This is a genomic window from Cochlodiniinecator piscidefendens, from assembly GCF_011326755.1.
Lineage (GTDB): Bacteria > Pseudomonadota > Alphaproteobacteria > Rhodobacterales > Rhodobacteraceae > Cochlodiniinecator > Cochlodiniinecator piscidefendens.
In genome coordinates, this window is record NZ_JAAOIE010000006.1 from 57,672 (window position 1) to 115,342 (window position 57,671).

Consider the following 57,671-nt stretch of genomic DNA (forward strand, 5'->3'; position numbering starts at 1 on the left):
TTGGAACGTGTCGACCTACCCACAGAATTCGCATGGCGGTTTCCGCCAGAATTATCGGGTGGCCAGCGCCAGCGGGTCAATCTTGCACGGGCCTTGGCGGCAGAACCAAAGCTGATCATTTGTGATGAAATCACCTCGGCGTTAGATACGATTGTGGCGCAGCAAATCTTGGACCTGCTTGAGGATCTACAAGACGAATTGGGCCTGAGCTATATGTTCATCACCCACGACATCGCGACGGTATCCAAAATTTCAGAACAAATCGCGGTGATGCGTCATGGCCGGATTGTTGCACAGGGATCGGTTGATCAGGTTCTAACGCCGCCTTGTCATGACTACACGCAACTGCTTCTGAACTCTGTGCCGGAAATGCGCACGGATTGGCTTGATGAGGCAGTGGTAGAGCGGCGCAAACTCGTTGCTGCATTGGATGGGAACTGACGCGGTATCGCGTCGCTTCAGCTGACACTGAAACCTGAGCCAAAGGAGGCCCCGATGAATAAACCGTTCAAGCTGATGATGGAAGAAACTTGGGCAGGGGCCCTTTGCGATCCTTTTTCGCAATCAGGTATCAAGTTTCAGGAGATCAGCAATGGCATGTCGCTGCATTGGCCGTCAAAACGGCAACTATGACAAAAACACAAATTTTGTAACCACCCACCGGCAGCACGGCAACGGCACGGCCAAACCGGGGGTGACATCATGAAGTCTACAGCACGGGTTGTTGTGATCGGTGGCGGCGTTGTCGGTTGCTCGGTCTTGTATCATCTAGCGAAAAATGGCTGGACTGATGTTATGCTCATTGAGCGCCAAGAGCTGACCTCGGGGTCAAGCTGGCACGCGGCAGGCGGTTTGTTTACAGTTGTGCGTCCCAATTCTGCGGCGGAAATGCACCGCTATACCTTCCAGATCTACAGTGAGTTGGAAGAGCAAAGCGGGCAGGCCTGTGGGTTTCATTCTACAGGTGGGATCAATGTGTGCCGCACCCAAGACGAAGTCGACAGCAACGCGATGATGCAAAGTGCGTGTCGCCGTTTAGGGATCGAGGGACATTTCATTTCGCCCGAAGAGGCCAAGGAAAAAGCCCCCGTTTTAAACACCGATCATATGATCGCGGCGTTCTGGGAAGAAGAGGGCGGGCATGTTGACCCGGCCTCGGCCACGCAGGCCTTTGCGGCGGCCGCCCGCCAGATGGGGGCAACGATCCAACGCCACACGCCGGTCATCGCAACCAACCAGCGCGCGGATGGAACGTGGGATGTTGTGACAGAAAAAGGCACGATCCACGCGGAATACATCGTGAATGCTGCGGGCCTATGGGGGCGCGAAGTGGGCCGCTTGGCCGGGGTTGAATTGCCGCTCATGCCTGTAGAGCACCACTATCTGGTGACGGAAAACATCCCGTTGATCGAAAATCTGGGCTTTGAATTGCCACAGATCAACGATAACGAAACCGGCTCTTATGCACGGCAAGAAGGCATGGGAATGCTGTTGGGGGCTTATGAAGATAAGATGACCCATTGGGCCAAAGATGGCACGCCGCAAGATTTCGGCCATGAATTGCTGCCAGACAATCTGGAATGCATGGAATGGAACTTTGAGAAATCCGTGGAAATCATGCCTTGTCTGGGTGAGGCTGGTGTCAAACGCGTGATCAACGGGCCGATGATTTTCTCCCCTGATCTATCACCTTTGATCGGTCCGCATCCCGCTTTGCGGAATTATTTCTGCGCAAATGGTGTGATGGCTGGGTTTAATCAGGGTGGTGGTATTGGTCGTGTCTTGGCCGAATGGATCATTGGCGGTGAACCTGAAATTGACATTTTCAATTGGGATGTCGCGCGGTTTGGCAAATGGGTAGATGTGAAATACACCGAAGACATGACGCGGTATTTCTACGAAAAACGGTCTGAAAAAATCTTTCCTTATCAGAGTTTTGATGTGGCGCGCCCGCAGCAAATGTCACCTGTTCATGATCGGCTTGCACAAGAAAATGCTGTGTTTGGCACCGGGTTTGGCAGCGAACACGCCACATGGTTCGCCCCCAAAGGAACCGAGGCAAAAGACAGCCTGACCTATCGCCAACCCAACTGGTGGCAACCTGTCGCCGATGAGGGCAAGCGCGTGCGCAATGGCGTTGGTCTGTTTGAATTTTCCGATATGGCAAAATTTGAGGTGTCTGGTCCAAATGCGCAGGCCTGGCTCGACCGGATCATGACAAATCGGATTCCCAAACCGGGCCGCATGACCCTGAGCGGGATGTTGTCGGACACCGGGCGCCTGCAGGGGGATTTCACAATTTCCAATTTAGGAAATGATCGCTTCTTGGTTGTTGGCTCTTACGTGATGCAATTGGCATTTATGCGGCATTTCAAAAAATACCTGCCCGCAGATGGCGTGGATTTGCGCAATGTATCGGATGACTTGGCCGGTTTGCATATTGCGGGGCCAAACGCGCAGGCGTTGATCAGCCAATTGGCAGAGCGGGACATGGATACCGCCAATTTCCGGTTCATGGATGTGGATACTCTGACACTTGGCGGGGTTAGTGACATCACAACTTTGCGGGTCTCTTATACTGGCGAAACGGGGTATGAGCTTTATATGCCGCGCGACAAACAGGCTGCGCTGTTCGACATTCTACGGGCTGAGGGTCAGGCGCTTGATTTATCGCTATCGGGTTTGCGTAGCCTGATGATGTTGCGACTTGAGAAAAGCTTTGCGGCATGGGGAACGGAGCTAAGCTCTGATTACTTCGCCAATGAATGCGGAATGATGCACCATGTGAAACTGGACAAAGGTGAATTTGTGGGGCGCGAAGCGGTGCAAAACTACGCACCAGCCCGCGAACGGCCGATCACCTTAACCGTTGATGCCGGAGACTGTGCAATTTGGGGGGATGAAGCCGTTTTCCTAGATGGTGAGCCTGTTGGTTATGTCTCTTCTGGTGGATGGGGGCCGGTGACGGATCAGCACATTGCGCTTGGCTATGTGCAGCCTGATGCCTATCGTGAAGGTGGAGAATATGCGGTTGAAATATTTGGGAAGCTGCGGCCAGCCCAACTTCAACCAAAGCCACTATATGATCCAACCGGCGCGCGGATGCGGGCCTAATAGGATAAAACAAAACCATGAGCGATAGGATCGAACCAATCATTCACTCGGAAACTTGGGTTGGCGTGTTGGGGGATTATTCCCCCAAACCGTTTCAACTCAAGGAGATCGCTCATGGCTCGTCGCCGTTCCAACCGTACCGCCCGTAACACCGGGTTTTCACAACGCCCTTTTTCAGAAGTGCGCAATCCACTTGCACCGGTTGAGATGATTTCAGCCGATCAGGTTGAGGTTATTCACCACGCCAGTCTCAAAATTCTACGCGATGTTGGCATTCGCGTTGATAGTGACGTTGCGCTTGATCTGCTGTCTGGCATTGGTGCAGATATCGACCGTGACACAAACCGGGTGCGGTTTGATCCGGCTTTGGTCGAGGAAATGCTAACAGGTATCCCGTCTGAATTTACCATTCACGCGCGTAATCCAGCAAAAACCGTAACAGTTGGCGGCAACTCTCTGACGTTTGCAACGGTATCGGGGCCGTCGTTTGTGTCTGATCTGGATCGGGGGCGCCGCGCCGGCACCCTGAACGACATGCGTGATTTTGTAAAACTGTCGTCGATGCTGAACATTTTCCACCACGAAGGCGGGGCAGGGTGCGAACCGTTAGAGCTCCCACCTGAATCGCGGCATTTGGATATGATGCTCGCGCAGACGACGTTATGCGATAAAGGGTGGCAGCCCTGTTGGTTGAACTCAGCCGAACGTGCGCGCGACTGCATCGAAATGGCAAAGATCGCGCTGCAAACCGACGATGAAGGTTTACGGCAAAATCCGGGTATTATCGGTGGGATCAATACGAATTCCCCACTTTTGCTGGATGACAGCCAAGCCGAAGGTCTGATCGAATTTGCCCGTGCAGGCCAACCGATCCACGTGACGCCCTTTACGCTTGCTGGCGCGATGAGTCCGGCCACCATTGGCGGATCATTGGTGCAGCAAAATGCTGAAGCCTTGGCTGGGATCGTTTTGGGGCAGGCGGCCTGTCGCGGGGCGCCTGTGTTTTATGGGCACTTCACATCCAATGTTGATATGAAAACCGGATCGCCTGCGTTTGGCACGCCAGAATATGCGCAGTCGGTGATTGTTTCGGGGCAAATGGCGCGGCGCTATGGTTTGCCCATTCGGTCATCCAACACCACGGCTTCGCCTTGTGTAGATGCACAGGCCGCCTATGAATCTGACATGTCGATCAATGCCTGTATTCAGGGCCATATCAATGTGATGATGCACGCTGGTGGATGGCTAGAGGGTGGATTGACCTGTTCCTTTGAAAAGCTAATTCTGGACGCCGAATTGCTTCAGATGCAGGCGGCGTTGTTGGACCCCATTGACCTAAGTGACGATGCCTTAGGTTTGGAGGCGATCGCTGAAGTAGGCCCGTCCGGGCATTTCTTTGGCACGGCGCATACGCTTGCCCGATATGAAACCGCGTTTCACAGCCCAATCCTGTCAGATTGGCGCAACTATGAAACATGGCGCGACGATGGGGCAAAAACGGCCACCGAACGCGCTAACACCGTTTGGAAGCAATTGCTGCGCGACTACGAAAAGCCGGCGATCGACCCCGCAGTTGAAGAAGAACTCGAGGCGTATGTCGCCAAACGCAAAACAGAAATCCGTCCCGATGCATAGTGCAATGCATCAACAGGGATGATCTACAGACCCTGCTACAACCAATAGGAACCGCAATGCGAACCCACGGCCCAGTTCACACTTCTTTTGACTTCGACACACCCGGTAAGCGAAACGGGTTTATCGACCTGACCCATTCAGATCACCGCCATGCCTTTAGCGCGGTGCGGGTGCCCGTCGGTGTGATACAGGGGGGCGCGGGCCCAACCGTGATGCTGACGGCGGGCAATCATGGCGATGAATACGAAGGTCAGGTCATTCTGCATCAACTGATGCAGCAATTGTCACCGGATCAGGTTCAGGGGCGATTGATCTTTTTACCCGCCCTGAATACCCCGGCTGTGCTGGATCGCGCCCGGGTTTCGCCGTTGGATGGTGGCAACATGAATCGCAGTTTTCCCGGCGCGACCAACGCCGGGCCAACAAAGGCCATCGCGGCGTTTGTCGATGCACATCTTATCCCGATGGCAGATGCAATTTTGGATTTCCATTCTGGGGGAACAACGGCGGAATATGTGGATTGCGGGTTTTTGTGCGTTGGACCGGACGCAGTGCAGAATGCCGCAAACTTGGAACTGGCCGAAGTCTTTGGTGCGCCTTTTACAATGGTGGCCACGATTGACGGAACCGGCGGCGATTTTGATACGGCGGCCTATAACCAAAACACCCGTTTCTTATCCTGTGAATTGGGCGGCATGGGGCGGTTTTCTCAAGCGTCTTTTCAAACCGGGTGGGCGGCTACGAACCGCGTTTTGACCCATCTCGGTCTGATTGATAACCCGAGCGAAGGGCTGACAACGCGTTTTATCGATGTTGGGGCGGGTTGTAGTTTTGGCACCACAGGGCATCACGGGCTTGCGCAGCTTCATGTGTCGCCTGGGGATGAGGTCCGGCAGGGTGATCATGTTGGCACCGTGTTTGATGTTCACAACTTTGGGGCACCCCCCGAGCGTGTATTGGCAGGCCAAAATGGGGTGGTCGCGGTGTGTCGGCGCAATCCTTTGGTTGAGCCCGGCGATCATTTGTGCATGGTAACCCGCGAAATCCCAGTAAGCGAAATGCATAAATAGTATAAACAGAGCTGAGTTTTCGCTTTGCAGGGTTGTGGAAGTCATGTTAGAAAACTGTGATCACAGATGAACCGCAGTAAGGGAATCGCATGACTGTCACCCAAGCCAGGTCCGTGAATGCTTTGCGTCAGGAATTGACCGCCCTCAAGGCGCTTGACCAAGAGCAAGCGCGCACAATGCCACCGAGCTTTTACACCTCAGAAGACTTTCTTGAGTTGGAGAAAGAACATATCTTTCGTAAGGAATGGATTTGTCTCGGACATGTTGGTGAAATCCCCAATCCGGGCGATTTTTACACGACGGAACTGGTCGGGGAACAGTTGCTGATTTCGCACGGCCATGATGGCGAAATCTATGTGTTGTCCAATGTGTGCCGCCATCGCGGGAATTTGGTCGAGGCACAGGCCAGCGGTAATCGCCGATCGTTTGTGTGCCAATATCACGCGTGGACATACAACACCGATGGTCAGCTAAAGACTGCACCACTGATGAAGAAAAAAACCAAGTTCGACGTGAAGGGCTGCAAATTACCGCAGTTGAAAACAGAGATCTGGAACAACTTTATCTTTGTGAACCTCGATGGCATGGCTGCGCCTTTGGCTGAACAGTTGGGCGGGCTGCAGAGCATTTTGCAGAACTATCACCACGAACAGCGAAATCTTCTCTTTAAAGATGAGGCTGTGTGGCACACCAATTGGAAAAACCTGACCGAAAACTTCATGGAAGGGTATCACCTGTTTGCTACGCACCCAACAACGTTGCAACCCATGACGCCAACGCAACTGTGTCGCAAGGTTCCGGGAGAAGAGCGTTGGACCGCTTATCGATCTTATTATGACCCGGATTACCCACCACGCGGACCGTTTCATGAAGATATGACAGAGGATGAACGCAACAATTCCGTGTTGTTCAATGTCTTTCCGAGTTTCGTGGTCGCGGTTGCAGCAAATTATACGCTTTATCTATGCTTGCGGCCCACCGATTCTGACAAAGTTTCCATTCGCTGGGGAATTTGTGGCCTGAAAACCGATCCAACCGACCCTGAGGTCGTTGCCTATATTGATCTTTGCAAGTCCTTCAACGCCGAAGACAAAGATAAGCTTGAGACGTTACAAAAGGCCCAGAATACGCGCTACTACCAAACTGGGCCGTTGGCGCCTGATGATTTGGAAGGCACGATTTGGGATTTCCTGAGTTATATGGGAAAACGATTGGGCGCGGATCTGGAACTGAGCGACTAAATCTAGCAAAACTTCCCCTGCATTTGCTATTCAAACGCAGGGGAAAGCGATGTTAGGCGGCTAATAGTTTGAGCCCGCCAATCACAAACAATGCGATAAAGACTGTTTCTGCAACCAGCAGGATAATTGCTGGATAGCCGACCTTTACCACTTCTCTCAGTGATGTTTTTAACCCAACTGCGCCGATCGCAGTCAAGAGCGCCCAACGGGAAAGCTCGGACGAAAGCGTGATAACCGCACCGGGGATCAGCCCAAACGAGTTTACCACAACAACAATGATAAACCCGGCCACAAAACCCGGGATGATCGGGGGTCTCTGCCCCGTTTCGTTTGTCGAAGTAGCAAGCCGGCGGATAATGATAGAAGCGACCAAAATGATCGGGGCAAGCATAGCAACGCGGATCAGTTTGACGATCGTGGCGATATCACCGGCTTCTTGAGAAACGGAAAATCCCGCGCCGACCACTTGCGCGACGTCATGTACTGTCGCGCCGATGAACACCCCTGCAGTCTGATCTGAAAATCCCAGCATAACGGCAAAAATTGGATAAAGGATCATTGCGATTGTGGACAACAACGTGACCCCGACGACAGTAAAAACCAGTCGCTCTTCGCTGCGGTCATCTTGGGGTAAAATTGCGGCGATTGCCATCGCAGCAGAGGCACCGCAAATTGCGACGGAACCTGCAGACAAAAAGGCAAATCGCGGCCCATGCCCGGTAAAGCGCGCGATGAGCATACCAAATATGATGGTTGAAATGAGACCGGCGGCAACGAGGCCAACAATCGGCCAACCCAAACCCGCTGCCATCTCAAAACTTATGCGCATTCCAAGTAAGACAACCCCAAAGCGAAGGACTGTGCGCGCGGAAAATGCAATACCTGCTTTGCAGGGGCCTTCCTCCGACAAAAAATTCAATGCAATGCCAAACAGCAGCGCCATTAGCATCGCAGGTGCGCCGTAGTGCTCTGAAATAAATTGCGCTGAAAGTGCAATGAGGGCTGCAATTAAGAAACCGGGGAACAGTGTTCGTACTGTTGTTGAAAGGGTGTTAAGCTGAAAGTTAGGCATATGGTTTGCAATCTTTGTGCTGTGTCATGAGCGTTAAGGAAGAGGTGTGCTATGGCGAGAGCTACGTTTTGCGTGGCGATATTGATGGTTTTCTATAGCGCGACCGGCCAGAAGGGAAGAGACCCATTCGGGTGCGATTGTTTTCCTCTCAGGAAAAATATATAGTGAATGCAGTAAATTTATATTCATGGATACACAGCATAATTTGTGTATTGAGACCACGAAGAATTACAGGGCAATTTCGGCATGACCGCAGACACAGCCAACGCGAAAACAGTCGCGAACCTAACTCAAAACCCACACAGCATGCGCACGGAAGAACGAGAAAAAGTTCTCGAGGTGGCGATAGGTAAAGAGGTGCGCGCATTCCGTCGTCAAAAAGGTTTGACCGTTGCAGAGCTCGCGCAGATCACCGGGTTATCGATCGGGATGCTGTCAAAGATTGAAAACGGTAATATTTCTCCGTCGTTGACGACATTGCAAACACTTGCCAATGCGCTTTCTGTCCCTTTGACGAGCTTTTTCCGTAGGTTCGAAGAGCGAAGAGAGGCGGTTCATACAAAGTCGGGCGAAGGCGTTGAATTAGAGCGTGAGGGCACGCGCGCCAATCATCAATATAATCTTCTTGGGCATATTGGGGCAAACGCATCAGGGGTTATTGTAGAACCTTATTTGATCACGTTGAATGCTGAATCGGATGTTTTCCCGACGTTCCAACACGGTGGGATTGAAACGATTTATATGCTTGAGGGAAAAGTGGACTACCGCCACGGTGAGGGTGTTTATCCGCTCGCGCCGGGTGATACATTGTTCTTCGATGCAGATGCCCCGCATGGGCCTGAAAAACTGGTTGAACTGCCCGCACGGTATTTGTCGATTATCAGCTATCCGCAGAATGCTTGAACCAGACCATTCCGGTTCAAGCCAATAGGTTTATTTTTGTAGCGGTGGTTCGGTTTCCTGATCAGGCCAAATGCCGGGCGATGTCGGTTGTCCATCGTCAAACTGACTGAGATAATCGAGCATCATAGGTTTGTTATCAATAAACCCTTTATAAGTTGCCAACTCATCCGGCAGATCACGAATGACGCGATGCAAACGGCGGCCCCATTTGGGCATGGTCATCATGTCCTGAAAATTGCACAGATAACAGCGGATCGGAAAGACCAGCGCGTTGGACCGCGGCAAACGATAGAAGGTTTGCAATTCCACCCGCAGGTGCTGTTTATGGCCTATGTTTTCTGGGGAAAGTTCCGTTTTTTGGATGCCCCATTTGTGGTAGTTTTCTGGGCTGGTATCCAGCAATGGATTGACCGTCATCGTCCAGTTTAAGCGTCTGGCAGGTGCACCTTGCTGAATATTGAGCAAGAACTTTAGGGCGCGAATAAAAATACCCTTTTCATGGGCGAGCGGAACAGGCGCATGCCATTCGAAAAAATTCATGCCGATGTCGAAATCCAATGACCAGTCAGCTTGTGTCGTGATCATGCCGGCATCCATCCACAGCATATCATCGCGCTGATCCAACACCGCAAAGTCACCTTGGGCCTGACGGGTAATATATTCCATCGGGCCATAGGGCAGTGTCGTTTCGTCCAAGAATGTAAACGTATCGTCGATGCCCATGGGCTTGTTGACCCAGCGCCACGTGTTGCCGTTACGATGTAGTTCGAACAGATCAGGGTAGTCTTCGGATTTGCATTCCATGATCAATTCTAGCAAATCCCACCCGGCCAATGTCATGTGGGGTAGGGACTGACAGCGCAGCGGATCCTGATCCAAAACAAGAGCACGATCTTTCATCTCTGCGAGGTAGTGTTCATCTACATCGAACCGTTTTTCGTAAACAGACCCGGCTGGACCACCTCTGTGTTGTTCCATGTTGACCGAATACATGTAGCTGTCTTCGTGAAACGGAAACGGAAAGCGTTTGATCGCCCATTCTGAATTACGAAATGAGTAATCGTCGCGGAAGGTTTCGTCGTTGAATTGTATTGTCATGAGGACCTCCTTAGCGGTCAAGCACGAGGGTCTTGCCCTCAAACCGTGACACGCAGGGCATAATTTTTTCACCGCTGGCGTGTTCATCGTCATCAAGCCAGTGGTCGCGATGAATGAATTGTCCGTCGTAGCCAATTACGTGGGTTTCGCATTGGCCGCAGGCACCGCCACGACAGAGATAAGGCGCATCAACACCTTCGCGTTCCATCGCTTCTAGAAGGCTTTCGTGTTCGCCGACCTGAATGACTTTGTTTGACGTCGCGAGCTTTACCTCAAAGGGTTTGCCGGGTTGTGGCGCGAGGAACTCTTCGTAGTGGATATTGTCGCGCGGCCAACCTGCATCTTCGGCGGTTTTGCGTACCCAGTTGATCATTCCCTTGGGGCCACACACATAAACATGCGTGCCCAACGGTTGGCCATCCAGAAGGTTTACCAGATTAATCGCCTGAGACTGATCATCATAATAGATATGAGTTTCATTTGGGTGTCGATCCGTTAACACATTAACATATGATCCCAAGGCTTCGCTCCGGCAAGCGTAGTGGAGTTCCCAGTTGCCGTTAAAACGTTCTAATTGTTTTATCTGCGCTAAAAAGGGCGTGATCCCAATACCACCAGCGATGAACAGATGTTTGTCAGCGCGTAGGTCTAGCGAAAACAGATTCACCGGGTAGCTGATTGTCATCTCGTCCCCAACGGTGACGTTGTTGTGCATAAACAATGAGCCACCGCGCCCTTCGTCATCGCGGCGAACGGATATTGTGTAAGATGATTGATCATACGGATCGGACATCAGTGAATAAGGATTAAGACGGGTAATGCCACCGTCGTCCATTTCAACAACCGTATGCGCCCCACCAGAAAAGGTCGGAAGCAATTCGCCATTGATCTGCGTAAATCGGAACCGCGTTACCAATTCATTGATGGGGGTGATTTCGGTGACTTTGACTTTGATCTTCTCTGCACCGCTCATTCGTAGATCCCCTTTGGCTCGGGTATATTGCCGTGGTCTTCGGCATCAACACAGACGCCCTGATAGGCTGCATGGCGTCGCGAATAATGATCCCGCACAAAAAGGTTTAAACCGCAGTGGGAACAAACAAAGGGGTCAAGTTCAACATCTTCGGTGATACCTTTGCAGTGCACACATTGCATGCGCCGCGCAACAGAACCACGATGTTCTGTTTGGACAGCCGAATGCGGAATACCCGCAGTTGAGGTTTCTCGCATGGCTTGTCCCATGAGGCTTTCGGTGCCTGTTAGATAAACCTGCAACCCCATATGGGCCCCGGAAAGAACGCGGCGAATGCGTTGAACCGAAGCATCATAGGATGGGCCTTCATAGAATTGGGCGGGGGCCAACGCGCGCAATTTATCTGCGTGGTTTGCCCCCTTGGGAATGTAAATGATGTGGGTGTTTTCCATCAATTCAGGCGTCGCGATGTCAAGAATGGCTTCTGCGCCTTCTGCATCTGCAATCATTAGGTGGCTTTTGCCAGATCGAGCCTCAAGCCTGCCCCAAACCGGGCGACTTAATATAGATGGAGGAAATTCGAATTTTGCCATAGCGTCCTCTGATACAAATAAGGCCACGCAATGTGTTTGCGTGACCTTATCGTTTTAACCCTTTGCGGTGCGGATCGATTTGTCTTTGTCGTAGAACGGCATCTCTTCGGCCGTCGCTGCGATTTCCGTTCCGTCGCTATTTCTAACTGTGAGCTGCGTGCCGGGGGTGGCGCAATCAACAGGCATCCGTGCGATCCCGACATTGTGGTTGTTCAGGTTTGAATGCATGCCAAACGTGACAACACCGACTTTTTCGCCGTTTTGCAGCAGGTCGGCGCCTTCGTCGGCGGGTGTGGTGCCCTCTAGGCGCACACCATAGATTTTAAAGCGCTCTTTGCCTTGAGCGGCGTAGTGGTTTTCAGCCCCGATAAATCCGGTTTTGCCGGGTGATACTGTAAACTCAAGCCCAAGTTCCCAGAGGGTGTCACCGCAAGGCTCATCCGCAAACGGATAGGTTTCTGAGTTATCGCCGGGGAAGAAGAGGAGATAGCTTTCGGTGCGCAGCAAATCGAGCGTGGAAAATTGTACAGGGCCGATGCCCATGTCTTTGCCGCCCTTAAGAATGTTATCCCAGATGTGAACGGCGTCTTTGGCCTGACAGAAAATTTCATATCCGCGTTCACCCGTGTAACCAGTACGAGAAATCATGACAGCACGGCCAAACAGTTTTGTTTGCATAATGCCGAAATAGGCAAGATCGCGAATCCCCTCGACATGCTGTGCTAAGAAATCAACAGCGACAGGGCCCTGCAAAGACATATCATGCAGATCATCGTCAAAAATGACGGCGCAGTTTTTCCCAGCGGCGGCTGCGGTCAGTTGTTCGGTACCAGTGCCAGTGCCGTGCACGACCATCCATGAGTTCACGGAAAGACGATAAATGACGCAATCGTCGATAAACTTGCCTTCATCGTTCAAGATGCAGGCGTATGTAGAACGGCCAGGCATGATTTTTTCTACGTTACGCGTGGTTACGCGATCAATAACCTGTGCTGCATGTTCACCAACAACATGGACTTTCTTTAGGCCAGACACATCCATTAAACCGGCTTTGGTACGGACAGTTTCGTAATCCGCCGTGGCCCGTTCCGGGGTGTGGTCATAAAACCAAGCTGTCCCCATGCCATTCCAGTCCTCAAGCTCACCGCCAATTTCCGCATGGCGCTGCGCCAACGCTGATGTTCTCCATAAAATGGCCATTGCGTCGTTTCCCTGTTCTAGTTTGATTTTGAAAGCATTGAGGCAGATGTGAAATTGAAAATCAACCCCCTCAGTATGTAAAATATTCCCACAAAGAAACATTTTTGGCGTTAAATTTGCCGTATTTCTACGCGTTTGGGCATTAAATATAGGATGGTTTGAGTGAAAAATGACGTCGCAAAATTAAGATGGTGCGTCGTTTTGAATCCGGTCAGATGCTCCTGATCGCACAATTTTGTTGACAGATGGCCAAAGAAGTTATCCCCTTAAGATAATCATTTTCTTAACAGGAATACAAAACACAATAAAACGGCGAACAGGGAGAAATAATTGTGGACGGCAATCTTAATGCACTAACAACAGTGTTTACCGAGTTCTACTACTGGGTGACCATTGTATTTATGTTTCTAATTCACGTGGGGTTCTGTATGTACGAAGTGGGCGCGAGCCGACGGCGAAATCACATGCACACTCTGATGAAGAACGTTATGATTATTCCGTTGGTTACAGTGACTTTCTTCTTCTTTGGTTGGTGGATTTACTGGGCTTTCCCGAACGCGTTTCCCGGCATGGGCGGGATCGGTTACGAAGCTGGGGCACCTTATACGCCATGGTCTGAAAACATGGGTACCCATTTGGGTGACCGGATTACGGGTGTCTTCTGGGCGGCGTTTTTGCTGTTCTCATGGACGGCTGCCTCGATTGTGTCTGGATCGGTGATTGAACGGATTCGTTCTAGCGCGCTCTGGTTGCATGCTGTGATGATCGGTTCTGTTTGGTGGATCATTGATGCGGCATGGGGCTGGCACTGGGATGGCTGGATGGTCAAAGTGCTTGGCTATCACGATGCGTATGCGTCTGGTGTTATTCACGCGATTGCAGGTGGTTATGCGTTGGGCGTTATTATGGTCCTTGGTCCTCGTCTGGGCAAATTCGCCAAAGATGGCACACCGCGCGATATTCCTCCGCATAATCCATGGATGCTGACGATCGGTATCTTTTTGATCTATACAGGCTTTTGGGGTTTTTATGCGGCGTGCAACGTGCCGATTATCTCACCTGAAGTTATCGATGGTCAAATTGTGGGCACCACATGGACTGCAACCAACATTTATCTTTCACCGACAACATTGTCAGCGATTACCTTTAACTTCTTGATGTCTTTGTCAGGTGGTTTGATGGCTGCATATGTGGTTTCAAAAGGCGATGCATTCTGGACGTTTTCTGGTGGGCTTGCTGGGATCATCACAGCCTCTGCGGGCAACGATTTGTATCACCCGATTCAAGCGATGTTGGTTGGTGCTGTTGGCGTCGTCATCGTGTACAAACTGCACTACTGGGTTGAGCGTAAATTCAAGCTGGACGATGCGGTTGGCGCTGTTGCGGTACACGGGTATTCCGGTGTTGTTGGTCTGATCATTGCTGGCTTTATGCTTTGGGGCGCGCCATCATCACCTTACGATGGGTATGCTGCAATCAATCCAGTCGGCCAAATCATCGGCGCAGTAATCATGTTTGGTCTATTGGGTTTCCTTCCTGGTTGGGGCCTGGCCAAACTGCAAGCGATGGCTGGGGTTCTTCGTATCCCGCCAGAAGTCGAACTGCAGGGCTTGGATTACGCAGAACATCACGCCTACGAAGATGCGAAGGCTGATATTATCGAAGCAGACAAACGCCGCTTGGCCGCCCAAGCTGCAGATGCAAAATAAGGAGATAGATTATGTCGACTATAGGATATGACAGCTGGGCCGTGGATTTGGCCGAAGTAGGCCCGGTCTACCCTTTCCAAGGCTCCGAATTTATTTTGTTTCTGCTTGGGCTGGCGTTTTGGATCGGTTGGCATCGCATTCAATATACTCGTGAAAGCGCGCATCTAGAAGAAGCACGCAAAGCCGGAGACCCGGAAAAAATGCGAGAGCTGGTCGAGAAATACTGATCTGACCACAGGTATGACAAAGCGCAGCGAGAATTCGCTGCGCTTTTTTTGTTAGGGTGTGGTTTCGTCACCCGTGCGCCAATCCGGGAGATCATTGATAAGTGTTAAAGCCGCTCGGCGTAACGTGGCGCGAATCTTTTCAATATCTGGGCCACGCATATCGCATTGCTCCAGCGCGCGATCCATGAGTTCTAACCACATTTCAACATCGGCGCTGCGGATGGGAATGTGTTCATGAATTTGGCGTAAATTCATATGCCCATGTTTTTCGATGTAATAGCGACGCCCCCCAAAAAACCCAGTCAGAAAATTAAACTGCTCAGACCGGGTGAGGTTCAAACCATGTCCGCGGAAATGAAGACGATGGAGTTCGTAAACCTCTGGGTCTGATTCCATAAGGTCGTAAAAAGTTTCAACGAGCCTTTTTACGGCAACTTCACCGCCGATGCGGTCCAGAAGGGTGTGTGCTGTTTGTTCCATTATGCAGTGTACCCATGTTTCTTCGGATTGTTCTTTGATTTAGCGCAAATACTTTGGTTGTCGAAGTCAAAAGGGAAAGCGAAAATTTAAAGGAGAAAAGGCAAATTACATGCTGCGCGGATGTCGGATTCACGCGTTTATTTTACAATGAGCTTGTCTCCATGTCGGATTTCGAAGGCTCAAAGTCCGAAACGCCCCTTTGATTTGTTGGGAAAAGAGTCACCCTTATGACGGAGATGAATGAGGACCACATGCGTTATTCAGGCCTGAGAGTAATAAAAGAAGCACTGACCGGACACAAAGGGTGGAAACCCCATTGGCGTGACCCGGAACCGAAAAAGCATTATGACATCGTGATCATTGGTGGTGGCGGTCATGGGCTTGCCACTGCGTATTACCTTGCCAAAAAATATGGTGAGAAAAACATCGCGGTGATTGAAAAAGGCTGGATCGGCGGCGGGAATGTTGGGCGGAATACGACGATCATTCGCTCAAACTATTTGCTCGAAGGAAACGGCCCGTTTTACGAGCTGTCGTTGAAACTGTGGGAAGGGTTGGAGCAAGATTTCAACTACAACGCCATGGTTTCACAGCGGGGCATTCTGAACCTCGTGCATTCAGATGCGCAACGCGACGCGGCACGCCGGCGTGGGAATGCGATGATCCTGAATGGGTCTGACGCGGAGTTGTTAGATCAGGACGGTGTGCGCGCGCTTTATCCGTTTTTGAATTTTGACAATCAGCGCTTTCCAATCAAAGGCGGGTTGTTACATCGCCGAGGCGGAACAGTGCGCCATGACGCCGTGGCGTGGGGATATGCGCGCGGTGCGGACAGCCGCGGTGTGGACATTATCCAGAACTGCGAAGTGACCGGATTTAAGATCGAAGACGGCAAATGTTTAGGCATCGAAACCTCGCGCGGGTTCATCGGTGCGACCAAAGTGGGCTGCGCGGTTGCCGGGTCTTCCGGGCGTTTGATGGCCAAGGCAAACATGCGCCTCCCCATCGAAAGCCATGTGCTTCAGGCGTTTGTGTCTGAGGGGCTAAAGCCCGTAATGCCGGGTGTGATCACCTATGGTGCGGGGCATTTTTATTGCAGCCAATCAGACAAAGGCGGTCTGGTGTTTGGCGGCGATTTGGATGGCTACAACAGCTATGCGCAGCGCGGCAGTTTACCCGTGGTCGAGGATGTTATCGAAAGCGGGATATCACTGATCCCGGCGCTTGGCCGTGTGCGGATGTTGCGTGGTTGGGGCGGTGTGATGGACATGTCGATGGATGGCTCACCTTTCATTGATAAAACCCATATTGAGGGGCTCTATTTCAACGGTGGCTGGTGTTACGGCGGGTTCAAAGCCACGCCGGCCTCTGGCCTGTGTTTTGCGCATCTGCTGAGCACAGACACCCCGCATGAGGTCGCCAAAGCCTATCGGTTGGATCGGTTCATGAGCGGTCACATGATTGATGAAAAAGGGCAGGGCGCACAGCCCAACCTGCACTAATAGGGGTACAGACTATGATTATAAACCATCCGCTACTTGGGCCCCGCGACGCGCAGGAATTCACCTATTTGGGCGACGTGAGCCTTCTTGACCGGCCAGATTGGCAATCAGAAACCGCCGCGCAAGATTTCCACGATTACATGTATCTGCGTGATAATCCGGCTGGCGTTCATCGTGAACTTTGGTTTCATGAAATCGGCGATCGTTCTTGGCTTGTTGTGACGCGAAATACCGTGACGCACGAAATTACAAATGTAGAATTGGCCCGTGATGTCGCACGGCAAAGAGGGGCAGAAAAATGACCCAACGCAATCGATTGAGCGGCGGTCAAATTGTTCGCAACACCCCGCTGAACTTCACCTTTGATGGCAAATCCTACACCGGGTTTCAGGGCGACACACTTGCGTCTGCGTTGATGGCGAATGATGTGCAGTTGCTGGGGCGTTCGTTTAAATACCACAGACCGCGCGGGCTGTTGACCGCCGGATCTGAAGAACCAAATGCATTGGTTGAACTGCGCACAGGCGGCCGTCAGGAACCAAACACGCGCGCCACCGTTGCCGAGTTGTTTGACGGTTTAACAGCCAATTCCCAAAACAGGTTCCCGTCACTGAAGTATGACTTCATGGCGATCAATGACCGGTTTAGCAATTTCCTAAGCGCGGGGTTTTATTACAAAACCTTTATGTGGCCCGCTGCGTTTTGGGAAAAGATTTATGAACCCATTATTCGCAAGGCCGCTGGTTTGGGCAGTATTTCGTTTGAGGACGATCCAGACGCCTATGACAAAGGGTTCTTGCATTGTGATCTGCTGATTATTGGCGCAGGCCCGGCGGGTTTATCGGCGGCGTTGACCGCAGGGCGTGCGGGTGCCAGCGTGATCTTGTCAGAAGAGGACTTTGTTCTTGGGGGTCGACTGAACGGCGAAAGCCACGCGATTGATAACATGGCGGGGACAGATTGGGTTGTGCAGGCTCAGGCTGAATTGGCGGCATTGCCAAATGTTCGGATCATGCCACGCACAACCATTGTGGGCGCTTATGATCACGGTATTTATGGTGCGGTGGAACGTGTGTCTGATCACATCGCGATGCCGGATGCGGGAAAGCCACGGCAGATTTTCTGGCGGATTTATTCTAAGCAAGCTTTGCTATGCGCTGGTGCGATTGAACGCCCGATTGCGTTTGAAAACAATGACCGTCCCGGTGTGATGATGGCTGGTGCTGTGCGCAGTTTTGTGAATCGTTGGGCGGCCACGCCTGCGCAGGATGTTGCGGTCTTTACCAACAATGATGACGGCCATCGTACGGTTGCGGATTTGCAGGCCAAAGGTGTGAATGTGGCGGCGGTGATTGACGTGCGCCCTGATGCGCCACGGGTTGACGGTGCAGAACTGTTCGCAGGCGCGCAAGTCGTGGATAGCGCGGGTCGGCTTGGCCTGAAGTCTATCACCATTCGGTTGCAAAATGGCGAAACCCGTAAAATCTCGTGCGGCGCTTTGGCGGTATCGGGTGGATGGAATCCAAACGCGCATATGACATGCCATCAGCGCGGCAAACCTGTGTGGGATGAAACCATTGCGGCTTTTGTGCCCGGTGGGGACTTGCCTGCCGGTTTGACGGTTGCAGGGGCAGCTATGGGGCAGTTTTCGACTGACGCAGCCCTGTCGGGTGGGGCAAACGCGGCCGTGTCTGCATTGGCCGCGTTGAATATTGACGCAAAAGTTGGGGAACGATCAACAGCAGAAGATGCGCCAACAAATCTGACACCGTTTTGGTACGTCAAGGAGGGCAAAGGCCGCGCGTGGATTGATCAGCAAAATGACGTCACGGTCAAAGATGTGAAGCTCGCCCATCAGGAAAACTTTGTGTCGGTTGAGCATCTGAAACGCTACACCACATTGGGTATGGCAACGGATCAGGGCAAAACGTCCAATATGGGTGGGTTGGCCGTGATGGCCGAAATGACCGGGAAATCTATCCCAGAAACCGGTACCACTATTTTCCGCCCACCTTATACACCTGTGGCGATGGGCACGATCGCCGGGCGGTCTGTTGGCATGGAGTTCCACCCAACACGCGAAACCCCCAGCCATAAATGGGCCTCTGAGCAGGGTGCTGTATTTGTCGAGGTTGGCAATTGGCTCCGGGCGCAGTGGTTTCCGAAGGCTGGTGAAACGCATTGGCGGCAATCGGTGGATCGCGAAGTTCTGGCAACGCGCAAATCGGTTGGGGTGTGTGATGTGACCACTTTGGGCAAAATTGATGTCCAGGGGCGCGATGCGGCGGTGTTCCTGAACCACATTTATGCAAATGCCTTTGGCAAACTTCCTGTCGGGAAGGTCCGCTATGGTTTGATGTTACGCGAAGACGGCATTGCGTATGATGACGGCACCGCAGCGCGTTTGGCTGAGGATCATTTTGTGGTGACAACAACGACGGCAAACGCGGTTCTTGTGTATCGCAACATGGAATTTGCACGCCAATGCTTGTGGCCTGATCTGGATGTACAACTTATTTCAACGACCGAGGCCTGGGCGCAGTATGCGGTGGCAGGGCCAAACGCGCGGAAGCTTTTGCAAAAGGTTGTGGACGCGGATTATGACCTAAGCAACGAGGGCTTTCCGTTTATGGCTTGCGGTGAAATCACCGTTTGCGGCGGCTTGCGGGCCCGGCTTTTCCGGATCTCTTTCTCCGGGGAGTTGGCCTATGAAATCGCGGTACCAACACGATATGGCGATGCGTTGGTGCGAAGGCTGATGGAAGCAGGCGAAGAATTTGATGTCGTCCCATACGGTACCGAAGCACTCGGTGTTATGCGGATCGAAAAAGGCCATGCCGCCGGGAATGAACTTAACGGCACGACGTCAGCAGTGAACCTTGGTATGGGGCGGATGGTCTCAAAGAAAAAGGACTGCATCGGTAATACACTCAGCGAACGGGCAGGTTTGAATGAAGGTGACGCGCTGAACCTCGTCGGCTTTAAACCCGTGAGCGACGCCGACCCTGTCACCGCTGGGGCGTTGTTGATGAATGCCACGGGTGTTGTGTCGGCAGAAGCGGATCAAGGCTACATCACCTCAGCCGCGTATTCACCGATTTTGAACAGTTCAATTGGGATCGGTTTTCTGAAAAACGGTTTTGAACGCAAAGGCGAAGTCATCAGGGCGGTGAATCCGATGGCGGGAACAGAAATAAAGCTCGAAGTGGTCTCAGCCCATTTCGTCGATCCAGAGGGGGAGCGGCTCCGTGCATAATTTAGGTGCAATCACGCCACTTGGCCGAACTCAATCACATGTGGATCAGTTTGATGGTCTGCGTATTTGCGAAGTAACCTCACGCGCGCTTGCGTCATTGAGTGCGCGGTTGGGGGCGGAAAAGGCTTGCGGGGATAAAGCGACAAAATTCACAGGGCTTACACTGCCTTCTGTCGGGAAAAGCGAAGTGGGCGATGCGTTCTCTGCGTTTTGGATGGGACCAGAGCAATGGATGATTGATGCGGATTACGATCAACATACATTGTTGGCCGCTGAGCTTAAATCAGCCATGGGTGATACGGCTTCGGTTGTGGAGCAAACAGACGCATGGTGTCGGTTTGACCTTGAGGGGCCGCGCTGTGCTGATGTTTTTGAACGGCTTTGCAATGTTGATGCGCGTGGCATGACAACGGATGATGTGACCCGCACGCGGCTAGAACATTTGGGCTGTTTTGTCTGGTGTCTTGAGGCTGCAAATAAATTCGCGGTGATTGGACCGCGATCGTCAGCAAAATCTATCCATCACGCGCTGGTTACGGCGGCGCGGTCAGCTATTTAAAATATGCGATGCGGCGCTCTGATTACTTCAGGAGGCGCCGCATTGTGATCGAGGTTGGGCGCGTATATCCGTCATGGGCTGTTTTGTCTGTTTTATGGAAATCCATCTTTTCGAATACAGCGTGATTTTCTGATAACTCCACCCGCGTTTCCAGTTCCAAATACCTTAAGCCAAGTTGGATGCCCAACCCTGTTGCGGCGTTTATCAAATGCCGCGCGTGTCCTTTGCCTCGGCTCTGTTCGGCTACGGCCAGTTTTCCTATATAAAGTCCGTCTTTGATTGGTGTTATGACAACGCAGGCTTCGCAGGGATGACCAATGGACCAAACATAGGCGGTTTCGCATTTTTCTTTCAGGTCATTTAATGTCAGCCTATGGATCGAAGAGGGCGGATCAATGCGCCCGTCCATATAGGCAAAACTTACCTGCATGAGCGTGAGGACGTCAGTTAAATCAGGATCAGTTGGTGCGTGTGTGATGATTTGCACGTGGTGTTCCTTAATCAAATGATAGATGTCGCTGGGGAAAATTCTTAATTTGTATTCCTGCACAGCTGACGTAGTTTTATCAAGCGTCCCGTTGCTTATCACGCGTTGGATTGGCACAGTATCAACATACAAGGGAGGTCCGCATGGCCGGTGGATGGGCGCGCGATGGCGCGGTAAGTGAACAGATCGAAGCATCCGTTTCAGACGAATTGGCACGGATGAAAGCCAAGGCGCAGCCCGTGGGTGAAAGCTTCACTCATTGTGCCGAATGCGAAGAAGAAATTCCCGAAGCCCGGCGCGTCGCGATCCCTGGCGTAAAACTATGCATTGACTGTGTGCGGGAACGCGACGCTGCCTATCAACAACGTGGCGGCATTAATCGCCGCGGATCAAAAGACAGCCAGTTAAAGTAACGACAAAATAAAGCGGGCCGCTCCGCCGAGTTGGCGATATTTTTGAAAGAGTAGACATGCCCAATACCGATACCATCACACTTGGTTTTCTTATTTTTCCGGGGTTTCCGATGGCCTGCTTGACCTCGGCGATTGAGCCTCTGCGGGCAGCAAACGAAATCGATGGCACCAAAAGTTTTGTTTGGAAGGTAATTTCAGAAGACGGGCAAGGCGTCGAAGCCAGTGCAGGTGTTATGTTTCAGCCTGATATTTCCCTTCGTGAGGCCAATGATTTGGACATGCTTTTTTTACTGTCCAGTCCAACAGGTGCGTTTCAGGACGCGAGCTTTGGGAATGGCAGTATTCGGAGATTTGCACGCCATGGTATGATCCTTGGGGCCGTTTCAGGCGGTGTATTTCCCTTAGCGCGATCGGGTATTCTGGATGATCATGTGTGTTCTATTCATTGGTGCTATAAAGCAGCGTTTCAGTCAGAGTTTCCGAAGATCGAAACAAATGACGATGTGTTGGTGACCGACCGGCGGTGTTATACGGTTGCGGGGTCTGGGGCGATGTTTGATATGGCATTGCATATAATCGGTGAAACGATGGGTGATGCGATCATGACCGAGGTGGCCTGCTGGTTTCAGCACCCTTATATTCGTGAACGCGGTGTGCAGCAGAAAATCCCGGCATTTCGAAATGATACCACTGCGGACGCATTGCCTGAAACCGTGGCGCGTGCCGTTGAAATGTTTGCTGAAAATTTGGAACATCCCATAGGTGTTCAAGATGTTGCTGACGCGATTGGCGTTTCTGCCCGGCAACTTGAGCGTAACTTCAAAGCGGCGACAGATTATAGTCCGCTGCTTTATTATCGCCGGATGCGTATGAACGCGGCGCGACAACTGGTTTTGTATTCGCGTGAACCGATGGTCGAGATCGCGCAGGCGGTTGGATACGCAAGCTCGACAACGCTCTCGCAGCATTATCGTGCGCAGTTTGGGGTGACACCACAGGAAGATCGCAATCAACTCAACCAATTTCGGATCAGAGATAACCTGCCGTTGCCGTCCCTTTAGGTCGTGCAGCCTATAGGGTTTTGGTACCCGTAAAGTTTTCGAACCCTTCGGTTGTCTCTGTTAAATCGGCCTCATAATGGGCGATCATAGGCATTGCTATGGGTTCAATGGATGTGTTCCAAACAGGCCCATCATAAAACCCGCCTTTTATTTTTTCGCGTTCAGCGAGCGACGTAAAGGCGCGCATCCAATGGACTTTGTCCGGATTTTCGAGATCGCGCAGAGGACCAAAGACCAACATACCCGCATCCCGCAAAGCATCCCGGTTCTTATGTTCAAAGAATTCAATAAACGCTTCGCGCTGTCCGGAATTCAGGGTGTAGTGGCGGATTTCTATGATCATTGCTGCGTCTTTCCCCAATTTGTTCGGTTCAACATGCGCGATGGTTGCAGCTTCCGCAAGGATGCGATCTTTGCATTTAATGCCTCAGAGGAAACAAAGTTTCTTTTGGGTTGAATGGATGAAGCCTTGGTGCTAGCCTTGATTCGAGACATAAATACAGGAGACCCTTCATTATGTGCGGGATTGTAGGTCTTTTCCTAAAAGACAAAGCGTTGGAGCCTAAGTTGGGCGAAATGCTTACCGATATGCTGATTACCATGACAGACCGAGGCCCCGACAGCGCGGGGATTGCGATCTATGGAAACGACGCGGATCAAAATGCGAAACTGACTGTGCAGTCAGATAACGCCGACAGTGATTTTGCGACTTTGGCGGCAGACTTGGGTATCGTTCTTGGAACGACGGTAGAGCTTAATCGGCGTGACACACATGCTGTGCTGGAAATGCCTGCGGATAAAACCGCTGCTGCGCGTCAGGCCGTTACCGAATTGCGCCCAGGCTTGCGGGTCATGAGCGAAGGCGACACAATTGAGATCTACAAAGAAGTTGGTCTGCCACAAGACGTTGCAAACCGCTTTGGCGTGTCCAACATGAGCGGAACACATGGCATCGGTCATACGCGTATGGCAACTGAATCTGCTGTGACAACCGAAGGGGCGCACCCGTTTTCTACGGCACCAGATCAGTGCCTTGTACATAATGGATCATTGTCAAATCACAACAGCTTGCGTCGCAAACTGGTGCGAGACGGTGTTCGGATCGAAAGCATGAATGACACCGAAGTGGGCGCGGCTTACCTCACGTGGAAAATGCAAAACGGATCAACACTTGGCGAAGCGCTTGAAGGGTCCTTACAGGATCTGGATGGGTTCTTTACCTTTGTTGTGGGAACCAAAGATGGCTTTGGCGTTGTGCGCGATCCGATTGCTTGCAAACCCGCTGTTATGGCCGAAACTGACCAATACGTAGCATTCGGATCTGAGTACCGTGCCTTGGTCAATCTTCCAGGTATCGATGACGCCAAAGTCTGGGAACCTGAGCCCGCAACCGTATATTTCTGGAACCATTGATATGCAGACGTTTGATTTAGAAGCAGAGGGCCTGCGCGCATTGAACACCGCGTTGCACGCTCAGAACGACACAACCAACCAAACCGCATGGGAGGTCATCAACCCAAAGGGCAGCCATGCGATTGCCGTTGGTTTGGATGCCCCTATTGAGGTCACTGTCAAAGGATCAACCGGCTACTATTGCGGCGGGATGAACCAGCAGGCGACGATCAATGTCCATGGTTCTGTTGGGCCGGGTGTGGCTGAAAACATGATGTCAGGCACCGTTGTGATTGAAGGTGATGCCAGCCAATACGCAGGGGCCACAGGCCACGGCGGTTTACTGGTGATCAAAGGCAACGCAAGCTCGCGCTGTGGGATTTCAATGAAGGGGATCGATATCGTTGTGCATGGCAACATCGGCCACATGTCAGCGTTTATGGCGCAGGCTGGTAGCCTTGTTGTTTGTGGTGATGCAGGCGACGCGCTTGGTGATTCTTGTTATGAAGCAAAACTGTTTGTGCGCGGATCTGTTAAAAGCCTCGGCGCGGATTGCATCGAAAAAGAGATGCGCCCTGAACATATCGAACTGTTGAAAGATTTGCTGGAGCGCGCTGGTGCGGATGCAAAACCAGAAGAGTTCAAACGCTACGGTTCTGCACGTCAGCTTTATAACTTTGATGTTGATAATGCGGCTGCGTACTAAGAGGGTAATGATATGAACGATAAGACAAATATCCCGCGTACTATGCCGATCCAATCGGCGACGTTTACGAACGAAATCAATGCCGAAATTCGCCGCGCGGCGGCCACTGGTATTTACGACATTCGTGGGGGTGGCGCCAAACGCAAAGTTCCGCATTTCGACGATCTTCTGTTTCTCGGGGCGTCTATTTCGCGTTATCCTCTCGAAGGGTACCGCGAACAATGTGACACCTCTGTTTTGCTCGGAACGCGTTTTGCAAAGAACCCGATCAAGCTTGATATACCTATCACAATCGCAGGGATGAGCTTTGGCGCGCTTTCGGGTCCAGCCAAGGAAGCATTAGGGCGTGGCGCGTCGATGGCCGGAACATCAACGACAACCGGTGACGGTGGCATGACCCAAGAGGAACGTGGTCACTCCAAACAGCTGGTGTATCAATACTTGCCGTCACGCTATGGGATGAACCCAAATGATTTGCGCAAGGCAGACGCGATTGAAATCGTGGTCGGGCAGGGCGCTAAACCCGGCGGTGGTGGCATGCTGCTTGGTCAGAAAATTTCTGATCGGGTTGCCGGTATGCGGTGCCTGCCCAAGGGTATCGACCAACGGTCATCTTGTCGTCACCCAGATTGGACAGGCCCGGATGATCTTGAGATTAAAATTTTAGAACTGCGCGAAATCACGAACGGGCGTGTTCCGATCTATGTGAAGGTTGCAGGTGCGCGGCCGTATTTTGATACGACATTGGCGATCAAAGCGGGGGCTGATGTTGTTGTCCTTGACGGGATGCAAGGTGGCACAGCGGCGACACAGGATGTGTTCATCGAACATGTTGGCCAACCAACGCTCGCCTGTATTCGTCCTGCGGTTAAGGCGCTTCAGGATTTGGGAATGCACCGCAAAGTGCAGCTGGTTATCTCTGGCGGTATTCGGACAGGTGCGGATGTTGCAAAGGCGCTTGCGCTTGGCGCTGACGCGGTTTCTATCGGTTCTGCTGCAATGATCGCGATTGGCGACAATGACCCGAAATGGGAAAGCGAATATCAAAAACTCGGCACAACAACCGGGGCTTATGATGATTGGCACGAAGGCATGGACCCGGCAGGGATCACAACCCAAGACCCAGAGCTGATGAAGCGGGTTGATCCGGTTGATGCAGGGCGTCGCTTGCGTAATTACCTCAAGGTTATGACGCTTGAGGCACAGACAATCGCACGGGCATGTGGGCATAATCACCTACATAATCTTGAGCCCGAAGATCTCTGCGCGCTGACAATGGAGGCCGCCGCAATGGCGCAGGTTCCTTTGGCAGGCACGGATTGGTACCCAGGAAAAGGTAGTTTTTAATTCGGATTGGGCGCGCTTTCAGTAGGAAGCGCGCCCTTCTTTTACTCAACAGGGAAAGGAAAGTGGAACCATGGCAATCGATCTGGCTACTTTCGCACAAGAAAAAGGCGTCAAATACTTTATGGTCACCTATACCGATTTATTCGGTGGCCAACGCGCAAAACTGGTACCGGCCCAAGCGATCGCCGGCATGCAAAAAGACGGGGCAGGCTTTGCCGGTTTCGCAACATATTTGGATTTGACTCCGGCGCATCCTGACATGCTGTCGGTGCCAGACCCATCGTCCGTGATCCAATTGCCATGGAAACCCGAAGTGGCATGGGTTGCCGGCAATTGCATAATGGAAGACGAACCTGTCGCACAAGCGCCGCGCAACGTGCTAAACCGTCTAATCAAAGAGGCGGCAGATGAAGGTCTGCATGTTAAAACTGGCATTGAGGCCGAGTTTTTCCTACTGACCCCCAATGGCGAACAAATATCCGATCCTTATGATACGGCTGATAAACCCTGCTATGATCAGCAGGCCGTGATGCGCCGCTATGACATCATTGCCGAAATCAGTGATTACATGTTGGAACTGGGCTGGGGTGCGTATCAAAACGACCACGAAGATGCCAATGGTCAGTTCGAAATGAACTGGGAATATGATGATGCATTAAAGACGGCTGATAAACACAGCTTCTTTAAATTCATGACCAAAACCATTGCTGAAAAATACGGCTACCGGGCAACCTTTATGCCTAAACCGGTTGAAGGTTTAACTGGTAACGGGTGCCATGCGCATATCTCCGTTTGGGATGCGCCCGGCAGTGATGCAAAGGTAAACGTGTTTGCCGACAACTCTAAAGAACTGGGTTTGTCAGACAAAGGGCGCGCGTTTCTAGGCGGTATCATGAAGCACGCCTCTGCCTTGGCGGCGATCACCAATCCGACGGTGAACAGCTATAAACGGATCAACGCGCCGCGCACAGCATCGGGCGCGACTTGGGCACCAAACACTGTAACGTGGACCGGTAACAACCGTACACATATGGTGCGTGTTCCAGGGCCGGGTCGGTTTGAATTGCGCCTGCCGGATGGCGCAGTGAACCCTTATCTTTTGCAGGCGGTGATTATCGCTGCAGGTCTTGATGGTGTTCGCACCAACGCTGATCCGGGTAAACGTCATGATATCGACATGTACGCCGAAGGTCACAAAATCAAAGACGCGCCTAAATTGCCGCTGAACCTATTGGATGCGCTGCGCTATTACGACGAAGACGAAGGCCTGAAGTCGATGATGGGGGATGAGTTCTCAGCTGCTTATCTTAAGTTAAAGCACCAAGAGTGGAATTCATTTGTTTCCCATTTCTCACGTTGGGAAAAAGAGAATACACTCGACATCTAATGATGTGAAATTAAAGGAAGGCGCCCCGACATACCATGGGGCGCTTTTTCGCGTTCTGCTGAACTTTATATGTCCAGATCCGTCAGAATGAATCATCTTTGACAGATTGCATGGAAACATGTGTTGACGAGCTGCCGACGTGGGGAAGGGTAGATATGACTCTGCCTAAGATTTCGCGATAGCTGCGCATGTCATTGGTTCTGAGCTTTAAGAGATAATCAAATGCCCCGGCGATCATATGGCATTGCTCAATTTCAGGGACATTTTGCACACTAGCATTGAATTCGCGAAGCGCACCTTCGGTGGTGTCTGTTAAACGAACTTCAACAAATACGACCTGTTCCTTACCCAATTTGACCGGGTTTAAAATGGCCTTGAACCCCTGAATGTATCCCTCGGAAATCAATCTCTTTAGACGTACCTGACACGGGGTTTTTGAAAGGCCGACGCGTGCAGATAACTCTGTTACTGGTAAACGCCCTTCACGACTAAGGATTTGTATGATTTCCACATCGTATCGGTCTAATTGATCTGTTTTGTGCGCATTCATGGGTTATTTGGCCAAAATATGGATTAATTTAAGTTGCTAATCTTTCATATGGATTATTTTTGGTCAACTAGACTTTGTCTTTTGGTGTAATGTTGTCCAAACCAGTTCTTGAGGAGGAATTATGTCTAGCTTGAACGAGATCCGCACACATCTTCGGCACAATAACCTGCGCAATGAAACGCAAGTCATACAAGAACTGATCGACGCTCATCCAATTTCTGCGGCGAAGCGTGCAGTCGTTCAGAATCGCGCAACAGATTTGGTGACGGCAATTCGAAACGATAGCAATCCGGGCCTGATGGAAGTGTTCTTGGCGGAATATGGGTTATCGACAAACGAAGGCGTCGCATTAATGTGCCTGGCAGAAGCGTTGCTTCGTGTGCCGGATGCCGAAACAATCGACGCTTTGATCGAAGATAAAATTGCCCCGTCGGCATGGGGTCAGCACCTTGGGCAATCTTCCTCTTCTCTGGTCAATGCCTCGACGTGGGCGTTGATGCTGACGGGTAAAGTTTTGCAAGATGGAACTGGGATCGCTGCAACGCTTAAGGGCGCTGTTAAACGGTTGGGAGAGCCAGTGATCCGCGTTGCGGTTGGGCGTGCAATGAAGGAAATGGGCGCGCAATTTGTACTTGGGCAAACCATCAAGGAAGCCGTCAAGCGTGGAAAAACCAAAGAGAGTGAAGGTTATACCTATTCTTATGACATGCTCGGAGAAGCGGCGCTAACTGCTGCGGATGCCACGGCGTTTCTGAACGCGTATTCAGATGCGATCGCAAAACTAGCGGATGAATGCCGATCCAATGATATTCGCGAAAACCCGGGAATTTCCATCAAACTCTCTGCGCTGCACCCACGGTATGAAGTGGGTCAAAAAGAACGGGTGATGAAGGAATTGGTGCCTGTAACCTTGCGATTGGCGCAGCAGGCTAAAGCCGCGGGCATGGGGTTAAACATCGATGCCGAAGAGGCTGACCGTCTTGAGCTTTCGATGGATGTAATCGAAGCGGTGCTGCGCGATCCCTCTTTGGCGGGCTGGGATGGCTTTGGTGTTGTTGTGCAAGCCTACGGAAAGCGCGCGCCGCAAGTCATCGATTGGCTGTATGCGTTGTCTGGCGAATTGGATCGTAAAATTATGGTGCGGTTGGTCAAAGGCGCATATTGGGACACTGAAGTAAAACGGGCTCAGGTTGAGGGCCTGTCTGGATTTCCGGTTTTCACCCGTAAAGTTGCAACCGATGTGTCTTATGTGTGTTGCGCCCAAAAACTGCTGGGGATGACAGATAGAATTTATCCACAATTTGCCACGCACAACGCACATACTGTCGCGGCTGTTCTGGAAATGGCTGACGATAAAACAACGTTTGAATTCCAACGCTTGCACGGTATGGGCGAAAGCCTACATGATTTGGTTCTTAAGAAAAATGGAACGCGTTGTCGGATCTATGCTCCCGTCGGAGCCCATCGTGATCTACTGGCGTATCTCGTGCGGCGTTTGTTGGAAAATGGTGCAAATTCGTCTTTTGTTAATCAGATTGTCGATGAAACTGTTGCCCCCGAAATTGTGGCGGCTGACCCTTTTGAAGCGTATGGCGCTGGGGGTGTGAATGCAGCGGTACGTTTACCGAGTGATATATACGGCGATGAGCGCCCAAATTCTCGCGGTTGGGATTTGCATGATATTGACGATCTCGCTGAAATCGAAGCCGCCCGCGCACCTTTCGAAAATCACTTTTGGAAAACGGGCCCATTAATCAGTGGTGTGGTGAACGGCGATGCGGAACGCGCAGTTGTAAGCCCTGCTAATCATGATGACGCTGTAGGTTCGGTCGTTCAAGCTTCTCCCGAAGATGTAGAAACAGCGCTGGCAAACGCCACGGCTTGGGCGATGGATGCTAAGGCGCGTGCAGAGGTTCTGTGCCGCGCTGCGGATCTTTATGAACAGCACTTTGGTGAGTTCTTTGCTGCCCTCACGCGCGAAGCAGGAAAGACCCCGATGGATGCAATCGCCGAATTGCGCGAAGCTGTTGATTTCCTACGCTACTACGCTGCACGGGGAACAGAGCTTTCTAATCCGGCGCGGGGCATTATGGCGTGTATCTCGCCGTGGAATTTCCCGCTGGCGATCTTTACCGGGCAAATTGCAGCGGCGTTGGCTGCTGGAAATGGGGTTGTGGCGAAACCGGCTGACCCCACCTCAATTACCGCCAGCATTGCTGTACGTTTGATCCATGAGGCAGGGGTGCCGGTGACCGCGTTACAACTCTTGCCGGGTCGCGGTTCTGTAGTGGGCGCACGTTTGACGTCGGATGAACGGGTTAAAGGCATCTGCTTCACGGGTTCCACGCACACGGCCCAAACAATAAACCGGGCGATGGTTGAGAAAATCACACCTGCTGCGCCTTTGATCGCGGAAACGGGTGGACTGAATTCAATGATTGTTGATTCAACAGCTCTGCCGGAACAAGCAATTAAAGACATTGTAGCCTCGGCCTTCCAATCTGCGGGGCAACGGTGTTCTGCGCTTAGATTGCTGTATGTACAAGAAGACGTCGCGGAAACTTTTTTGGAAATGCTCTATGGCGCGATGGATGAGTTGGTCGTCAATAATCCGTGGAGCCTACAAACGGATGTCGGGCCTGTTATCAATGAGGGCGCATATTCCGAAATTCAGGATTATATCGAAACTGCGCGTGTGCAAGGCCGGGTCTTAAAAGAGATTTCAGCGCCGGAAGTAGGAACATTTGTTGCTCCAACTGTGTTGAAAGTGAACGGCATCGCTGATCTGGAAAAAGAGGTTTTTGGCCCAGTTATGCATGTCGCTACGTACAAAGCGTCAGAGCTTGATGCCGTTGTTGATGCGATTAATGCCACTGGATTTGGTCTGACCTTTGGGATGCATTCGCGGATTGATGATCGGATTGAACAAGTCACTGCGCAGCTGAACGTTGGTAACATGTATATCAACCGCAACCAAATCGGCGCGATTGTTGGATCGCAACCGTTTGGTGGTGAGGGGCTGTCAGGAACGGGCCCCAAGGCAGGTGGCCCATCTTATGTGAAGCGATTTGCCCAACCAAAGGCACGTAGCATTCAAACCGATGACATACCTTTTGCCGAACTTTCGGCAGTACAAGCGGCTTTACATGCGGCACCGAAGCCTTCACGCAAAGTCCTTAACCGGTTGGAACTTCCTGGTCCAACAGGTGAATCGAATGTGCTTTCGACATATGGGCGCGGCATATTTTTATGCTTGGGCCCGACGCTTGAAGCTGCTCTGCAACAGGCTGAAATCGCGCGTGCACATGGCTGTTCGGCAGTTGTTGTGGCCCCCGGTGGAACAGGCGCATCTGCAGTCAACGGAACCCTAGATCCGGCGCATCTGCGTGAATTAACGGGGTTAGATGCTGTGGTTTATTGGGCCCCTGAGGAAGTTATGCGCGATTTGCGTACTGCACTGGCCTATCGGGACGGCGCTTTGATTCCGCTGATCAACGACGAAGATTTCGGTGAACGCTGTCATCTAGAACGTCATGTTTGTGTCGATACCACCGCAGCAGGCGGTAATGCTTCGCTGTTGGCGCAAGCGAGCTGAGCAGCAAGAGGCTTTTGAAACACCTGCGATTGGGCCAGCTCTTGGGGTTGGTCCAGTCGTACATCGCGCTCTATAATTTGCGTTATGTAATATTGTTGGTTTGTTCAACGCCAAGAGATCAGTGATTGATGTTAGGGTTTTCTTTCAGTCGATGTACCAATAGATCGACGAACGCTCTGATTTTGGCATTTGCCTTTCGGCCTTCCAAATGAATGATGCTCACAGGAATGGATTTGGGTTCGTAGTCACGCAGGATCCGCACCAATGACCCTGCACGCAACTCTTCGCCAACTTGGTATGACATTAAACGGGTAATTCCGAACCCTTTTTTGGCGGCTTCGATGGCAGTGCCATTTTGATTGCATTGCAGGCGTGGCGAAATTTTTATGCTGAGCTTACGATCTGCTTTTTCAAACTGCCACGTCGTTGAGGCCTCGATGGTGGATGCAAGAGTGACCTCGTGATTGATTAGGTCTTCGGGTGACTTAGGGGTTCCGTGTTTTTCGAAATACTCTGGGGCACCGCAAACCACACGTTGAACGCTTCCGACTTGCGTTGCGAATAAACCTGAATCTTTGAGGTGCCCAATGCGGACAGCGATGTCTAAGCCTTCATCAAGAATATTGCCAACGCGATCATAGAACATTGCTTTTACATCAACAGCAGGGTTTTGCTGTAGATATTCGGTTAGAATTGGCGCGATGTGTTTTTGACCGAACAAAACGGGGGCGGTGATTGATAGGCTGCCTCGTGGTTCTATGTAACTTCCGGATGCTGCGGCTTCGGCCTGTTCTAGATCTTCTAGAATTTGCTTGGCGTCTTTGTAAAATCGCGCTCCGGTATCCGTTAATCGAACATGTCGCGTGGTACGATTGAACAGGCGCACGTCTAGGTTTTGTTCGAGTTGAGCAATGGCACGGGTAACTGCAGGAGCTGAAAGATTTAATTTGCGGCTGGTGGCCACAAAACTTTGGCAATTTGCCACTTCGACGAAAACGCGCATGTTTTCAAGCTTGTCCACTGCAAGGTTCCTTGGGGCTTTGATTATTATTTCGCATGATGAAATATACAGTTTTAAAATGACACAATTATTTCAAATTGGTTTCTGAGTATGTTTCTCCAAACTTGATCAAAGTGAGAGCAACATATGCCCCGTCCCCCATTACCTCCGTTTACGGAGCAGACCGCTATCGAAAAAATCCGCCTTGCTGAGGATGGCTGGAATTCGCGTGACGCAAGCAAGGTCGCGCTGGCTTATTCAGAGAACACAAATTGGCGCAACCGGGCACATTTTGTATCCAATCGCCAAGAAGCCGAAGCGTTTCTGGCTGCAAAATGGGTTAGGGAAAATGAGTATCGCCTGATCAAAGAGCTTTGGGCATTTTCGAGTAATCGAATTGCCGTGCGTTACGCTTATGAATGGCGTGATGATAGCGGCAATTGGTTCCGTTCTTATGGGAATGAAAATTGGGAATTTGAAGCGGATGGCCTAATGGTCAATCGTTTTGCCAGCATTAATGATCTCCCTATCAAAGAAGAGGATCGTTTGTTCCACTGGCCGTTGGGCCGGCGCCCTGATGATCACCCCGGATTGAGTGAACTCGGGCTATAACACAACAGGAGGAAAAGATGGCGTATTCAAGCGATATTGCATTCACGGATGTTGTAAAATCTATTCAATCCCGAAAAGGGTCACGCGATCTGTATGCGCAAATGGAACAGAACGGTAGTTGGGACACGGAAATTATGCCTGACATTGCCGCTTATATCGCGGATCAACAGAGCTTTTTTCTAGCGACCGCAAATGCCGAAGGCCAACCCTATATTCAGCACCGCGGCGGCCCCGTCGGTTTTCTGAAGGTTCTAGACAAAAAAACCTTGGCCTTTGCGGACTTTAAGGGAAACAAACAGTTTATCAGTCAGGGCAATCTATCCGAAAACTCTAAATCCTTTATTTTTCTCATTGATTACACCAATCGGACCAGGGTGAAAATTTGGGGAACTGCGAAAATAGTAGAAGATGATACGCAGCTGTTGACCGAGCTGATGCCGGAAGATGGCACGTATCGCGCGCGCCCTGAACAGGTGTTGAAATTTACAGTTGAGGCGCTTGATCGCAATTGCCCACAACATATTCCTCAACGTTTTGAACGTAATGATGTGGAGCGGATGTTAAGTGAAAAAGACGCGCAAATTGCCCAACTTGAGGAACGTATTCGCACGCTCACGATGAAGACAGAATAAATATGTCAGGACGCATCGAATACTTACGAAGCTCAGAAAGGGCGCATCCGCCGCACGGGCTAAATCAACCCGCCATTCACGTGTAAAATTTGCCCGGTAATATAACCTGCATCTTGGCTTAGCAAAAAACGTATGGCTTGGCTGACATCCTCGGGTTTTCCCAAACGTCCGAGCGGGATTTTGCGGGTGATCTCGTCTAAAACATTAGGAGAGAGCGCATCACCGGTGCCTTTGTCCTTTTCAATATAGCCGGGTACAACGCAGTTTACCGTTATGCTATCCTTGGCCAAGGCCAACGATAGGCTGCGGACGGCGACTTCAATCGCTCCTTTTGAGGCGGCAGATGCTGGGAACTGGGGCATGTCCGTTCGAAATACATGCGAAGTGAAGCTTCCGACAGCTACGATTCTGGGATGCGGCGCCTGAGACAGCAGATGCTTTGCACTTTGCACCAACTCAAAGAAACTCTGGGTATTGCCGAGAAAAGCATAAGAAATGTCGTCAGGTTGCATTTCGTTCAGGCTTTTCAAAAGCGGAAATCCCGCGTTGGCAACCAAAGCATCCAGTTGTCCAAAACGGGCGGCGTGTGCAGCTACGATTGCAGCGGCTGTGCCCGGTTCTGATAAATCCCCAAGTATTGTTTCAACTTCGGCCCCTCGATCGCGCGCTTGATTTGCGATCGCATTTAGCGCTGTTTCGGACTTGCGGGTGTGTAACGTTAGCTGAGCGCCCGGTTTTGAACAGGTCAAAGCCAGCGCTGCCCCAATTCCTGATGCCGCACCGGTGATGATTGTTGAAACGCCTCTAGTCATACTTCGGTTTGATCCCAGTTCTGCCCCAATATCCAATCGCAAAAATTTGCGACGCTGCTTACTCTCTTATGGGCGCGTGGCAAAACCAAGTAAAATCCCGGAATTTGCTGTTTAGGCATTGCATATAGGATATCTGTGCCAAGCGGAGCAACCAAATCCCCGGCTCGAATATCGTTGTCTGCATCTTCTCGTGAGATCAGTCCAACACCCATACCCGACAGCGTCGCACGGCGCATGGTGGCCGCATCGTGGAATGCAATCTCTGATGTGTTTTCTGGGATCTCTAATTCGAAAAAATCTAAGATGTCGTTCCACAGGGTATTTTGCAAAACGGGGTGTAATAGTGTTTCGTTTAGAAGATCCTGGGGTGAGCTAATTCTTTCTGCGACCTCAGCAGTGCAACAAATCACTTTGTAGTCGATCAACAACTGAGTGCTCTCAAGATCGTTCCAATTGCCATAGCCCCATTGAACCGCAACATCAATGTCGTCGCGGCTAAAGTCAGGGGTTTCAACCATGGTTGTAAGGCGAAGATCGGATTGAGGAACAAATTCGCGAAAGGTCTCTAACCGTGGCAGGAGATAGCGCGTCGCAAAATAAGGAGACACATTTAGCGTGATGCGGTTTTTATACTTTTGATTGGTTACGCGTCGCACCCCTTCGGCCAATTCTTCAAAACCGGCTTCGACATAACGGGCAAGTAAGATTGCAGCTTCGGTTGGTTCGATTGAACGTCCTTTGCGTTCAAATAGGGATACTTGCAGGGTGTCTTCTAGCAGTTTTATTTGCTGACTCACGGCCTGAGGCGTGACCAACAGTTCGTCAGCAGCGCCGCGAATAGAATTGTGTCGCGCCGCCGCATGAAATGCCTTCAGAGCATTCAGAGGAGGAAGTTTAAGGCGTGTCGCATTCATTGAATAATTCCCGACAAAGGCACCAAATTAGATCACCGCTTTTTCCAAAAAGGGTTCGTTGCGCACAATTCTATCATAGCCAATTGGGCTGAGATCTAAACTGCGAAATGCGCCGTAGGTGATCCATTCTGCTACGCCACGTCCAACTGCAGGGGATTGTTGCAATCCATGACCTGAAAACCCATTGGCAAAGATAAAGTTCCTGACCTCGGTATGAGGACCAGCAACAACGTTGTGATCGAGAGTATTAAATGCATAGTGGCCCGCCCAAAAGTTCACCAACTTGATCGCCTCAAAAGCACTGGAACGTTCAGCGAGGTCCATCCAAATTTTTTCAAACTCATCATGGCGTGGCTCAAAATCATCCCAATCTACGGCGGGATCTTCAAAGGGCGTTGTGCCTGACAGGAAAAACTTGCCTTCCGGGCGGCAAAATGTGCCCGATGGATCGATCATAAGTGGCAGACGCCCATTGTTCACGGTTGCACCGCCCTCTGGGGTTTTGGCGCAGTCAAACACGAAAAGCGAACGTTTACGTGGCTCAATAGGGATCGATAATCCGGCCATAGCAGCGGTTTGGGCAGCTCGAGGGCCAGATGCGTTGACCAGAGTTCCGCACGAAATGCTTTGCCCTGATTTGAGCGTGACCCCAGTTACCTTATTGTTCTCACGTTCGATGCTGATAACTTCGTCAATGACGTAGTCAGCTCCTTGCGCGCGGGCCTTTTTGCGAAACCCATTCATAATTCCAGTGTTTGAAAACCAACCTTCGCCTGATTGGCCATAACTTCCGAGCTGTAGATCCTCGACATTAAGATGCGGGAAGGCCGTTTTGATTTGATCAGGACCCCACAAAACAACATCTGCACCGAGTGATCGCTGCACTTCGTGGTTTTCGCGAAGAATCTGAACTTGCTCATCCGTTTTGGCCAAAAAGAGGTAACCACCTTCGTGGAACCCCAAATCCGGTTTATCGCCATCGACCTCCATTGTTTGGGCGAATTCACGAATGAATTTTGTGCCAAACTGCCCAATTTGAACATTTATCGGATTGGAAAATTGGTTGCGGATAGCGCTGGAGCTAAGCGAGGTAGAAGCTTGTGCAAATGTTGGGTCTCGTTCGATAATCAGAACGGACCCGTTAAAATCGGGGTTTTCCGTGAGGAAATAAGCAACAGAAGAGCCGATCACAGCCCCGCCGATAATCACCACATCATAAGTGTCGCGCATTACTCGCCCTCGTCATTTGGGTGGCCCAATTCGCAGAACCATCCACCAATAAATTGTACGCTAGGCGCGTTAGGGTCCGGTACATCTGTTTTGGCCTCCATCGCTTCGCGGTATGGTTCGGCGCTGTCTTGAGGGTGATAACCGATATGGCCAGCTTTGCTATCATCGACAACTTTTAATCTATTGTCGGAAAGACCATGGCCGATGGTGTGGCCCAAACGCGGGGCAACCAAGGCGCGTTCGACATATTGCACGCAATCAGCAAAACTAAGCCAGCTCCAAAGCATCCGTCGGTCTGCCGGTTCAGGGAACGATGAAAAAATCCGCAGACACAGGCTTTCGATGCCAAACTTGTCCCAATACAGACGGCTTAGGCTTTCGACGAAATTCTTTGAAACACCATAGAGACTGTCAGGACGCACCGGACAATCCGCGTCGATGTTCGCCTGCATATCGTGATAGCCGATGGCATGAACAGAGGATGCGTAGATTACACGTTTCACACCATTTTTACGGGCACCTTCGTAAATGTGGTATGACCCACGGATGTTGCTGTCCAAAATGGTCTCAAAATCCACTTCAAGCGGCGCTCCACCAAAGTGAACGATTGCATCGACATCTTTTGTCAGCGCCATGACTGCATCGTAATCGCCCAATTCGCATACCACGGCTTCTTCGTGCGGTTGAATGTTGGCCATCTCGTCGCGGTCAGAAATACGAACATGCTCAGCCAGGTGTGCCAGCCCACTACGCAGTTCAGTTCCTAAGCGCCCACCTGCCCCGGTGATCAGAATACGATTAAATGGTTTCATAGGATGCTCCTTAGCGCAGTGTCGCAACAGCGTTGCGAATACGAGAAATTGCTGCGCGCAGCACTTCATCTGACGTGGCTGTTGATAGTCTGAAAAATGGGGATAACCCGTAGGCGCTGCCGGGGACCGCAGCGACCCTTGCTTGATCAAGCAAAAACTGGGTCACGTCGGCGTCATTCGTGAGAGTTAAGCCATCTGTCGTGGTTTTTCCAATGATCCCAGCGCAATCAATATAGGCGTAAAACGCCCCATCAGGTCTATCCAATTCCAGCCCGTCGATGGCGTTTACCAATTGCACCACAAGATCGCGACGGCGTTCAAATGCAGCGCGAAACTGTGCGACCTCTTCTTGTGGTCCTGTCAACGCAGCAACCGTTGCGGCTTGGGCGATGGAACAGGCATTTGTTGTTGATTGGCTTTGAACGGTGGTCATACCTTTGATCAACTCTGCTGGTCCTGCACCATACCCAATGCGCCACCCTGTCATCGCATAGGCTTTGGCAACGCCATTGACGATCAAAGTGCGATTCCGCAAATCGGGGCATGCGTTTCCAAACGAAACGAAGTCCAGCCCGTCAAATAGAATGTGTTCGTAAATCTCATCAGATAGGATCAACAGATCAGGATGGGCTGCTAGCACTTTGCCTAACGCTTTGAGCTCATCGCGCGAATAAACAGCACCGGATGGATTGCCGGGCATATTGAGTATGAGCCATTTTGATTTAGGGGTTATCGCTGCAGATAGTGTCGCAGGCGTAAGTTTGAAACCATCCGCACGAGAGCATTCAACAACAACAGGTGTTCCACCCAGCATGAGAGCCATGTCAGGATAGGACACAAAATATGGCGCGGCCAATATGACTTCGTCGCCTGCTTCTAATGTGGCCATCAATGCGTTGAAGATGATTTGCTTTGCGCCGTTGGCGACGACGATTTCATCCGCCGCAAAAGTCAGGCCATTTTCGCGCTGAAACTTCTCTGCGACGGCTGCCTTGGTCGCTGGCGCTCCTCCGGTCGCGGTATAACGGGTGTCACCGGATAGCGCGGCTTGATGGGCGGCTTCGATGATATGTGCAGGTGTGTCAAAATCAGGTTCACCTAATCCCAGATCCGCAACATCTATTCCCTGCGCCACGAGGGCCTTGGCGGCTTGGCTTACGGCCATGGATGGGGATGGCTTTACGACAGCCATACGTTTTGCCAACATTGTCATTCTTTCTCACTCACGTAGCCTTTGAGCCGATCTTCGGCTTTTGCGGATTCACTGCGTTCCGAAGCCGGACCAAAGCCGCCTCCGCCGGGGGCCTTTAGAATAAGGCGCTTACCAGCCGGAACATGTTGCCAACCCTTGGGTCGTAATTTCGTGCCATCACAAAGTTCAACAACACCGGGCGCGCCTTCTTCTCCGCCATCACGGCCACGCGCAGGGTGATTAACCCGATCAAACATTGCAGAAAAATCAAATTCGTGACCTTCGGAAGGGGCAATTTCGATAATTTGCCCAAGCCCGCCGCGTGTGCGGCCCGCACCACCACTGTCGGGACGCAGTTCCTTTCGCCAAATTACGATGGGCCCTGTGTGCTCTGTCGCTTCGATTGGCATGGTGTGAACCCCGGACGGGAACGCTGTCGCAGCGAGGCCGTCCAAAGCAGGGCGCGCACCGGTTCCGCCTGAATTGAACATCAGCACTTCGGAGTTTTGCCCCGTCTTTCCGGCCTCAGGGCGTGCAGAAATATGGATATTCCAAAGTGCTGCAGCCCCTTCTGACATGATTTGTCCGGGCAAAGCTTGCGCCAATGCACCCAAAACCAGATCAGGGACCATGTGCCCCATGACATGACGCAATGAAACCGGTGCAGGTCGCTCTGCGTTCAGAATGTTAACCGGGGAATCCACGGTAAAGGGCTCTAGAGACGCAGAATTGTTTGGAATGTCAGGCGCGACCACGCATTTGACAGCATAGCAAGCATAGGCCTTTGAGTAGATCAGAGGGCAATTGATCCCCCATTTGCTGATGCCATCTGTACCGGCAAAATCAACGTTCACTTCATCGTTTTTGACAGACAGTGTGGTGGCCAGAGTGACGGGCGTATCGTAACCGTCGACAGTCATTTGGTTGGTCCAGACGCCTTTGGGCAATTTGGCGATACGTTCCAAGGTTGCGGTACGGGAGCGTGAGAAAATAAATTCCCCCAACTCGTCCAAACTCAACATATTGGTTTCGTCCATCATGTCGATCAGTCGACGATGGCCAACTTCGTTACAGGCGGCAAGAGAATAGAAATCCCCAACAACTTGGTTTGGTTCCCGGACATTGCTTCGTAGGATATTGATTAGGTCTTTGTTAACAACACCGCGTTCTGCGAACTTCATGATGGGAATTTGAATCCCTTCTTCGTAAACGGATTTTCCATCCGCGCCAAAGCCACGACCGCCAACATCGACAACATGTGCGGTGCAGGCAAAAAACGCGACCAGTTCACCGTTTTTGAATGAAGGGGCAACCATCGTAATGTCGTGCAGGTGGCCTGTCCCCTTCCAGGGGTCATTGGTGACGTAGCAGTCGCCTTCAAACATTTCTTCTTTGGGGATTTCACCGAGAAAGTGCAAAACGGCTTCGGCCATTGTGTTGACGTGTCCGGGTGTCCCTGTGACAGCTTGGGCCAGCATCAAACCCTGTGGGTTAAACACACCGGCTGATAAATCTCCTGCTTCTCGGACCGAGGTCGAAAAGGCCGTGCGAAGCAATGTCAGTGCTTGTTCTTCGACGACAGAAATCAATCTGTTCCACATCACTTGCATACGAATTTCAGACAATCCAGCCATTGCTTAGGCCTCCTTGCGTGTCAAAAGAATGGTTCCGTCTGCTTGCAATATGGCGTCAAACGGGGATGTGATAACTGTCGATGTTTCTTCTTCAACGATAACGGCTGGCCCGATAACGCAGTCCCCTGCCTTGAGTTGAGACCGCTCAACAATTTTGCTGTCGCACAGGCCGTCCGAACTCGGATCAAAGACAGCTCGTGTTTCCGAAACGGCCACCGCTGATCCTTTTGTCAACAAAGCTGCCGCGTTGGGTTTTTCGCGAATGTCGCTGGCCTTCATCGACCAAGTGACAATTTCGATTTCTAAACCGCCAAGCCCATCGATGGCACGCCCAAAGAAACGCGCATAGCTTTCGCTAAATCGATCCCCAATGAGCGTAATGTCTGATGCAACCAGTTTCCGATCTGGGATCGCAACGGGGATTTCCCAGCCCTGACCCTGATACCGCATGAAGGCGGTAATTTCCCGCTGGATTTCTCCGTCTGATCCGGCGCGCACAAAGCGCTCAGCGGTGTCGCGCAATCCGGCGAGCATGCTGTTAACATCGTCCACATCAAAGTCCGACAACCGCACAAGACGAGAAGCCAGGCCTTCGTACCCAAACGGTGCCTTAAGAAAACCAATAGCGGATCCGACACCGGCCCCTGGCGGAATAAGGCATTGATCAACGCCGAGTTTTTCACACAGTCGTGCTGCATGAAGCGGCGCCGCCCCGCCAAAGGCAATCATGATATTCTCGGAAATGTTTTTACCGTTTTCCACAGCATGGACGCGCGCAGCGTTTGCCATGTTTTCGTCAACCACTTCACAGATACCAAATGCGGCCTCAAGCGGTGTGAGCGATAGTTTACCGCCCACATCTTTTGCGATAGCGTTTGCTGCGGCGTCCTTGGACAAAGAAATCGCGCCATCAGCAAAATTATCTGGGTCAATCTTACCCAACATTACATCTGCATCGGTAATTGCCGGGCGTTCGCCGCCTCTGGCATAGCAGGCTGGGCCGGGTTCTGACGCGGCAGATTCTGGTCCAGTTTGAATTCGACCCATTGAATCGACCCAAGCGATAGACCCGCCACCTGCCCCAATTTCGATCATTTCGATTACAGGAATTGAAATTGGCATGCCCGATCCTTTGCAGAATCTATACGTGCGCGCGACCTCAAAGGTGCGGGCGGTTTGTGGTGTGAAATCTTCGATCAGGCAAATCTTTGCGGTTGTGCCGCCCATGTCGTAACTGACGACTTTTTCCAAACCAAAACGCGCGGCCACATCCGCGGCAAAAATTGCGCCACCAGCCGGGCCGGATTCAACCAATCGAACGGGAAATTCAATTGCTGTTTCAACGGAAATCAATCCGCCGCCGGAATGGATCATGAAAACAGGGCACTGCGCGCCTTCGTCTTTTAATCGCGATTGTAAGCGAACGAGGTAGTCTTCCATTTGTGGGCGGACATAGGCGTTTGCGCATACGGTATTGAAGCGTTCAAATTCGCGCATTTGTGGCGAAACTTCTGCTGAAATTGAGATAGGCAGCCCTGGTAATTTGGCGGCCAGTATGTCCCGTGCGCGTTCTTCGTGAATTGGGTTTTGATAAGAATGAATAAACCCAATTGCGACTGCACCAAAGCCGCCTTCGCGAATAATCTCCGCAAGTTCATTTAAGCGTGCTTCGTCGAGGGCTTGCAACTCGCGGCCTTGGGCATCCAATCGACCTGAAACAACAAAACGATCTTCGCGTGGGATCAAAGGCGCTGGTAACTTTAGGTTCAAATCATATTGTTCGAACCGGTTTTCAGTACGCATCTCGATAACATCACGAAACCCTTCGGTGGTGACCAATGCGGTTTTAGCCCCCCGCCGTTCGATCAACGCATTGGTTGCAAGTGTTGTACCATGGATAACAATGTCGATGTCAGAATACCCAATCCCAGCCTGTTGGGTGACGATTTCAATCCCATCCAAAATCGCCTGTTCCGGCTCTGCGTAGTTGGTTAGAACTTTGGTTGAAAAAATCTGGCCGCGTAGATCCAATGCGATATCGGTGAATGTCCCACCAATGTCTGCGCCCAAGCGAATATCTTGTGTGCTCATGCTGAGGTTCCTTTTGCCGCTGCGCGCATTTGGCTCAAAGTTTGGCGAGGCGTTAAGGCCTCTGGTGAAATGTTCAGTTCAAGAACCGCACCGGTTTTCGACGCAAGAGCGCGTTCAAACGCGGCTTCGAAATCCTCTGTCTTTGCAACGTATTCCGAGTGATATCCATAAGATTGTGCAAGCAAAACAAAGTCAGGATTTTCTAAACTGGTGCCCGAAACACGTTCTGGGTAATTGCGTTCTTGGTGCATCCGGATGGTGCCGTATATGCCGTTGTTGAGAATTAAGATGATGGGCTGTGCCCCCGCTTGCATAGCGGTTCCTAATTCCTGGCAGTTCATCTGAAAATCCCCGTCGCCGGCGAAACAAACGACCGTGCGTTCCGGGCAGGCTACCTTGGCGGCTATTGCGGCCGGAAGCCCATATCCCATAGCGCCAGATTGCGGCGCGAGAAGCCGCTGGTTCGGACCAAATTTGAAAAACTTATTTGGCCAAATCGTAAAGTTACCTGCGCCGTTGGTCAGAACTGAGTCTTGGGGCAAACGATCGCGCAAGAACTCAGTGACTTTTCCCATATCCACCGGGCTTGGAAGATCAGGTAATTCAAAAGCTGCCTCATAGTCTGCGCGTGCGCTCAGACGCCAATTGGCCCAATCGCCGTCTAACCTATGTGCTGCTAAAGCCATTGAAAAAGCATTGGGACCAGAATGGATTGCAAGGTCGGGTTGATAGACTTTGCCCAATTCGCGATCAGAGGTGTGAACGTGCAGCAATGTTTGTTTTGGGCATGGAACGTCAAACAGAGTGTATCCATCCGTGGTCATTTCTCCGAAACGAATATTGATCGCGAGAATGACATCTGCATTTTTGATTACGTTTTTTGTTGCCGGTGTCATGCCAACCCCAGCGTCACCGACATAGGTTAGAGAATGATTGTCGTATTGATCCTGAAACCTGAACGCGGCCAAGACTGGTATGTCGGAGGCCTCTGCAAAATTCTTTAACGCGGTAGAACCTGTGTCGGTCCAGCCGCTCCCACCCATCATGATCAATGGATGTTTTGCGCCTTTCAATGCCTTGAGAACCGCCCCTACAGTCTGCTCTGTAGGAGCGGCCTCATGTACAGACATCGGACCGCTGAGAGCGGGCACAGTCGTCACGTCTGTGAGCATATCTTCGGGCAATGCGATGACGACGGGTCCGGGTCGCCCAGTTGTGGCGGTGGCCCATGCGCGTCCTAATATTTCGGGAATGCGATCCACGTCGTCAATTTCGGTGGCCCATTTGGCCAATGTTCCATAGACGGCGCGATAATCCACTTCTTGAAAGGCTTCGCGCCCTTTCATATCTGTCCCGACCTGCCCCACAAACAACAGCATCGGCGCGCTGTCCTGCATAGCGGTGTGCACACCAATAGATGCGTTGGTTGCACCTGGCCCGCGTGTGACAAAACAAATGCCCGGCGTTCCGGTGAGTTTGCCATATGCCGCTGCCATAAACGCGGCGCCACCTTCGTTACGGCAGAGCGTGAAATCCAATGCGCCTTTTGTGTCATAAAGTGCGTCAAGAACCGCGAGATAGCTTTCCCCGGGAACCCCAAAGGAATGCCGAGCCCCGAGAGATTGCAAACATTCGACCAGAAGCGTTCCGCCATTTCGTGTTGTCATATCAGGACCTGTCATATTCAGTTTACGTACTTCAACCTACGCTCTGTGGTGTCTCGGGTCGGTGCAGAAAATCTTGGGATCGTTCAGAAATTCTGCACCAAGTCTGAAACACAGATTTAGATCAAACCATAATAAGGTTTACGCGCAAGCGTTTCGTGGACGTAGTTGATCATGGTGATAAAATCGAAAACGGGTAACCCGGTTGCGGCTTGCACTGCATGTGCATAAGGCGGCAGATCACTGCATTCGAGTAAGATCGCGCCAAGGTCGTCATGGTCGGCCTGAAGTTTACGGGCAACGTCTACGACCCCTTCGCGAATACCATCGTCATCCAGTTCACCAATATTGGCGATTATACCCTGCATGAATGCTTCTTTGGTTTCCATTCCGCCAATGGCCAAAGGAATATCTTTTCCAACGCCAGTTCCAGAAAAGTGCTCTGGTTTCAAACATGTGCTGTCGGCGGTGATAATGCCAACGCGCTTGCCTGTGATTTGGTGCACAAAGGGAATTTGCAGCAGGCTAGACGCAAAAACCGGGATATCAACAGCGGCGGCGATTTCTTTTTGAAACAACGCCATAAAACCACAGGCTCCGGTGATTGCCTTGACGCCTTCAGCTTGCAGTTTTTGTGCCGCTGCAATGAAGGGTTCAATCAATGTCGGATCAGCCTGATACAGCAATCGGTCTGCTGTCGCGCCTTCGACAACCGCATAACGCACAGGGAAATTGTAGGTTGTTGCGTTGGCCACATTGCCAGGCAAAAATGGGTAGTGGCAATCTAACACCAAAATGCCGATGGTTTCGCCTGCCCAGCTTTGGCTTTTTGTACGTGATTTATAAATCATGATCGCCCCTTAAGCGTAGATGTAACCGCCGGAGACGATGATGTTCTCTCCGGTCATATATGTATTTTTTGGGCCTCCGGCCATCATGACCCATTCCGCCATTTCGCGCGGCTCCCCACCGCGTCCCAATGGGCTTGCTGCGGCCAGCTCGCCTAAAAACCCGGCTTCTCGTGCTTTGTCTGTCGCCATGCCTGCGGGGGCGACGGAGTTCACCAAAATGTTGTCTGGCGCCACTTCATGCGCAAAGCTCTTAGTGAGGCTTACAACTGCTGCTTTGGTTGCGGCGTAGTGGGCGTTCTGAGGGTGGGCTTTGAAAGCATCAACGGATGTGATGTTAACGATGCGGCCTTTGACAACGCCATCCGTTTCTTGGGCGCGAAACTGTTTGATCGCGGCAACACACATGTGAAACGTGCCTTTGATATTCACTGCATTTGAGGCGTCCCAATCGGCGTCCGTGATATCCAGCATTGATTTGCGAGGATAAATTGCCGCCGAATTTATCACGGTATCTACTCGGCCCAGTTCTGCCGCGATCTGAGCAAAGGCGGTGTGCGCGGCGTCGGATGTACGGATGTCACACGCCGCGAAAGCCGTTTTCAAACCCGCTGCGCGCGCAGAGGAGAGTGCGGTTTCGGCGGCCTTTTCGTTCACATCAATGATCCCAATCGCAGACGCTCCGTTTTCGACCGCCATATCCGCCAGCAACAGGCCAAGTCCGGCACCGCCACCAACGACAACAACTGATAATCCATCCATTTCAGGTATCCTTTTTTGCAAACCCGCCGCCGCCAACAAATTGGGCGGTGGGCAGTATATCAAACCGGGTGACGTCCACGTGCACAGGCATATTGAGAACGGACAACAACATCTCAGCCACGTCTTCTGGCTGTACGGCGTCAAACGCTTCGTACATGTCTGAACGGGCCCGATCACTGAGAACATCACGATACAGCGCGGTTTCAACACGCCCTGCGACGATTTCTGTGACGCGTACTTTGCTCCCGGATAAATCGCATCGTAAAGCGCTGGCAAAGCTGGAAATCGCCGCCTTTGATGCCCCGTAAACCGCCATATTTGGGAAAGGGCCCTGCCCCGCAGTGGATCCAATGAAAAAGAGATGCCCGCGTTTTCGTGCTGCCATACCCGGAAGGATCATCCGCGTTGTGGCGATCGCCGCAGACAGGTTTACCTCAAGCGTTGTATCAATGTCTGATTGCGCCATGTCACAGAACCCAGTGACCGGGGGCATAACGCCGGCGTTGTTTACCAACACATCTATGGTTTCGCCGTCTAACGCTGTTTCCAAAGCCTCGCGGTCTGTTAAGTCGAGCGCTAGCGGGCGTACACCCGCATGTGTCTGCATTTTCTCAAGCGTTGCGGCACTGCGTCCAAGGGCGATTACTTCGTACCCTTTGTCGGCCAAAGCATAGGTAATGGCACGCCCAATTCCGCTAGTTGCACCTGTAACGAGCGCGAGAGGTTTCTTAGAATTCATGCTTTGACTACTTTCAAAAGACGGGCTTCAACCACGCTTACGGCTCGGGTGAGTGGAAAACCAATTGCAAAATAAATCAGCGCCACAACGGTAAGTATTTCAATAGGCCGTGCAACATTATTGGCGATATTTTGTCCGACATACATCAAATCAGCCATGCCTACGGCCGACACGAGTGCGCTTTCTTTGAACAAAGACACAACATTGGACAAAAGGTTGGGAATGGCGCGCAGAACCGCCTGAGGTAAAACAACGAAAATCGTTTGGACCCCTCTGGGAAGCCCAAGTGCCGTGCAAGCGTCAAACTGGCTGCTTTCGATAGACTTTAAAGCAGCGCGAAAACTCTCGGATATGATCGCTCCGCTATAAAGCGAGAGGGCGATAACGGCTGACGCAAACCCGGATAGATCAATCCCCAAAAAGAGAGGAAGGCAAAAGAACACCCAAAAGAGCTGCACAAGCACTGGGGTCCCGCGGAAAAATTCGACATACAGTGTCGATGCCCAATATATCACATGGTTTTCAGACGTCCGGCCAAGGCTAAGCACAAAGCCCCAGATCAACCCTAGAAGCGCCGCAAGGCCAACAAATTGAAGTGTGGTGCTAAGCCCCTGTAGCAATACGCCTGAGTAACTTAGCAAAAATGAGAAATCGAGTTCCATCATCCCCTCCTTAGTTTGCCAGCAGACGCTTTGTGCGCCGCTCTATGTAGCTAACGGCTTGCGAGACTGGAAAAGACACAGCAAAATAAATCAGAGCTACAGTTGTCAGGGTTTCGATCGGACGGAAGGTCTGGGTCGAAATATAACGTCCTTGATACATCAAATCTTCAACAGAGATGAGCGCAACCAAGGCCGATTGTTGGAAAATGCCTATCCCATTTGTGATCAAAACGGGCAGTGCGAGGATCAAGGCTTGGGGCAATATGACATGAATAATGCGTTGAAAGGCATTTAGCCCTAAGGCAACGCTCGCATCTGAATGGGAATGTGGAATTGCCTGAATTGCAGCGCGGTAGGCTTCTGCGTTAAAGGCCGCCAGATTCAGCCCTAAGGCCAAAATACCCATAAAATATCCGCTCCACCAAACATTGAATATGATCGGAACACAGAAGAAAAACCAAACCAGTTGGATCAATGCAGGTGTGCAACGAAAAAATTCTATGTAGATGGTCAACGGCCATGTGATCAGTTTGATTTTTGACATCATGCCGAGCGCGACGAGAAAACCAAAGACCAGCCCAATGGCATTGGCCCAAAGCGTTAATTGAAGCGTTACCAGCAGCCCATCAAAAAGATCCGGAAGGCTTTTTTGGACGTAGAACCAGTTGAATTCATAATTCATGGCATCACCCGTTTATGTGAAGCACATTGCGTAAAAAGTCGCGGGTGCGTTCTTGTTGAGGGTTTCCAAAAAGTTCATCCGGTGCCGCGGCTTCGATAACCTTTCCGCGTTCTTGGAATACGACCTTCGTTGCGATGTTTCTGGCAAAATGCATGTCATGCGTCACGATCATCATAGGCATCCCCGCATTTGCCAAATCCTGCATGGTGTTTTCGACTTCGTTCACCAGTTCTGGGTCAAGGGCTGAAGTTACCTCATCAAACAGCATAAGTTTTGGATCGAGCATCAGCGCCCGCGCAATTGCGACACGCTGCTTTTGTCCACCCGAGAGCTGACTGGGATAAAAATCCGCGCGATCTGCCAATCCGAACCGCTGCAATAATTCCATTGCCTTATCGCGAGCGATGGCCTTTTTCATACCCCGCGAACGCGTTGGAGCGAGACACAAATTACCCAACACCGAAAGGTGGGGGAACAACGTATAGTGTTGAAACACCATGCCGACGTCTTTTTGGATTTTTGCGTCGATCCGCATTTTTCCGGCTTCGGCACCTTCTATGTACTCTTTTCCACCGAGAGAAATCTGGCCACCTGCAATATCTTCTAACCCCATCATACAGCGTAACAGCGTTGATTTTCCGCATCCGGATGGGCCGATAAGTACCAAACGATCTGTTGCCTCCATTTTGAGGTCAAATCCCTCAAAAATAGACAATGCTCCGTAGCGTTTGACCAATCCGTTGATCTCAACAAAGGCCATATCACCCCCCTATCCATAATCTGGCTTAGAAATGCTGCCCAGACTTTGCCGGGCAGCACGTGAAACCAAATTATTCGGCTGTCATTTCATCTACTGCGGCTTCGTACAGGCGTTGGATATTGCCAGTTGCGACCTGCTCTTCGAGGTAAATGTCCAACACTTGAACATCCTCGAGTGACACAGAGTTGCGCAGACCGAATGCGATACCTTGGCGCGCAATTGCGGGCTCTGGTAGAACTTGGGCAGCCCACTCTTGGTTCTGGCGAATTGTGATGCGGTGAATGTCGCTGTCTGTCGCAAAGACATCGGCGCGGCGTGAAATAACCGCCAAACGTCCTTCGTTCGCGCCGTCCATACGGATAATATTCGCGTGTTCAATCTGTGGGGTGATCGACAAATCGCCAGCCGCGCCAGCCATAACAGCGATAGTCATGCCTTCGGTGTCAAAATCAGCAAGCGTTGTCATGTCTGCGGAAATTTTAGGATTGTTTGTGTCGTATAGAAGGCCAATCTCGTAGCTCCAGATTGGAATAGAGAAATTGATCGCCAATGCACGCTGCGGGTTGCGGTTCAGACCGCTGGAGATATCCCATCTTCCGGCTTGTAGACCTGCAACCATGTTGCCCCAAGTGGTTTCGACAACCTCAACTTCGACGTCAATCGCGCCAGCGAACCCTTCCATTACATCGAGGAAGTAACCCGACCATTCACCCGTCAACGGATCGCGCACCATAAGCGGCGGTGCTTCAGCAACGCCGACACGCAAAGTTCCACGTTCTTGAACATCGGTCCAAAGTGTTTCGCGTTCTTGGGACTGCGCCGGAACAGCCAGCGCAGCGACTGCAACAGATGCCGAAGCCGCCAGTACTTTCATCTTGGTAATAATGGACATGAGGTTCCTCCCTTATGTGATTTTCTGATCAGGGTCGACTTGGATTGCGACGAGATCAGCTGGGGAAACTCTGGACCGCGTCACGCGCGTAAAACATCAAGAAATGCGGACCTTTGGTAAATTATTCTTGCGATTGCGTTGCGGTTAAAATCACGCCTGGGTTGAGTTGTGATTGGGGATCCAATGCAAATTTGATCTTTTGCATCATCTGGCGTTCAGAAGCGTCACGTAACTGATCTGCAAAATGGACTTTTGTCCGACCCAAGCCGTGCTCAGCGGCAAAACTGCCGCCAATTTGCTCCGCTGCTTCGTAGATACATAATGAAAGCGCTGCTTTATGATCCCCGAATTCACCCTGCTTCTCAGGTGGACTGAGGTTGTAGTGAATATTGCCGTCGCCGAGGTGACCGAAAGGGTTGATGCGCACGCCCGGCAAAATAGCATCTAGCCGCGGTGCCATATCCATGATGAACCGCCCAACTGATGCGACTGGAACCGCTATATCATGTTTGATTTGCGGCCCCTCTCTGCGCTGTCCTTCGGGGATTTCTTCGCGTATTTTCCACATAGCCGCACGTTGCGCATCATTTGCAGCAATGGTTCCATCGGTGATCAGAGAGGCTTCAAATGCATCGCTTAATGCGGTCTCCATCATCTGCGCCAAATCCACCCCAGGCGCTGACGTAGACAGTTCCAACAAAATGTAAGCGGGTGCGTGGTTTTCCAATGGAAACTTAATTCCATCAACGTGGTTCAAAACCATGGCTAGGCCGTCGTCAGCAAAAAACTCCAGCGCTGAAATGAACTCCCCAAAACTATGGCGCAAACGGGCACCGACGCGCACCATCGCTTCGAGATCAGGGATGGCCAGTAGGGCCGTCTCGCGCGCAACAGGTGCCGGATGTAATCGCAAGGCTGCGCGCGTTATTATGCCAAGCGTGCCCTCTGCCCCGCAAAACAGGCGGCGCAGTTGATACCCGGCGTTATCCTTTACCAGTGGCCGCAATCCGTTCCAAATTTGGCCATTGGGTAATACCACCTCAAGCCCAAGAACCAAATCCTGCATCATACCATAGCGCAGCGCATGGCTCCCGCCTGCGTTGGTGGAAATAAGTCCGCCAATTTGCGCGGACCCTTCGGCCCCTAAATGCATTGGAAAAGCCAGGTTATCTTCTTGTACGCGTTCGTGCAGGGCTGCCAGAACCACACCTGCTTCGACAACTGCGCTAAAGGCTAAGGGATCAACCGAGGTAGCTTTGTTCATACGGTTGAGTGATATAATAATGTGCCCGGGCATTTCAGGCACAGCACCTGCACATAGGCTTGTGTTACCACCCTGCGGGATCACGGGAACACCTGCCTCATGGGCCAGTTTCAAAACAGAAGAAACTTCGGCCGTTGAACATGGTCGCGCCACACCAAGCGACTGATGAGACTGCATTTTTAACCAATCGGTTTCGTAGCTTTCTTTATCGCTGCTCAACCATCCTTTTGGGCCCAGTAGTTTGGCCAATTCATTCTGCAACGTCATTGTTTCACCCTGCGAAAGTATAGGCCGTTTTTAGGGAAGTGTAGAATTCTACGGCATAGCGACCCTGTTCCCGAGAACCGAATGATGATCCTTTTCTACCGCCAAAGGGTACGTGATAATCCACGCCTGCAGTTGGTAGGTTTACCATCACCATACCTGCTTCAGAGGATCGTTTGAAGTTTCGCGCATGCCGCAATGAAGTTGTGCAGATTCCAGAGCTGAGCCCAAAGTTGGTGTCATTGGCTAAGGCCAAAGCGTGTTCAAACCCATCTGCCTTGATGACGCTCGCGCAGGGGCCAAATATTTCTTCACGGCTTGAGCGCATGCTGTTTGTCGCGTTCAAGAATAACGCAGGAGATTGAAAAAAACCGGGCTGATCGAGATGTTTTCCACCTACGATTTCGGCGCCTTCGCTTTGGGCCAGTTCAACATATCCCATATTGTTTCGCAGTTGGCCTTCGGACACTACAGGCCCAATTTGGGTTGTGCTATCCAATGGATTACCGAGAACAAGGTCGTTCATCGCCGTCTGCATTCGTTCGACAAAGGTGTCGTGAATATTCGCCTCTACAATCAGCCGAGAGGACGCAGTGCAGCGCTGCCCCGTGGAGTAAAAGGCGCCATTGATACATGCTGGAACAGCAACATCCAGATCGGCGTCGCCCATAACGACCATCGGGTTCTTGCCACCCATTTCCAGTTGGACCTTTTTGCGAAGGCGTGCGCAACCGTCGGCAATTCTTTGACCGACACCTTCGGACCCCGTGAACGAAATTGCTGCAACGTTTGGATGATTGACCATCGCATCACCGATTACGGACCCCGGCCCCATAACCAAATTGAAGACACCGGGGGGACACCCCGCTTCGTGTAAGATTTCAGCCATGATATGGGCGCAGGCTGGGGTTTGCTCTGCTGGCTTTAACACAACAGTATTGCCATAAGCCAAAGCAGGCGCAGTTTTCCACGCAGGTATGGCAATTGGGAAATTCCAGGGCGTGATAAGCCCAACCACACCCAGCGGTTCACGCGTGACTTCGACATCAACCCCACTGCGGATAGAGGCAATGGAATCCCCAGCAAGGCGCAGCGCTTCGCCTGCGAAAAACTTAAACAGATGCCCCGCCCGTATCGTTTCACCCATCGCTTCAGCGAGAGTTTTACCTTCCTCTCGGCTGAGGATGCGGCCAATTTCAGTATGCCGTGACAGAATGATCTGCCCGGCCCGATCTAAGATATCAGCACGGAATTGCGGCGATGCATCAGCCCAGTCGGGAAAAGCTACAGCAGCTGCGGACACGGCATCGTTTACATCGCTTGCGGTACCGCGCGTGTATATCCCAACAATATCTTCAGGGTTGGCGGGATTTCGATTTTCAATCTCCGAGGATCCAGAAACCCACTCTCCCGCAATGAGATTTAATTTGGCCATCTGTCGCTCCTGTCTTGGTTCACGACTGAGTATGGCGAATTCGTTGGGTAAGGGACGCGAAGAAATTCTATGAAATGGAAACAACTCCTTTCGTAAGACGATGGTGATGCCAAGGCATCGTTTTGTTCTCAGGGCGGCACATCAGAGTGAGGTGGGAACTAATGGGCGAGGTCTGGGTGATTTTCGAACAACTTAAGTGATTGCGGATTGGCCAACCCCGAAGAATTGCGGAGAGGTTGACCATTGACGATGTCCCTAACGGCGAGTTCGGCAACCTTGCCAGATTTAGTATGAGGGATTTCAGCCACTTTGATGATTTTTGCAGGAACGTGCCGTGGGGACGCATTTTTGCGGATTTGGGATTTGATCTGCATAATCAGGGTGTCGTCTAATTCGACATGTTCAGGTGTTGTGACAAACAGGACAACCCGCACATCATTGTCAAAACTTTGACCGACGACGACGGCATCAAGAACGTGTTCGATTTTGTCGAGTTGGCGATAAATTTCAGCGGTACCAATGCGTACACCTCCAGGGTTCAAGGTCGCGTCGGACCGTCCCAAAACAACAAAGCCATCGTGCTCAGTCTGAATGGTGAAATCCCCTTGGCGCCAGATGTTCGGGTAGGTTTCAAAATAGCTCGCTTTGTAGCGTGTGTGGTTCGGATCATTCAAAAACCGGGTGGGCATAGATGGATGGGCGTTGCGGCATACAAGTTCACCAGCGGTGTGTGTGATTTGCTGGCCCTCTTCGTTTAGTGTTGCGATATCAAGACCAAGGGTCGCGCATTGAATTTCTCCGCGATAGACGGGGCGTGTTGGACAGCCCCCTACGAAAGCGCCTAAAATGTCTGTACCGCCGCAGATTGATGCGAGTTGTACGTCGCTTTTCCAATCTGAATATACATGCTCAAACCCATCAGGAGACAGGGGTGACCCTGTTGACAACACCACGCGCAGTTTTGGCAATGCGTGGGTTTTTACAGGTTGGTTGGCCCGCTTTAACGACGCGTCAATAAACTTTGCAGAGACCCCTAGATGGGTAGCTTTCTCTGTATCTACGATATCAAAGAGACGGCTGATGTTAGGATACATAGGGCTGCCGTCAAAGAGAATGATCGTTGCCTCAGATGCCAATGCCGCAATCAACCAGTTCCACATCATCCAATTGCACGTTGTGTAATACAGTATTCGGTCGCCTGCGCGTATGTCGCTGTGCAGTTGATGTTCGGTGAGCAACCGCAGTAATGTTCCACCGCCTGAGTGCTCGATACACTTGGGTTTTCCCGTGGTTCCAGATGAAAACATGATATACAGCGGATCGCGAAACCCCATCGGTTCGCACTGCAGTTCGGTAACGTCATTTTTGAGAAAACTGTTATAGTTTACCATACCTTGAGGTAAGTTTTCAGCTGCTTGAGCATAGCCCCAAACGATCGTTTTACGAATGGACGGTATTCTGGCAGCAACCTCGGCGATGGTGTGTCGGGTATTAAACTGTTTGCCGTTAAAAAAATATCCATCCGCGGCGAACATAATCTTTGGCGCAATTTGACCAAAACGGTCCACGACCACATCTGGCCCGCTTTCCGGAGCGCAAGACGACCATATAGCCCCTATCGCTGCTGTCGCCAGCATGGCAGCTACGGTTTGGGGCATATTGGGTACATAACCGACAACGTGGTCGCCTTTACTTATCCCTTCTGCTCGAAGGGCGGCGGCTATGGCTGTTACCTCTTGTTTTAGGCGTGCTCGACTCCAAACTAAACGATGGCCGTCTTCGCCATGAAAAACCACCGCATCCCGATCATCAGGGTTTTTCAGAAAGCTATCGACGACATTTAACTGGGCATTTGGGAAAAATTGAATCTCCAGGGGGTCAGGTGCTGCAACATAAGCTGTGTCGCCTTTGGAACCTCTGAGCCCGCAGAAATCCCATGCGAGTGACCAAAATTCTCCCGGAGCATTGATAGACCAACGATGCAGTTCTTTGTAGCTATCGAGGGCCAAGCCGGTCTCTTCACGTGCCCGTTTTTGGAAGCCAGCCAGCAATGTTTGTTCACGTTCTGCAGGTTCCGGCTGCCAGAGGGGCTCGGGTTTTGTCATGATGATATCCCACGTTGAAAAGTGCGCCGAGGCAAAGAGAACCTCTCCAGTATCCGATAGCGTTAGCGTGTCGCCGTTATTGACAGCTATACATTAATCGCCATATTTTTTACAAATGTCGCCAAAATCTTCTCAACATTTCGAATTTCTCTTGTTTGATGGCTTTTCCAATATGGTTTTAGCCAATGCACTGGAACCCCTACGCGATGTCGGGTTGCGTCTGAAACAGGGGGAGGTATCCTGGAGTCTCTCGACCATTGGCGGTGCGACTGTTCGCAGTTCAAGCGGTATCCAAGTCACGCCAGATAGTGCATTTGATGAAGCAGCGCAGCCGCGAAATCTGGTTTTGGTCGCTGGGTATCAAGTGCGCGATTTGAATAAGCCGGAACTTTTGGCAAGGCTGCGCCGCGCAGTTCGCAGCGCAAATTTGGTGTTGGCGCTTGACGCTGCCCCTTGGATATTAGGCGCTGCGGGCATTCTCGATGGGCATACAGCAACGATCCATTGGCAAGAATTGGACGAGTTTGAAGAAGCCTTCCCTCAAATTCACGTGTCCACCGCCAGATATGTGCGTTCCGGTCGAATCCTAAGTTGCGGCGGGGCGAGCACCGCGCTGGACATGATGTTGGATCTAATCGGTGAATTGTTTGGCATTATTGCTGCCTTTGATGCGTCGACAATGTTCGTATACGACCCGCTACATCAAAATGAGCAGGGGCGCGGGGCGCAACGACTGCGGGAAAAGGGCTCCCCCAAGGTGCTGATGGCGTTGAACGTTATGGCTGAGAACATCGAAGTCCCTTTGACAACCTTTGAATTAGCCGATCGGGTATCCCTATCTGAACGCACGCTAAACCGAACCTTTATGCAAGAGCTCGGAATAACACCGGGAAAATACTACAAGATGTTTCGCCTGCAACGCGCGCGTTATCTGGCAGAAGAAACGCGGCTAAGTTCCGAACAGATCGCGCTACGGTGCGGTTTTTCTTCGGTGTCTTCTTTGGGGCGATCTTTTACAAAATCTTTTGGATTGTCTATTCGCGATATTCGCTCGGTGGATACGTCGTTGACCGGGGGGCAAAAGCTAGGCCGAGGATTTTCTAAAGTCGCGGGGCGTTTGTGAAAATTCTGATTTGAATGCACGAGTCATGGCACTGGCATTGTCATAACCACACCTGCAGGCAATTTCTGTTACGGGTAAGTCACTATCGATCACCAGTTTGCGCGCTAGGTTCAGCCGCAAGCGTCGATAGACAGTTTGGGGCGTTGTACCTAATTCTGCATGCGTTTTGCTTTCTAGTGTTTTTTGTGTGCAGCCCACCTGCTTTGCGACCTGCCCTATCGCTAGCGGCTTTTCCAAATTGGCCTGCATGATGGCGACGGCGCGATCGACCAAACGGGCGCTGGTGCGGGAGGGCGTCGTGTGTGAGCGCGCCGAATCTCGAGTCATAAACAATTGCGCAACCTCCAACCCCAACAGTGGCCCATGCGTTGCGATGATCAAATGCATGATCAAGTCAAATGCAGCCATCGCGCCCGAACACGTGATCCGGTCACGGTCAATCAGAAAACGTTCCCTGTGAACCTCAACTTCTGGAAACTCTTCTGAGAAGTTTGTCAGCTCTTCCCAGTGAATGGTGGCCTTATATCCATCTAACAACCCGGCTTGGGCCAGCAACCAGCTGCCGGTGTCTAACCCAGCAAGATATTGATAACGCTTTGCTGAGGCACGTAGTAATCGCGTGTTTTGCCATCCTTGATGCGCGCGGAAGTCATACGATGGCATCAGAACCAACGTCGTGCCCTGCCCGTCATTCAATGCACCATGCGGAGCCACCTGAAGCCCGCTTGAGCTTTGAACGGGCTGCCCGTCTACCGTTAGGTATCGCCAATTATAATGTGCTTTGCCCGAAATCATGTTTACGGCACGCAAAGGTTCAACCGTATTTGCCAAGCAGTGGTTCGAGAAATGGTCAAACAGAAGAATATCGAAATCCGGGCCTGTACTGTGCATTTTGTGCGAACTCCGCATGGTTTGTGGCCAATTTTGCACGCCAGTGTTGGAAAATACCAGATTTTATTTCCGGAACCAGCTAATGAGGAGCATGCGAAATGCATTTCGGCCTGTCAGAAGAACAAGAGATGATCGTCTCGACCGTCCGCAGTTTTGTGGAAAAGGAAATTTACCCCCACGAGGCCGAAGTCGAACGCACGGGCCAGGTTCCTCACGAATTGGGCCAAGAGATCAAACAGAAATGTATCGATCTGGGTTTTTACGCCTGTAACTTCCCCGAAGAAGTTGGCGCAGCGGGTCTAAGCCATGTGGATTTTACGCTGGTTGAACGTGAGCTGGGCCGTGGCTCTATGGCGTTGACGCATTTCTTTGGACGCCCCCAGAACATCTTGATGGCATGTAACGAAGATCAGCGCGAACGCTATCTATTGCCTGCGGTACGTGGCGAACGGATGGATGCATTAGCAATGACCGAGCCGGACGCCGGTTCTGACGTGCGCGGCATGCGCTGCCAAGCGGTGCGCGATGGCGGCGATTGGGTGGTCAATGGATCAAAACACTTCATTTCCGGTGCAGAGCATGCTGACTTCTTTATTGTCTTTATAGCCACAGGCGAAGATGACACCCCGAAAGGTCCGAAAAAACGGATCACGACTTTTCTCGTAGATCGTGGAACACCGGGCTTTGATGTTCGCGAAGGCTATAACTCGGTCAGCCATAAGGGATACAAAAACTATATCCTTAGCTTTGATGACTGCCGGCTGCCGGACGCGCAGGTCCTAGGCGAAGTTGATGGCGGCTTTGCTGTGATGAACGAATGGTTGTATGCCACCCGCCTGACGGTTGCAGCATTTTCCGTGGGCCGGGCGCGGCGGTGTTTTGACTATGCGTTGAATTACTCTGCCGAACGCAAACAATTCGGCCAAGCCATTGGAAAATTCCAAGGTGTGAGCTTTCAAATCGCTGATATGATTACCGAGATTGACGCAGCGGATTGGCTGACATTGGCGGCCGCATGGCGTTTGGATCAAGAGCTGCCAGCAAACCGAGAAATTGCATCAGCTAAGCTCTATGCCTCTGA

Annotated in this window: 53 protein-coding genes (2 of these 53 cut by a window edge); 24 read left to right on the forward strand and 29 right to left on the reverse strand. The window is 51.4% G+C overall.

Annotation, left to right across the window (positions count from 1 at the left end):
• From G9C99_RS14785 to G9C99_RS14810, 6 genes are all read left to right on the forward strand, one after another.
• Positions 1 to 441 carry the end of an ABC transporter ATP-binding protein gene (locus G9C99_RS14785; RefSeq protein WP_166418297.1) on the forward strand. Its footprint begins 1,215 nt before the window's first position, so 441 of the gene's 1,656 nt are visible here — the last part of the coding sequence; its start codon lies beyond the left edge, outside the window; it ends in the stop codon at positions 439 to 441.
• Between the two features lie 54 nt (positions 442 to 495).
• Entirely contained in the window at positions 496 to 633 is a 138-nt protein-coding gene (locus G9C99_RS14790; protein WP_166418298.1) for a hypothetical protein, read from the forward strand.
• 69 nt (positions 634 to 702) lie between these two features.
• Positions 703 to 3,114, forward strand: coding sequence for an FAD-dependent oxidoreductase (locus tag G9C99_RS14795; RefSeq protein WP_166418299.1), 2,412 nt, complete (start codon positions 703 to 705; stop codon positions 3,112 to 3,114).
• A 114-nt stretch (positions 3,115 to 3,228) separates the two neighbouring features.
• On the forward strand, positions 3,229 to 4,749 hold the full coding sequence (locus G9C99_RS14800; protein ID WP_166418300.1) for a trimethylamine methyltransferase family protein: 1,521 nt from the start codon (positions 3,229 to 3,231) through the stop codon (positions 4,747 to 4,749).
• Positions 4,750 to 4,805: 56 nt separating this feature from the next.
• Positions 4,806 to 5,819 carry a succinylglutamate desuccinylase/aspartoacylase family protein gene (locus G9C99_RS14805; RefSeq protein ID WP_166418301.1) on the forward strand — a complete coding sequence of 338 codons (1,014 nt, stop codon included), beginning with the start codon at positions 4,806 to 4,808 and terminating at the stop codon, positions 5,817 to 5,819.
• Positions 5,820 to 5,908: 89 nt separating this feature from the next.
• Complete coding sequence (locus G9C99_RS14810; RefSeq protein WP_166418302.1) at positions 5,909 to 7,060, forward strand: aromatic ring-hydroxylating oxygenase subunit alpha; 1,152 nt, start codon at positions 5,909 to 5,911, stop codon at positions 7,058 to 7,060.
• 52 nt (positions 7,061 to 7,112) lie between these two features.
• Here G9C99_RS14810 and G9C99_RS14815 read toward each other — a convergent pair whose 3' ends face one another.
• Positions 7,113 to 8,132, reverse strand: coding sequence for a YeiH family protein (locus G9C99_RS14815; RefSeq protein WP_166418303.1), 1,020 nt, complete (start codon positions 8,130 to 8,132; stop codon positions 7,113 to 7,115).
• A 246-nt stretch (positions 8,133 to 8,378) separates the two neighbouring features.
• Between G9C99_RS14815 and G9C99_RS14820 the strand changes: the two genes are divergently transcribed.
• Positions 8,379 to 9,035: a helix-turn-helix domain-containing protein gene (locus G9C99_RS14820; RefSeq protein ID WP_166418304.1), complete on the forward strand. Its 657-nt coding sequence runs from the start codon at positions 8,379 to 8,381 to the stop codon at positions 9,033 to 9,035.
• A gap of 30 nt (positions 9,036 to 9,065) precedes the next feature.
• Here G9C99_RS14820 and G9C99_RS14825 read toward each other — a convergent pair whose 3' ends face one another.
• The 4 genes from G9C99_RS14825 to G9C99_RS14840 are packed head-to-tail and all read right to left on the reverse strand — an operon-like array spanning position 9,066 to position 12,899.
• Positions 9,066 to 10,133, reverse strand: a complete 1,068-nt coding sequence (locus tag G9C99_RS14825; protein ID WP_166418305.1) for a heme-dependent oxidative N-demethylase family protein — start codon at positions 10,131 to 10,133, stop codon at positions 9,066 to 9,068.
• 10 nt (positions 10,134 to 10,143) lie between these two features.
• Positions 10,144 to 11,106, reverse strand: a complete 963-nt coding sequence (locus tag G9C99_RS14830) for a PDR/VanB family oxidoreductase (protein ID WP_166418306.1) — start codon at positions 11,104 to 11,106, stop codon at positions 10,144 to 10,146.
• Complete coding sequence (locus G9C99_RS14835; protein ID WP_166418307.1) at positions 11,103 to 11,699, reverse strand: dimethylamine monooxygenase subunit DmmA family protein; 597 nt, start codon at positions 11,697 to 11,699, stop codon at positions 11,103 to 11,105. Before G9C99_RS14835 ends, G9C99_RS14830 begins: the two co-directional genes overlap by 4 nt.
• A gap of 54 nt (positions 11,700 to 11,753) precedes the next feature.
• Positions 11,754 to 12,899, reverse strand: coding sequence for an aminomethyltransferase family protein (locus G9C99_RS14840; protein ID WP_166418308.1), 1,146 nt, complete (start codon positions 12,897 to 12,899; stop codon positions 11,754 to 11,756).
• Positions 12,900 to 13,231: 332 nt separating this feature from the next.
• Here G9C99_RS14840 and G9C99_RS14845 point away from each other — a divergent pair, with 332 nt between their 5' ends.
• Positions 13,232 to 14,608 (forward strand): ammonium transporter, encoded by a 1,377-nt coding sequence (locus tag G9C99_RS14845; protein WP_166418309.1) that lies wholly within the window; start codon positions 13,232 to 13,234, stop codon positions 14,606 to 14,608.
• 11 nt (positions 14,609 to 14,619) lie between these two features.
• Complete coding sequence (locus G9C99_RS14850) at positions 14,620 to 14,835, forward strand: hypothetical protein (protein WP_166418310.1); 216 nt, start codon at positions 14,620 to 14,622, stop codon at positions 14,833 to 14,835.
• 51 nt (positions 14,836 to 14,886) lie between these two features.
• Here G9C99_RS14850 and G9C99_RS14855 read toward each other — a convergent pair whose 3' ends face one another.
• Positions 14,887 to 15,315, reverse strand: a complete 429-nt coding sequence (locus G9C99_RS14855; protein WP_166418311.1) for a group II truncated hemoglobin — start codon at positions 15,313 to 15,315, stop codon at positions 14,887 to 14,889.
• Between the two features lie 251 nt (positions 15,316 to 15,566).
• Between G9C99_RS14855 and G9C99_RS14860 the strand changes: the two genes are divergently transcribed.
• The 4 genes from G9C99_RS14860 to G9C99_RS14875 are packed head-to-tail and all read left to right on the forward strand — an operon-like array spanning position 15,567 to position 20,632.
• On the forward strand, positions 15,567 to 16,817 hold the full coding sequence (locus G9C99_RS14860; RefSeq protein ID WP_166418376.1) for a sarcosine oxidase subunit beta family protein: 1,251 nt from the start codon (positions 15,567 to 15,569) through the stop codon (positions 16,815 to 16,817).
• A 14-nt stretch (positions 16,818 to 16,831) separates the two neighbouring features.
• Complete coding sequence (locus tag G9C99_RS14865) at positions 16,832 to 17,119, forward strand: sarcosine oxidase subunit delta (protein WP_166418312.1); 288 nt, start codon at positions 16,832 to 16,834, stop codon at positions 17,117 to 17,119.
• The gene (locus G9C99_RS14870) at positions 17,116 to 20,073 is read left to right on the forward strand and encodes a sarcosine oxidase subunit alpha family protein (RefSeq protein ID WP_166418313.1); all 2,958 of its coding nucleotides are present in this window, start codon (positions 17,116 to 17,118) and stop codon (positions 20,071 to 20,073) included. Before G9C99_RS14865 ends, G9C99_RS14870 begins: the two co-directional genes overlap by 4 nt.
• Positions 20,066 to 20,632 carry a sarcosine oxidase subunit gamma gene (locus G9C99_RS14875; protein WP_166418314.1) on the forward strand — a complete coding sequence of 189 codons (567 nt, stop codon included), beginning with the start codon at positions 20,066 to 20,068 and terminating at the stop codon, positions 20,630 to 20,632. Before G9C99_RS14870 ends, G9C99_RS14875 begins: the two co-directional genes overlap by 8 nt.
• Positions 20,633 to 20,654: 22 nt before the next feature.
• Here G9C99_RS14875 and G9C99_RS14880 read toward each other — a convergent pair whose 3' ends face one another.
• Positions 20,655 to 21,119 carry a GNAT family N-acetyltransferase gene (locus G9C99_RS14880; protein WP_331460015.1) on the reverse strand — a complete coding sequence of 155 codons (465 nt, stop codon included), beginning with the start codon at positions 21,117 to 21,119 and terminating at the stop codon, positions 20,655 to 20,657.
• A gap of 143 nt (positions 21,120 to 21,262) precedes the next feature.
• Here G9C99_RS14880 and G9C99_RS14885 point away from each other — a divergent pair, with 143 nt between their 5' ends.
• A complete protein-coding gene (locus tag G9C99_RS14885; protein ID WP_166418315.1) occupies positions 21,263 to 21,532 on the forward strand; it encodes a DksA/TraR family C4-type zinc finger protein in 270 nt (89 codons plus the stop codon).
• Between the two features lie 56 nt (positions 21,533 to 21,588).
• Positions 21,589 to 22,593, forward strand: a complete 1,005-nt coding sequence (locus G9C99_RS14890; RefSeq protein WP_166418316.1) for a GlxA family transcriptional regulator — start codon at positions 21,589 to 21,591, stop codon at positions 22,591 to 22,593.
• Between the two features lie 10 nt (positions 22,594 to 22,603).
• Here G9C99_RS14890 and G9C99_RS14895 read toward each other — a convergent pair whose 3' ends face one another.
• On the reverse strand, positions 22,604 to 22,936 hold the full coding sequence (locus tag G9C99_RS14895) for an NIPSNAP family protein (RefSeq protein WP_166418317.1): 333 nt from the start codon (positions 22,934 to 22,936) through the stop codon (positions 22,604 to 22,606).
• Between the two features lie 173 nt (positions 22,937 to 23,109).
• On the opposite strand from G9C99_RS14895, the gene G9C99_RS14900 reads away from it, so the two are divergent.
• The 4 genes from G9C99_RS14900 (at position 23,110) to glnT (ending at position 27,425) form a co-directional block, all read left to right on the forward strand.
• Positions 23,110 to 24,006 carry a class II glutamine amidotransferase gene (locus G9C99_RS14900; protein WP_166418318.1) on the forward strand — a complete coding sequence of 299 codons (897 nt, stop codon included), beginning with the start codon at positions 23,110 to 23,112 and terminating at the stop codon, positions 24,004 to 24,006.
• 1 nt (position 24,007) lies between these two features.
• Positions 24,008 to 24,691: a GltB/FmdC/FwdC-like GXGXG domain-containing protein gene (locus G9C99_RS14905; protein ID WP_166418319.1), complete on the forward strand. Its 684-nt coding sequence runs from the start codon at positions 24,008 to 24,010 to the stop codon at positions 24,689 to 24,691.
• 12 nt (positions 24,692 to 24,703) lie between these two features.
• Positions 24,704 to 26,038, forward strand: a complete 1,335-nt coding sequence (locus G9C99_RS14910; RefSeq protein WP_166418320.1) for an FMN-binding glutamate synthase family protein — start codon at positions 24,704 to 24,706, stop codon at positions 26,036 to 26,038.
• A 70-nt stretch (positions 26,039 to 26,108) separates the two neighbouring features.
• A complete protein-coding gene (glnT, locus tag G9C99_RS14915) occupies positions 26,109 to 27,425 on the forward strand; it encodes a type III glutamate--ammonia ligase (RefSeq protein ID WP_166418321.1) in 1,317 nt (438 codons plus the stop codon).
• An 82-nt stretch (positions 27,426 to 27,507) separates the two neighbouring features.
• Here the strand turns inward: glnT and G9C99_RS14920 are convergent, their stop codons facing one another.
• Positions 27,508 to 27,975 (reverse strand): Lrp/AsnC ligand binding domain-containing protein, encoded by a 468-nt coding sequence (locus G9C99_RS14920; protein ID WP_166418322.1) that lies wholly within the window; start codon positions 27,973 to 27,975, stop codon positions 27,508 to 27,510.
• A 121-nt stretch (positions 27,976 to 28,096) separates the two neighbouring features.
• Here G9C99_RS14920 and putA point away from each other — a divergent pair, with 121 nt between their 5' ends.
• Entirely contained in the window at positions 28,097 to 31,570 is a 3,474-nt protein-coding gene (gene putA / locus G9C99_RS14925) for a bifunctional proline dehydrogenase/L-glutamate gamma-semialdehyde dehydrogenase PutA (protein WP_166418323.1), read from the forward strand.
• Positions 31,571 to 31,688: 118 nt separating this feature from the next.
• Here the strand turns inward: putA and G9C99_RS14930 are convergent, their stop codons facing one another.
• Positions 31,689 to 32,591, reverse strand: a complete 903-nt coding sequence (locus G9C99_RS14930; RefSeq protein WP_166418324.1) for a LysR family transcriptional regulator — start codon at positions 32,589 to 32,591, stop codon at positions 31,689 to 31,691.
• 126 nt (positions 32,592 to 32,717) lie between these two features.
• Between G9C99_RS14930 and G9C99_RS14935 the strand changes: the two genes are divergently transcribed.
• Both G9C99_RS14935 and G9C99_RS14940 read left to right on the forward strand, forming a co-directional pair.
• A complete protein-coding gene (locus G9C99_RS14935) occupies positions 32,718 to 33,182 on the forward strand; it encodes a nuclear transport factor 2 family protein (RefSeq protein ID WP_166418325.1) in 465 nt (154 codons plus the stop codon).
• A gap of 17 nt (positions 33,183 to 33,199) precedes the next feature.
• The gene (locus G9C99_RS14940) at positions 33,200 to 33,814 is read left to right on the forward strand and encodes a pyridoxamine 5'-phosphate oxidase family protein (RefSeq protein ID WP_166418326.1); all 615 of its coding nucleotides are present in this window, start codon (positions 33,200 to 33,202) and stop codon (positions 33,812 to 33,814) included.
• A gap of 59 nt (positions 33,815 to 33,873) precedes the next feature.
• Here the strand turns inward: G9C99_RS14940 and G9C99_RS14945 are convergent, their stop codons facing one another.
• From G9C99_RS14945 to G9C99_RS15030, 18 genes are all read right to left on the reverse strand, one after another.
• Complete coding sequence (locus G9C99_RS14945; RefSeq protein ID WP_166418327.1) at positions 33,874 to 34,626, reverse strand: SDR family NAD(P)-dependent oxidoreductase; 753 nt, start codon at positions 34,624 to 34,626, stop codon at positions 33,874 to 33,876.
• Positions 34,623 to 35,540, reverse strand: a complete 918-nt coding sequence (locus tag G9C99_RS14950; protein WP_166418328.1) for a LysR substrate-binding domain-containing protein — start codon at positions 35,538 to 35,540, stop codon at positions 34,623 to 34,625. The genes G9C99_RS14945 and G9C99_RS14950 overlap by 4 nt, the downstream gene beginning before the upstream one ends.
• A 27-nt stretch (positions 35,541 to 35,567) precedes the next feature.
• Complete coding sequence (locus G9C99_RS14955; RefSeq protein WP_166418329.1) at positions 35,568 to 36,770, reverse strand: NAD(P)/FAD-dependent oxidoreductase; 1,203 nt, start codon at positions 36,768 to 36,770, stop codon at positions 35,568 to 35,570.
• Positions 36,770 to 37,582 carry an NAD-dependent epimerase/dehydratase family protein gene (locus G9C99_RS14960; RefSeq protein WP_166418330.1) on the reverse strand — a complete coding sequence of 271 codons (813 nt, stop codon included), beginning with the start codon at positions 37,580 to 37,582 and terminating at the stop codon, positions 36,770 to 36,772. The genes G9C99_RS14955 and G9C99_RS14960 overlap by 1 nt, the downstream gene beginning before the upstream one ends.
• A 10-nt stretch (positions 37,583 to 37,592) precedes the next feature.
• Entirely contained in the window at positions 37,593 to 38,795 is a 1,203-nt protein-coding gene (locus G9C99_RS14965) for a pyridoxal phosphate-dependent aminotransferase (protein ID WP_166418331.1), read from the reverse strand.
• Entirely contained in the window at positions 38,792 to 40,408 is a 1,617-nt protein-coding gene (locus G9C99_RS14970; protein ID WP_166418332.1) for a hydantoinase B/oxoprolinase family protein, read from the reverse strand. The genes G9C99_RS14965 and G9C99_RS14970 overlap by 4 nt, the downstream gene beginning before the upstream one ends.
• Positions 40,409 to 40,411: 3 nt before the next feature.
• On the reverse strand, positions 40,412 to 42,499 hold the full coding sequence (locus G9C99_RS14975; RefSeq protein ID WP_166418333.1) for a hydantoinase/oxoprolinase family protein: 2,088 nt from the start codon (positions 42,497 to 42,499) through the stop codon (positions 40,412 to 40,414).
• Positions 42,496 to 44,166 carry a thiamine pyrophosphate-binding protein gene (locus tag G9C99_RS14980; protein ID WP_166418334.1) on the reverse strand — a complete coding sequence of 557 codons (1,671 nt, stop codon included), beginning with the start codon at positions 44,164 to 44,166 and terminating at the stop codon, positions 42,496 to 42,498. Before G9C99_RS14980 ends, G9C99_RS14975 begins: the two co-directional genes overlap by 4 nt.
• Positions 44,167 to 44,282: 116 nt before the next feature.
• Positions 44,283 to 45,014, reverse strand: coding sequence for an aspartate/glutamate racemase family protein (locus tag G9C99_RS14985; RefSeq protein WP_166418335.1), 732 nt, complete (start codon positions 45,012 to 45,014; stop codon positions 44,283 to 44,285).
• Between the two features lie 9 nt (positions 45,015 to 45,023).
• Entirely contained in the window at positions 45,024 to 45,773 is a 750-nt protein-coding gene (locus G9C99_RS14990) for an SDR family NAD(P)-dependent oxidoreductase (protein ID WP_166418336.1), read from the reverse strand.
• 1 nt (position 45,774) lies between these two features.
• A complete protein-coding gene (locus G9C99_RS14995) occupies positions 45,775 to 46,512 on the reverse strand; it encodes an SDR family oxidoreductase (protein ID WP_166418337.1) in 738 nt (245 codons plus the stop codon).
• Positions 46,509 to 47,174: an amino acid ABC transporter permease gene (locus G9C99_RS15000; RefSeq protein ID WP_166418338.1), complete on the reverse strand. Its 666-nt coding sequence runs from the start codon at positions 47,172 to 47,174 to the stop codon at positions 46,509 to 46,511. The genes G9C99_RS14995 and G9C99_RS15000 overlap by 4 nt, the downstream gene beginning before the upstream one ends.
• A gap of 10 nt (positions 47,175 to 47,184) precedes the next feature.
• Entirely contained in the window at positions 47,185 to 47,856 is a 672-nt protein-coding gene (locus tag G9C99_RS15005) for an amino acid ABC transporter permease (RefSeq protein WP_166418339.1), read from the reverse strand.
• 4 nt (positions 47,857 to 47,860) lie between these two features.
• Entirely contained in the window at positions 47,861 to 48,616 is a 756-nt protein-coding gene (locus G9C99_RS15010; RefSeq protein WP_166418340.1) for an amino acid ABC transporter ATP-binding protein, read from the reverse strand.
• Positions 48,617 to 48,686: 70 nt separating this feature from the next.
• On the reverse strand, positions 48,687 to 49,508 hold the full coding sequence (locus G9C99_RS15015; protein WP_166418341.1) for a substrate-binding periplasmic protein: 822 nt from the start codon (positions 49,506 to 49,508) through the stop codon (positions 48,687 to 48,689).
• Between the two features lie 121 nt (positions 49,509 to 49,629).
• Positions 49,630 to 51,039: an FAD-binding oxidoreductase gene (locus G9C99_RS15020; RefSeq protein WP_166418342.1), complete on the reverse strand. Its 1,410-nt coding sequence runs from the start codon at positions 51,037 to 51,039 to the stop codon at positions 49,630 to 49,632.
• Between the two features lie 4 nt (positions 51,040 to 51,043).
• On the reverse strand, positions 51,044 to 52,471 hold the full coding sequence (locus tag G9C99_RS15025) for an aldehyde dehydrogenase family protein (RefSeq protein WP_166418343.1): 1,428 nt from the start codon (positions 52,469 to 52,471) through the stop codon (positions 51,044 to 51,046).
• A 158-nt stretch (positions 52,472 to 52,629) separates the two neighbouring features.
• On the reverse strand, positions 52,630 to 54,576 hold the full coding sequence (locus G9C99_RS15030) for an acetoacetate--CoA ligase (RefSeq protein ID WP_166418344.1): 1,947 nt from the start codon (positions 54,574 to 54,576) through the stop codon (positions 52,630 to 52,632).
• A 115-nt stretch (positions 54,577 to 54,691) separates the two neighbouring features.
• On the opposite strand from G9C99_RS15030, the gene G9C99_RS15035 reads away from it, so the two are divergent.
• Positions 54,692 to 55,699 (forward strand): GlxA family transcriptional regulator, encoded by a 1,008-nt coding sequence (locus G9C99_RS15035; protein ID WP_166418345.1) that lies wholly within the window; start codon positions 54,692 to 54,694, stop codon positions 55,697 to 55,699.
• Here G9C99_RS15035 and G9C99_RS15040 read toward each other — a convergent pair.
• A complete protein-coding gene (locus tag G9C99_RS15040; RefSeq protein WP_231704090.1) occupies positions 55,661 to 56,590 on the reverse strand; it encodes a GlxA family transcriptional regulator in 930 nt (309 codons plus the stop codon). The genes G9C99_RS15035 and G9C99_RS15040 overlap by 39 nt on opposite strands.
• 98 nt (positions 56,591 to 56,688) lie before the next feature.
• Between G9C99_RS15040 and G9C99_RS15045 the strand changes: the two genes are divergently transcribed.
• A protein-coding gene (locus G9C99_RS15045; protein WP_166418347.1) for an acyl-CoA dehydrogenase family protein crosses the window boundary here: on the forward strand, positions 56,689 to 57,671 show its 5' portion. It continues 178 nt past the right edge of the window; 983 of the gene's 1,161 nt are visible here — the first part of the coding sequence; it begins with the start codon at positions 56,689 to 56,691; its stop codon lies off the right edge, out of view.

Coding starts and splice junctions, on each gene's coding strand:
- G9C99_RS14830 (WP_166418306.1), bottom strand. CDS start 11,106: ATGAGCGGTGCAGAGAAGATCAAAGTCAAAGTCACCGAAATCACCCCC.
- G9C99_RS14855 (WP_166418311.1), bottom strand. CDS start 15,315: ATGGAACAAACAGCACACACCCTTCTGGACCGCATCGGCGGTGAAGTT.
- G9C99_RS14970 (WP_166418332.1), bottom strand. CDS start 40,408: ATGGCTGGATTGTCTGAAATTCGTATGCAAGTGATGTGGAACAGATTG.
- G9C99_RS14890 (WP_166418316.1), top strand. CDS start 21,589: ATGCCCAATACCGATACCATCACACTTGGTTTTCTTATTTTTCCGGGG.
- G9C99_RS15005 (WP_166418339.1), bottom strand. CDS start 47,856: ATGAATTATGAATTCAACTGGTTCTACGTCCAAAAAAGCCTTCCGGAT.
- G9C99_RS14985 (WP_166418335.1), bottom strand. CDS start 45,014: ATGATTTATAAATCACGTACAAAAAGCCAAAGCTGGGCAGGCGAAACC.
- G9C99_RS14850 (WP_166418310.1), top strand. CDS start 14,620: ATGTCGACTATAGGATATGACAGCTGGGCCGTGGATTTGGCCGAAGTA.
- G9C99_RS15030 (WP_166418344.1), bottom strand. CDS start 54,576: ATGACAAAACCCGAGCCCCTCTGGCAGCCGGAACCTGCAGAACGTGAA.
- G9C99_RS14940 (WP_166418326.1), top strand. CDS start 33,200: ATGGCGTATTCAAGCGATATTGCATTCACGGATGTTGTAAAATCTATT.
- G9C99_RS14980 (WP_166418334.1), bottom strand. CDS start 44,166: ATGACAACACGAAATGGCGGAACGCTTCTGGTCGAATGTTTGCAATCT.
- G9C99_RS14975 (WP_166418333.1), bottom strand. CDS start 42,499: ATGAGCACACAAGATATTCGCTTGGGCGCAGACATTGGTGGGACATTC.
- G9C99_RS14990 (WP_166418336.1), bottom strand. CDS start 45,773: ATGGATGGATTATCAGTTGTTGTCGTTGGTGGCGGTGCCGGACTTGGC.
- G9C99_RS14790 (WP_166418298.1), top strand. CDS start 496: ATGAATAAACCGTTCAAGCTGATGATGGAAGAAACTTGGGCAGGGGCC.
- G9C99_RS14820 (WP_166418304.1), top strand. CDS start 8,379: ATGACCGCAGACACAGCCAACGCGAAAACAGTCGCGAACCTAACTCAA.
- G9C99_RS14905 (WP_166418319.1), top strand. CDS start 24,008: ATGCAGACGTTTGATTTAGAAGCAGAGGGCCTGCGCGCATTGAACACC.
- G9C99_RS14815 (WP_166418303.1), bottom strand. CDS start 8,132: ATGCCTAACTTTCAGCTTAACACCCTTTCAACAACAGTACGAACACTG.
- G9C99_RS14995 (WP_166418337.1), bottom strand. CDS start 46,512: ATGAATTCTAAGAAACCTCTCGCGCTCGTTACAGGTGCAACTAGCGGA.
- G9C99_RS14800 (WP_166418300.1), top strand. CDS start 3,229: ATGGCTCGTCGCCGTTCCAACCGTACCGCCCGTAACACCGGGTTTTCA.
- G9C99_RS15000 (WP_166418338.1), bottom strand. CDS start 47,174: ATGGAACTCGATTTCTCATTTTTGCTAAGTTACTCAGGCGTATTGCTA.
- G9C99_RS14805 (WP_166418301.1), top strand. CDS start 4,806: ATGCGAACCCACGGCCCAGTTCACACTTCTTTTGACTTCGACACACCC.
- G9C99_RS14895 (WP_166418317.1), bottom strand. CDS start 22,936: ATGATCATAGAAATCCGCCACTACACCCTGAATTCCGGACAGCGCGAA.
- G9C99_RS14920 (WP_166418322.1), bottom strand. CDS start 27,975: ATGAATGCGCACAAAACAGATCAATTAGACCGATACGATGTGGAAATC.
- G9C99_RS14865 (WP_166418312.1), top strand. CDS start 16,832: ATGATTATAAACCATCCGCTACTTGGGCCCCGCGACGCGCAGGAATTC.
- G9C99_RS14825 (WP_166418305.1), bottom strand. CDS start 10,133: ATGACAATACAATTCAACGACGAAACCTTCCGCGACGATTACTCATTT.
- G9C99_RS15010 (WP_166418340.1), bottom strand. CDS start 48,616: ATGGCCTTTGTTGAGATCAACGGATTGGTCAAACGCTACGGAGCATTG.
- G9C99_RS14810 (WP_166418302.1), top strand. CDS start 5,909: ATGACTGTCACCCAAGCCAGGTCCGTGAATGCTTTGCGTCAGGAATTG.
- G9C99_RS14840 (WP_166418308.1), bottom strand. CDS start 12,899: ATGGCCATTTTATGGAGAACATCAGCGTTGGCGCAGCGCCATGCGGAA.
- G9C99_RS14965 (WP_166418331.1), bottom strand. CDS start 38,795: ATGACAATGTTGGCAAAACGTATGGCTGTCGTAAAGCCATCCCCATCC.
- G9C99_RS15020 (WP_166418342.1), bottom strand. CDS start 51,039: ATGACGTTGCAGAATGAATTGGCCAAACTACTGGGCCCAAAAGGATGG.
- G9C99_RS14835 (WP_166418307.1), bottom strand. CDS start 11,699: ATGGCAAAATTCGAATTTCCTCCATCTATATTAAGTCGCCCGGTTTGG.
- G9C99_RS14860 (WP_166418376.1), top strand. CDS start 15,567: ATGCGTTATTCAGGCCTGAGAGTAATAAAAGAAGCACTGACCGGACAC.
- G9C99_RS15025 (WP_166418343.1), bottom strand. CDS start 52,471: ATGGCCAAATTAAATCTCATTGCGGGAGAGTGGGTTTCTGGATCCTCG.
- G9C99_RS14910 (WP_166418320.1), top strand. CDS start 24,704: ATGAACGATAAGACAAATATCCCGCGTACTATGCCGATCCAATCGGCG.
- G9C99_RS14955 (WP_166418329.1), bottom strand. CDS start 36,770: ATGCGCGACACTTATGATGTGGTGATTATCGGCGGGGCTGTGATCGGC.
- G9C99_RS14935 (WP_166418325.1), top strand. CDS start 32,718: ATGCCCCGTCCCCCATTACCTCCGTTTACGGAGCAGACCGCTATCGAA.
- G9C99_RS14795 (WP_166418299.1), top strand. CDS start 703: ATGAAGTCTACAGCACGGGTTGTTGTGATCGGTGGCGGCGTTGTCGGT.
- G9C99_RS14960 (WP_166418330.1), bottom strand. CDS start 37,582: ATGAAACCATTTAATCGTATTCTGATCACCGGGGCAGGTGGGCGCTTA.
- putA (WP_166418323.1), top strand. CDS start 28,097: ATGTCTAGCTTGAACGAGATCCGCACACATCTTCGGCACAATAACCTG.
- glnT (WP_166418321.1), top strand. CDS start 26,109: ATGGCAATCGATCTGGCTACTTTCGCACAAGAAAAAGGCGTCAAATAC.
- G9C99_RS14900 (WP_166418318.1), top strand. CDS start 23,110: ATGTGCGGGATTGTAGGTCTTTTCCTAAAAGACAAAGCGTTGGAGCCT.
- G9C99_RS15040 (WP_231704090.1), bottom strand. CDS start 56,590: ATGCACAGTACAGGCCCGGATTTCGATATTCTTCTGTTTGACCATTTC.
- G9C99_RS15035 (WP_166418345.1), top strand. CDS start 54,692: ATGTCGCCAAAATCTTCTCAACATTTCGAATTTCTCTTGTTTGATGGC.
- G9C99_RS14870 (WP_166418313.1), top strand. CDS start 17,116: ATGACCCAACGCAATCGATTGAGCGGCGGTCAAATTGTTCGCAACACC.
- G9C99_RS14950 (WP_166418328.1), bottom strand. CDS start 35,540: ATGAATGCGACACGCCTTAAACTTCCTCCTCTGAATGCTCTGAAGGCA.
- G9C99_RS14885 (WP_166418315.1), top strand. CDS start 21,263: ATGGCCGGTGGATGGGCGCGCGATGGCGCGGTAAGTGAACAGATCGAA.
- G9C99_RS15015 (WP_166418341.1), bottom strand. CDS start 49,508: ATGTCCATTATTACCAAGATGAAAGTACTGGCGGCTTCGGCATCTGTT.
- G9C99_RS14945 (WP_166418327.1), bottom strand. CDS start 34,626: ATGACTAGAGGCGTTTCAACAATCATCACCGGTGCGGCATCAGGAATT.